Here is a 57,671-nt window from a genome sequence, read left to right as displayed (position 1 = left end):
CCTCGGACACATCCTCGGCCCAGTCGACCAACTGCTCCGCGCCACCAATATGGACGATCAGCGGGTGGGAAGGAGGGCGCCCCTTGACCTGGAAGACGCGCGCGACGGCGGCAGCATCCTCGACATTGGCACCCAGCCCGTAGACAGTTTCGGTCGGAACGGCCACCAGGCCCCCGGCGCGCAGCACACCGGCCGCCGTATTGATGTCCGTGGTTTGTGCCGTCACCCTCGTGATCCCTTTCACTGTCTGCTCTCCATCTTCCGTTGGTCTCGTCGGTGCATAACGACGAGCCAAGGCCGAGGCATCGCGCGGGCCCGCCCGTACCACCGGCGGACAGGCCCACAGCGGGTACGACTATGCCGAGGCAGCAGCCCTGCTCAGGCCGTGGGAGGCCACCACCTGGGCGCTGCCGTCGGCGAGCCGATAAGACAGGCCCACCACGGCGAGGCGGCCGGCGGCCACCTTCTCGGCCAGGCCCCGGGAGCGCTCCAATAGCAGATCCACGGTTTGCCGAATGTGCTCGGCCAGGATCTCCTCGTCCCGGCCGCGTCCGGCGGCGCGGGCCGCCAGCACACTCGGGGTCACCCGCTCGACCACGTCACGGACGAAGCCGGTGGGCACCTGGCCGCCGTCGGCGGCGTCCTTGGCTGCCGCTATGGCCCCGCACGAGTCATGGCCCAGAACCACGACCAGCGGGCAGTCCAGCACGCTCACCCCGTACTCGATGCTGCCCAGCACCTCCGAACCGGCCACATGCCCGGCCGTACGGACCACGAACAAATCCCCCAGCCCCCGGTCGAAGATGATCTCGGCGGCCAGCCGGGAATCGGAGCACCCGAACATTACCGCGAAGGGACTCTGAGCCGGTGCGGTCTCGGTGCGGCGTGCTGCGTCCTGGTTGGGGTGCTCCAACGAGCCGGTGACGAACCGCTGGTTGCCGTCCAGCAGCATCTCGAAAGCGTCATCGGGAGTCGGCGTCAGCATCTCAGTCATGGCCGCAGGGTACGGCCGGCCCAGCAAGGGCACACAGCCGGGTCGACCGTACGCGCCTGTGCCGACAGCACCCAGGCACGCTGGGCGATGCCGCCCTCGGCCACCTTCGCCCGCACCGCGGAGCTGCTCAGCCTGGCACTCGGTCAATCCGCTTGGACACAATGCCGTTGGGCAAGATCCAGGCCTTGGGCCTCCCCGTGCGGGCAGGCGACGCTCCGGCTGCTACGGCATCTACCGGTGCCGGGCAGCAGGTGACCGAGTAGCCACTGTCCGGCGCGGGTGAGTCACCCCTACGCTGCGAACGGACGGGAAGCTGCCTGTCCTCCCGGAGGGGGTCGGCCAGGGCCCAACTCCCGCGGTGCCCAGGGGCCGGGAGGACGCCGCGCCGGAATCCGTGCAGGAGGACGCGCTCCGGCGCCCGGGGATCGCCGCCGACCGGATTTCCGGCGACGATCCCCGGATAGCCGGGAGCCCCGACTGCAGCGTCGGGACGGAGCCTCCCCGGCGCCCGCGCAGCTGTGCGGCCCACAGCTCGTGAGCCCCGAGCCGATCTCGCAGCCTCACCGGGCAGCAGGTCTCGTCACAGTTCGGTCGAGGACTCTCGGTACTCCGCACTGGGTACAGGCAGCCTCAGAGAATGGAGCAGAGGGGGCTGCTGAGCACGATGAATGACCGCCAGGGCCAGCGGTGGACGTTCCTGACCAGCCACGCCCGGGTACTGCTGGCCATCGCCCGCGACCCAAACATACGACTGCGCACCATCGCCGCCCGCTGCGAGATCTCCGAGCGCACCGTGCAGGCCATCGTCGTCGACCTCGAGCAGGCTGGCTATCTACACCGGCAACGCACCGGACGCCGCAACCAGTACACGCTCCACCTTGACCGACCACTGCGACACCCCGCCGAAGCCGGCCTGACCGTCCGCGCCCTGGTGGTACTCGCCAAGCACGAGCCGTCCAGCGCCGACGACAGCCATGCCCACCCCACCCGGGCCGCTCAAGCGTCGAGGACGGCTTCCACGACGGCAACGGTGCCGTAGACGGGCGGGACCCAGTCAGTGCCAGTCATCGTACGTGGCCAGCCTCGCCGCCAGCGCGTCACTGGGCACCGGCGCCGGAATCGCCCAGGCCCAGGACGGGGCCGAGGCGGTCAAGCGCGTCCACAACGCCATGCAGATAGCCGATCCGTCCAACCCAGACGCCTTCTGCACGATTGGCGCGGTGGGCACGGACGACTACGGGCGGAACATCGCCATCTCGGCGGGCCACTGTGGGGGCGGTCCGATCGCCGATCGCAAGATCCACGACAACAGCTACCCCGTCTATGACCGACGGGACTTCGCATTCGGCCCGATCGGGTACGTGCGGTACTTCAAGAGCCCCGAGGGCTCGATGACTGGACACCCGACCAAGGACTACATGGTTATTGAACTGGTCTCGGACATCACGCCCTCGTCGCAGGGGCCGACCCTCAAACAGACCGGACAGCTGGAAGTCCCCGGCGAACAGCCCAGCCCGATCGCCCTGAGCCCCGCACGCGCCGACGAGCGCCTGCTGGGCGCCGGTCTCTTCGACAACAACGAGCTTGTAGTTTCTGGCCAGTTGGGCGTCTGGTACGGCCGCATCACGAACAACTCAAGCGGCTCTACCTTTTTGTCCGGGAAGGTCCTCCCGTTCGTAGGGTGAGGGCACCCAGGGGAGACGGGTGTGGCTTTCAGGCGGCTGCCGTTCGTGGCTTCCAATGCTTTGCCTCCCGTCTCCCCACGACGACTCGGCCGCCGATTGGGAAGTGCGAATGTGTCGCTGTGTAGAGCAATGCCGGCGAGGTCGTCCGTGGTACGCACTGCAAGCACGACCTGATGGAGCATGATGAGCCGGATATGGGCGGGGACCGACTGCGGCAAGAGCCACCACCACACGCTGGTCCTGGACGCCGAGGGCGAGGCGCTGTTGTCGCGGCGGGTGGCCAACGACGAGCCCGAACTCCTCGACCTGATCGCCGACGTGCTGGCGATCGCCGACGGAGGCCACGTCACTTGGGCCATGGACATGAACGGCGGCGAGCCCGCCTTGTTGATCGAGCTGCTGCTGAACCATGGCCAGGAGATGGTCTACATCCCCGGCGTCGCGGTGAACCGGGCCACCGACGCCTACCGAGGAGAGGGCAAGACCGACGCGCGGGACGCGCGCGTGATCGCGGACCAGGCCCGGATGCGCCGCGATCTGCAGCCGATCCGCCCCGGTGACGAAGCCGCGATCGAACTCACGCTGCTGACCGAACACCGTGCCGGTCTCGTGGAAGGCCGCACCCGCACGATCAACCGGCTCAAGTCTCTGCTCAACCGGATGTTCCCGGCCCTGGAACGAGCCCTCGACATGGGCACCGTCGGCGCTCTGGTCCTGCTGAGCGGCTACCAGAGTCCGGCGGCGATCCGCCGCACAGGCAAGCGGCGCCTTGCGACGTGGCTGCGTAACCGCAAGGTTCGCACCCCCGAGGCCGTCGCGGCCAAGGCCGTGGAAGCCGCCGAGCGCCAGCACACCGCTGTCACCGGGGAGAAGGCCATCTCGAAGATGGTGCACACCCTGGCGAAGGAGGTGATGGCCCTCAACGAGAAGATCGCCGAGACCGACAAGCTCATCGAGGGCCGGTTTCGTGAACACGAACTCGCCGAAGTGATCACGTCTGTTCCCGGGATCGGCCCGACGCTGGGCGCCGAGTTCCTCGCCGCCGTCGGCGGCAGCCTGGACGGCTTCCCCACCCCGGACCGGCTCGCGGCCTTCGCCGGAGTGGCACCAGCACCGCGGGACTCCGGACACGTCAGCGGCAACCTCCACCGGCCGACGAGATACCACCGGCGCCTGCAGCGTGTCTTCTACACCTCCGCGCTCGTCAGTATCCGCTGCGACGCCAACTCGCGCCGGTTCTACGACCGCAAGAGGGCAGAAGGCAAACGGCACGTCCAGGCCGTCCTCGCCCTCGCGCGCCGACGGGTCAACGTGATCTGGGCCCTCATCCGTGACCGACGGTGCTACACCGTCACACCCCCAGTCACTCACGCCACTTGACTTCCAGATTGGGAAGCATTTACCAGTCCCACGCCCCTCACGAGGCCGGCGACTCCGGCGGCCCGACCATCTGGCACGTGCCCGGAACCCCCTACCCGGCCGAGGCCAACGGCTTCCAGGCAGAAGGGCCCTGGGCCGGCATCACCAAGGCGCGCATCCTCGGCCTGCCGCCCTACGTCTACACCAGCTCGGCCAATATCCTCGCCGACTTGCGAGCCCGCGACGCCGCCGACACCGCTGACGTCTACGGCGCGGGCTTCGAAGTCACCACCAATCCCTGACCCCGCCAACGCGGCAGGCCGTCGGCCCGCCGCCCTGGCTGGTGAACAGTGCGCTGAAATCTCCGGCTCGGGGCGGTTCGGGCCAACGAGCATCCACATGGCGATGGCCATCAGGGCTGCCGCCCGATACCGACCGTCAGGCAGGTGGTCCGCGGACCGCGCCAGCCCTCCGTCTGCTTACGCCCCGACTCAGAGCCCTCTCACTGAGCCACGAGCTTCGCGGGCCTTCGGGCAGAGCCAGGTTGGCGCGACCACGTCACCCTCGCCTCCGTCGCCGCACCTTCTGCAGCCTGCAACGACTGAATCGCTCCCCAAAAGAGACGGCACCGGCCTGGGCCTCAGTCTGCGGCGAGGTGATCGCGCAGGTGGCAGATGGCGTCGCAAGCTGGATACCCGGCGGTCTCCACGGCTGGCGGAGTGACGTGCCGGAGGCGCTCAAGAGCGGTGTGCACTCCTGAGGACCGGCACGCCTCTCGAACCATGGATTCCAGTGATGCGTCCCCCGAATGTTCGCCGTCGCTGACAGCGGATGGCTTCTCCGGCCTCGTTCATGGCTGTCGTGAACTGCATACGCCTCCGGCGCACTTCGAGTGCCCGACTGGAAAAGTCCCTCCGCCACCGGTTCCGATCCGCGATGAGCATGGCCGCGATGCCGATCGCGGCGCCGATGGAGGTCGACAACGCCCAGTTCCAGTCCATGCGCATCAGCGTCACCACAACCGTCCGTCACTGTCAGGCGGGCACAGATACTGTTCCTGACAGGACCTCAACACTCAACGCCGCGGACAGCTTCGCGAAAGGCGCCCACGCCGCCTGGCCCCGGCCTACCTGACGCACTGATTCTCAGCCTCTGTCTGCAGCGGAAGGGTCCGCTGTGCAGCAGCTGAACGCACCAGGCCCGGCCCACATAGGCTCCTATCGTCTGATCGCTCGCCCGGGCGAGGGCCGCATGGGCCTGGTCTATCTGGGCCGTGACGCCGGCGGACGAGTCGTCGCCGTGAAGGTCGTACGGGGCGAGCACGCGCAGAACCCTCGCCTCACTCCTTCCCCAGACCACGGTCCTGGCCTCGCTCCGATGGCGGAGCCGGCCCGCACAAGACTGGTGGCCGCACCGTTCCGGCGTCGGACGCGCCCACTGGCCCCACCGTCAGGTCCGCCGGGGCGGCTCGTGCCTGTCGTGCTGGACGTTAGGGAGCGAGCCCGACACATCCGGTTCCGCGACGGCGGCGACTGCCGCAACATCGGCCGACTCTTGCCAAGCGTCCTCCCATAGACCTGCCACCGCGCCTGGTGCGGAGCATGATCCGGGGTATGAATGAGCACCGGCATGGCACGCCGTCGAGCGGCCTGCCTCTGCCTACAGATGCCCGGCAGTACGCCCGCTGGTCGCGCGTCGGGCGTCTGCTGGGGTCGCGTACCGGGGATTGGATCGCGGTCGCGCTGGTCTTCTTGCTCAGCCTGCCCAGGGTGCTGCTCCGCCCTGAGGATCCCGGTTGGAATCCGTGGTTGAACTGGCCTCTCGCGGTGGCGGCGCTCGGGACACTCTCGCTGCTCGTGCGGCGCCGGTGGCCGGAGGTCCCGGCGGTCGCCGGGCTGATCGTCCTCGCGCTGACCTCGGACGACGCGCTCCTTCGCTTCGGCGTCTATGCGGTGGGCCGCTACCGGCGGCTGCGCTACGCGGCCTGGTTCGCGGTCGCGGTTGTTTTCGTCCGCCTGTTCATCGTCGTCTTCATCGTCGACAAGCACTCAAATGCGGCTATCTGGGAGCTGATGCTGCTCACCTTCAGGTACTCCTTGATGAGCGTCCTGGGCCCAGCCTCGGCCGGTGCCGTGGTCCGTGCGTTCCGCGTGGGCGAGCTGCTCTCCGCGTTCCGTGCCCGCCTCGACCGCGAGGACGCCCTGGCCAAGGCCGAGGCGGCGGCCGAGCAGCGGGCCGAGCAGGGGCGCCGACGGATCGCCCGGGACGCGCACGATCACGTCGGGCACGAGGTGACCTTGATGGTTCTGCAGGCCAATCTCCTGTCCGCGCACGCACCCGACGAAAGGACCCGGACGGCAGCGGAGGACCTGGTCGAGCGCGGGCAGCGCGCCATCCAAGAACTGCACAGCATCGTGGCGACCCTGAAGGAGCCCGAGGTAAGACCCTCCTCGCCGTCCGACGTGCGGCGCATCGAGCGGCTTGTGGAGGAGGTACGCCGCAGTGGTGCGCCGGTCCGCCTCGACCAGCAGGACTTCGAGGACCGTCTGCTGCCGCCCGCAGTGGCCGAGTTCTGCTTCCGGGTGGCTCAGGAGGGACTGACCAATGCCGTCAAGCACGCGCCCTGCGCCGACGTCCTCGTGACCGTGGCCGCCGACGACACCTCCGCCGCCGTCGCCGTCCGCAATGGCGCGCCCGTCCTCGCCCCCGGCGCCCACGCGCAGGGGGGTGGCAACGGTCTGGAAGGCCTCGCCGAGCTGGCGGACCGGCTCGGCGGCGAGCTCACCTGGCGCACGACACCGGACGGCGGGTTCGAGGTGCGGGCCAGGGTGCCGCGTAAGACACCCGGCTGAGCGATCCCGGGCGACGTACGACACGGCGGGCTACAGGATGCGCGCCTTCCTGCACCCGGCGAGCATGAGAGTGACGCCGAGGTGACAGGGAGTGTGCGATGCCGGTCAATGTGCTGCTGGTGGATGACGAGCCGCTGGTCAGGGCCGGGATCAAGGCGCTGCTCGACACCACGGACGAGATCCAGGTGATCGGCGAGGCAAGCGACGGGGCCGAGGTCGTCGACCTGGTCGCACGGCTGCGGCCCGATGTGGTCGTCATGGACGTCAACATGCCCAAGGTCTCCGGCATCACCGCCGCCCGCCGGCTGCAGGACCTGTCCCCCAGACCCCGCATCCTGATGCTGACCGCGCTCGGCGACGACGAAAAGGTCGCGGCGGCGTTCCGGGCCGGAGCGGACGGCTTCGCCCTGAAGAGCACGCGTACCGGCGAACTGATCCGGTCGGTGCTCGCCGTCGCGGAAGGCGATCCCGTGGTGCCGCCGGAGATCATGCGCCTGATGATCCGGCGAACCGTCGAGCAGGACACCCCCGAGGTGGCCGAGGCCCGCAAGCGCGTCGCCGGCCTGGGCGGGCGGGAGCGGCAGGTACTCGCGCTGCTCGGCAGCGGGGCGAACAATGCACGGATCGCCGAGGCGCTGTTCATGGCCGAGGGCACCGTCAAGGCCTACGTGTCACGGGTGCTCGCCGAGCTGCACGTGGAGAACCGGACGCAGGCCGCGCTGCTGGCCCACCAGATCGGGCTGACGCCAGAGGAAGCGGAGGAGCAGCCTACGGCTTGAAGTGCGGGCCCCGCACGGCTCGGACGGCGGGTCCGCGCGGCCTGGAAGAACGGCCCGAACGGCGGGGATGACTGTCTTGAGCGGCGTTCAAGACTTTCGTTGAGCCACGCAAGACACAAGTGACCATTTTCGGATATTTCGGACGGGCATTCTCTTTCACGGAGCGCATTCGCAGTGCACTCATTCCGCACCGCTCGTGGAGGAGAGACCATGTCCCGCACCACCCCCTGCACCCCCCGCCCCGCCCCCCGTCCCGCGAACCTGCCCCGGCTGGCCGGCCGCATCGCCTTCGTCCTCGGCACCCGCACCGAGGCCGCCCGGCTCGCACCCGTCCTGCATCAGCTCGGCGACGCCGCCGCGGTCGTCCACACCGGCGAGCACCCCGACCCGCTGCTCGCCGCCGACCTGCTCGCCGAGTGGGGCCGCACCACGCCGGACGTCGCGCTCGCGGCGGCCGGCCGCAACGGGGGTGAGCGGCTCGGCCGGATGGTGACCTCGCTCGGTGGCGCCTTCGCCGAGCACCGACCCGCCGCGGTCGTCGTCCTGGGTGGCAGTGTCTCCGCCGCCGCGGGGGCGCTCGCCGCGCACGGCGCCGGAATACCCCTCGTCCACGTGGGCGCAGGGGCGCGCAGCCACGACCGCGGCGAGGCCGCGGAGCACCGCCGCGTCATCGCCGACCGGCTGGCCGACGTACTGTGCGCGGTGACTCCCGAGAACGTGACCCAGCTGATCGACGAGGACTACGATCCGGACCGCATCGTGCTGACCGGTTCCACTGTGGTGGAGTCCGTGACGCGCCGGATGCCGTCGCCCTCGCGGATCGCCGAGCTCATCGACGTCCTCGGCCTGGACCGCGACCGCTATGTCCTGGCTACTCTTGATGACCCTCGCACCACCGACGACGCCGAGCGGCTGAGCATGTCTCTCTGCTCGCTCGGTGACGCACAGGACGGCGGCCACCCGGTGGTGCTCGCCCTACGGCCGGGCACCCGCGCCGCGGTGGTGCGGCACGGGCTCGGGCCGCTGCTGGCCCGGCTGCGGGTCCTCGACGCACCCGACGAGCAGTCCTTCCTCGCCCTGGCACGCCACGCGGCGCTCCTGGTGACCGACTCGGGTGCGGTCCAGGAGGTGGCGACGGTGCTCGGCCGACCGCATCTCGTGGTGCGTACCTCCACCGAACTACCTGAATCCTTTGGGGAGTTCGCGGAACTCACGGCTCCCGACGAGCTTGCTTCGGCGATACGCCGCCACCTTGCCCGGCTGCCCGAGGCGCTGGACCGCCTCGCCGAGGTCGCCTCGCCGTTCGGTGACGGCCTGGCCTGTGAGCGCATCGCCGAGGTCGCGCTGGCGGCCGCCTCGCGCGGGGGCGAGGATTTGCGGCCCCGGCGGGCGCTGCCCTCCCCCGAGGCCCTGGCTGCCCGGCGGCATGGCCTGGTGCCGGATGCCGTGGTCGACGCCCACATCAGCGCGTGAGCGGGCAGCCGGCCCGGCACCCGGTGCGGTCGCATGCGCTCAAGTCCGGGTCCGCGGGATGGCTCGCCATCGGCCTGCTGACGGCCGGAGTGCTGCCCAACCTGCTGTGCGCCGAGGCGACTTCAGCGGGCCCACTAGTGGCGATGGCCTGTGTGACGGCCGGAGTGACCCTGTCCTTCCGCAGCGCTTCAGCACTCCTCGCCCTCGCGCTTGTCGCCGATGTACTGCTCGCCGCGCGGCACGGCTCCCTCGACGAGTTCCGCGGGTTCGACATCGAGGCCGCCGTACCGCTCGGCACCGCGGTCGGGCTCTACCTCAACCGCCTCGTGGGCCAGTACGGCCGCCGGATGCACGCGGTCAGCGCGGTGGCCGAGGAGGCACAGCGGGCCATCCTGCCTGCGCCCCGGAAGCGGCTCGGCCCGCTCGCCGTCGCGGCCCGCTACCAGGCGGCCCAGCGCGAGGCGCGGATCGGCGGCGACCTCTACGCGGTGCAGCACACCCGGTTCGGCACCCGGCTGCTCATCGGCGACGTACGAGGCAAGGGCATGGACGCGGTCGGCGCCGCGTCCGTCGTGCTCGGCGCGTTCCGCGAGGCCGCCGACGAGGCCGTCTCACTCCCCCGTCTCGCAGACCGCCTCGAGCACGCACTGCTGCGGGAGGCCGCACACGACCACGGTGAGGCAGGCGTGGAGGGCTTCACCACAGCACTCCTCGGCGAGGTCACGCCCGACGGCACGACAGTGCGCCTACTCAACCGGGGCCACCCCGCGCCCTACCTCCTGGACGGTGACGATGTACGCCCACTGCTGCCGGCCGAGCCCGATCTGCCGCTCGGCATGGGCCGGTTGAACGACCGACGTTCGGTACCGGACACGTATCCGCTGCCGTACGGGGCCGTCCTGCTACTGATCACGGACGGCGTTACGGAGGCACGCGACAGCGGGGGCGCCTTCTACGACCCCGTCGAGCGCCTCGCCGGTCGCGGCCGGTGGGACGCCCCGGAGACCGCCATCGACGTCCTGATGGACGACGTGCGGCGCTGGTCGACCGGCAGCACGCACGACGACATGGCAGTGCTCGCGGTGCGCCGGGTAGACGCCCCGCCCGTGGTGGAGTGCCCGCTGCGCCGCCTGACCCTGCGCAGATACGGGGCATCGCGACTAGTCCGCCTACAGTGCGGCAAACGCGTGTGACCTACCCGCACGAACAAGCACAATGGCCCCACAAGGCCACGCCACAGTCGACTACAGTCACGTCCCAGCCGCACCTGCAGCGACTGCCGGCTGGAAGCACCTGCTTCCCGCGCCGCCGCGCCAGCGAAGATTTGGGCGAGCTGACACGGATCATTCTGCTGCGACTGGCGGACTCAGCGCTCGCGAAGACCTAACGGATGCAATCGCTGGTGCCCAAGTTCCCCTCGCGGGTGACCACTTCGCGCTGACGATGGCGCGCCGAATACGGATATCGAGGTGCCTCCTGGGCTGACTCGTTGCCGGGGCAGGCTTGCCGGATGTCGATCCGTTGGCGGCTGTCCCGAGGCAGGCTCGACTGCGGGTTCTACGACGCACCGCTGGCCGCACTGTCCGACGAGGACAAAGAGGCCGTCGAGGCGGCGGCCCCGAATCAACCTGGAGGCCACCGACACACGCCGCGCTGCTCGCCGCCGCATCCTGGCTCTCTCCAAGACGACCCACCTACCTCGGGAAGCCCCGCGAATCGCCGCCCACTCGTTCTTCGAGCTCGCGTGTGTTTCCGGACCAACAGCCCGGCGTATCGGCCGAAAGTCCGGTATAAGTCATGAACCATGGCGGGGAATTGGCCTCCACCTAACGGGCCGAATGGCCCGAAAATACCTGCCAAGAAGTTCCCAAAGGAAAGTAAAGGCACTGGTCAGCTGAGTGCCTACACTGCTAGTACACGACAGCGGCAGGCAATCGAAAGCTCTTCCGCTTGGAAGATCTTCAACTCCTTCGCCATCATTGGTCCCGGACTTGTGGCGACGAGCTAGGACGTATTCCTCCTTGATCGAGGATGTGTTCCAGCTCCGATCGGATTCACCTCGGGCCATAAGGCGGCCCTCCTTTCATGCAGACAGCAGACCCTGGACTGCCGCGAAACCCCTGCCCCGTGGCCGGTAACACCAGCCACGGGGTCGTGGACCGGAACACACTGCACCAGCCCGGCCTCGATGGGCCGTGCCCTGCCCACTCACGGAGAAAGAGAAGGACAATCATGGGGACGAGTGGAACTCTTGCGCCGCCTGCGCTGAGCGCTCCGCCCGCCGGCATCGTCTCGCCGCCGTCCGACGTGGAGCTGTACGCCTATCTCGGACCACAACGGCGCTGGGTGCTTACGTGCATGTCCGCCGCGTACGTCTTCGCAGGCACGACGCTCTTCCTGTTTGCGATGCGCACACCACTGCTGTTCGGGTTTCTGGCGGTTCTGGCAATGAACAGCATTGCCTGGTTTCTGGCTCTCATGGACGGGCAGAGCAGGCGTCGCGTGCGCAAGTCACGCCACGTTGCACTCGTGCGCCGGTGGGAGCCGGCTGTCATGCCGAGCATGGACGTCTTCCTGCCCTCCTGCGGCGAACCCCTCGATGTGCTGCGTAATACCTTTCACCACGTCTCACGGCTCGAGTGGTACGGGAGGCTGCGAGTGTGGGTCCTGGACGACGCGGGCTCGCACGATGTCCGGCTGCTCGCCGCAGAGTTCGGGTTCGAATACCGCAGCCGCCCCAATCGCGGATACCTGAAGAAGGCCGGGAACCTCAACTACGCGCTTGGGCAGTGCGATGGGGAATTCATCACGATCTTCGACGCGGACTTCTGTCCTCGGCCGGACTTCTTGTGGCACCTCATGCCGTACTTCGATGACCCGGGAATCGGCATCGTGCAGAGCCCGCACTGCTTCGACACGGGGCCCGAACAGACCTGGATCGAGCGGGCATCGGGTGCGAGCCAGGAAATCTTCTTCCGCTGGCTGATGCCGTCGCGAGATGCCAACGGAGCCACCATCTGCTGCGGCTCATGCGCTGTTTACCGTCGCTCCGCGCTCGACATCATCGATGGCTTCGCCAAGATCGAGCACAGCGAGGACATGTACACGAGCTTCGCCATGCAGGAGAACGGCTTCAGTACCAAGTACGTCCCCGTACAGATCGCCAAGGGCTTGTCCCCGGACACGCTGTCCGCCGCGGTCAATCAGCAGTACCGGTGGTGCTTGGGAAATCTGCAGCTCATGGCGAGCCGGCGCTTCTACCAGTTGAAAATGCCGTGGCGTGCGCGGGTCGGCTACTTCAGCGGCTTCGCCAACTACATCGCCCAGGCCATCAACGTGTTCGTTCTGCCGCTACCGATGGCCATCATGTACTTCTCCGCGCCTGAGGACATACGGGCGTGGCACATTCTGCCTCTGTTGGTGCATGCCTGGGTGTTCCTCGTACTGCTGCCCTCAGTGGCCACGACCCGCTGGCGCTTCGAGGTCTTCAGGGGAACCACGCTGTTCTGCCTCGCTCATGGGGTGGCGCTCGTACACCTGCTGAAGGGGCGGCACAGCGAGTGGGTTCCGACCGGCGCGGCGGGACGGCGTTCCCCGCTCGCCCACACGGTCAGCAAGATCGCGGTCTGCTGGTTCTCGGTGAGCAATCTGTTGCTCGGCGGGGGCGCCGTCTACGCGGTGCTCCACACAGGCCTGGTGCACATGTGGAGTTCGTTGATCTTCGTGGGCGCCTATGCCTGCATCACGGTGCCTCTGATCCGCGAGGCCCAGCTCGCCCTCCGTCCGTCTCCCGTCCGTGCAAGGAAATCAGCGTGAACCACTCGCGTAGCTGGCATAGCGGCCTCGCCATCACCTCAGTACTCATCCTCGTCGGGTTCCTGGCCACCGGCTGGGCCGACCCCATGATCGACTGGCTCACCTCATGAAGCTGCCTTTCCGAACCGAAGTCGAGGGCCTGCGGGCCGTCGCGGTCCTGGCAGTCGTCGGATTCCACGCCGGCGTCCCGTACTTCAGCGGCGGATACGTCGGAGTGGACGTCTTCTTCGTCATCTCCGGATTCCTGATCACAGGCCTGCTGCTCAAGGAGATACGACAGACCGGGCGCGTACGCATCTCTGAGTTCTACGCACGTCGAGCGCGCCGCATCCTGCCCTCGGCGGCGGTGGTCCTTGCCGCGACGCTGGTCGCAGGCTGGTTGATTCTGCCGCCGCTGCGGCACCCCGATCTGGCGTGGGACGCCATCACGTCCGCTCTCAACGTCGCCAACTGGCAGTTCATCGGGCACAACACCGACTATATGGCGGCCGGGCAAGCGCAGAGTCCACTGCTGCACTTCTGGTCGCTGGCGGTGGAGGAGCAGTTCTATCTGCTGCTCGCCCCGCTGCTGTGGCTCCTGGCCCGCTACTTCCGTCGCCTGATCGCCCCCGTGCTGATCCTCGTGACCGCGGGATCGTTCGTGCTCAGCTTGTACTGGACCCAGCTCAACCAGCCTCTCGCCTATATGGCCTCCCCCGCGCGGGCGTGGCAGTTCGGACTTGGCGGCCTGCTCGCCCTGCTCGCGTGGGCGCCGCGTCAGACGCGTAAGAGGCCCCGGAAGTTTCCCGCCCACGCGCTGGGAATTCTGGGCGTGGGAGCGATCGGCGCTTCCATCGTGCAGTTCACCTCCAAGACGCCGTTCCCCGGCTGGGCGGCTGTGCTTCCCACCCTGGGTGCGGTGGCCGTGATCTGGGGCGGCGCCTCCGGGGTCGTCGGCCGGCTCCTTTCCGTCAAGCCGATGCGGGTGATCGGTCAGGTGTCCTTCGCCTGGTACCTGTGGCACTGGCCGGTCCTCACACTGGCCGAGGCCGCCGCCGGAGAGCTGTCCTGGCCCGTCAAGACCGCCCTCGCCGTGTCCAGCCTTCTGCCGGCCTGGCTGACGACCCGATTCGTCGAGCGACCGTTGCGGTACGCGCGCGGCCTCTCCGTCGGTGCTCGTCCCGGTCTCAATTTGGGGCTTACCGCCACGATCCTGCCGGTTGTCGTCGCCCTGACAGTGGGCAGCAGCTCGCTCAACGCGATGGCCACCGATGTGACGAACCTGCAGCTGGTGGGGGCGAAACGCGGCCCCAGCTTGGTCACCGAGCCCGTGCGCGAAGGCGGCCCCGTGCCCGCCCCCTTCCACGCGGCGAAGGACTTTCCTCTGACGCCCGGCTGCCAGGTCGGCCCCGAGGGAACGACAAGCCCTAAGTGCCTATTCGGCAACACAACCTCACCGGACCGCATCGTGCTGTTCGGCGATTCCCACGCGACCGAGTGGTTCCCCGTAGCCGAGGCCATCGCCAAGCGGCACAACTGGTCCGTGGAGGTCCTCACCAAATCGGGCTGCCCAGTACCGAAGATGGACGTGTACAACCCGCAGCTCGGGCGTACGTACACGGAGTGCGACACCTGGCGTGCCAACACGCTGCAACGCATCAGCGCGGAACCCAAACCTAAGATGATCATGGTCGGTTCGCTTAACCAGTACGACCCTCCCGAGGCCATGGCCGCCGGTTGGAAGCAGACACTCAAGACCCTTACCGCCACCGGCGCGCCCGTCGTGTACCTCCGGGACCACCCCATCCCGGGCAAGGACATTCCGGCGTGCGTCTCGGGTGCCGCCGACGATCTCTCGCAGTGCGCGTTCCCGGCCGCGAGCGCCTTGCGACCGGACCCGGTCGCCGACCATCCGCCCAAGGGCGTGACCGTGGTGGACGTCGTCGATGCCCTCTGCCCGCCTGGACAGATGTGCCCGGCGGTCAAGGACGGCATCCTGCTGTACCGCGACAACTCACACCTGACCAACACTGCGGCCACGCTGCTTGCCCCTCGAGTGGAGGAGCAGATACGACGCCTCAGGGTCCTCGACTGACCGTTCTCGGGGAAGTGAAGGCTGCTCACTTCCCCGAGAACACCACTCAGGGGGCTTGCAGGGGCTGTATGCACAGCACCTCCCCGAGTTGTGACCACCCGGACAGTTCCTGCCCAACTCAGCGGTTCCCACGGCAACATTGGATGCGAAAATGACAAGGTTCCGATTCCTGGCAACTGTCACGCCGGTCCTGCTTCTTGTGGGTGCGGTCTCCTGCTCGAGCACCGCAGGGAGCGTGGGACAGGGTTCGTGGCACAGTATTTTCCGGGACGATTTCGACGGCCCGATGGGGAGCGCCGTATCTTCCTCGAACTGGCGCCACGACCTGGGGTATTGCTATCCGGGCTGCCCTGCCGCGAACTGGGGGACGGGAGAGATCGCTCGTCACACGGACTCCACGAAGAACGCGTCCTTGGACGGCTCGGGCCACCTGGCCATCACGCCCTGGCGGGAGCCGGACGGGTCCTGGACATCGGCCCGCATCGAGACCCGGCGATCCGATTTCGCCATTCCGGAGGGCGGCACGCTCCGCATGGAGGCGTCCCTCAAACTTCCTGCTGTCGACATCACGACCGGCAAAGGGTATTGGCCCGCCTTCTGGGCCATGGGAGAGCCAATTCGCCAGAGCGGGTACACGGGCTGGCCGCAGTGGGGCGAAGTCGACGTCATGGAACACATCAACGGCAGACCGGAAATCCACTCCGCGCTGCACGCAGGACACCCAGAGACGAACCAGAACCTCGCCTCAACCCCGTTCGAGTGCTCGGACTGTGATGACAAATTCCACCTCTATGCCGTCGAACTCGACGCGCACGAGGCGCGGTACTACGTCGACGGCAAGGTGCATCATCGCGTCACCGAAGAACAAGTGGGAAAAACTGTCTGGAAAGACGCCACTCAGCACAGCTTCTTCCTGATTCTGAACGTCGCTGTGGGCGGCAGCTGGCCCAGCCAACTGGGCGGCGGACCCGATGGCACCACGGTCGACGGAAAACCCATGCTCGTCGACCATGTAGCCGTGTACACGCGGAAGTAGACGGCTCGCCTCCAATTACCGCAATCGGGGGCAGCGCAGGCGAACGGCACGTACTGAGCTCTTTCAGCGTTGCCGCTCGAGTGTGAGGACGGGCTTGGCGATTGATGTCATTCGATTCGGGCTGCATCGGGCTCTGCGGAAAATGCGCCAGGACTTGAGGCGGGCCACACCCCGCTCGACCGGCGCTCTGGCCTGAGCGAGTGCGCGGTTGACGGCGAGCTGGGTCGGTGAGAGTTCGCCGTTGGGCGGGCGCCGGAGCGCCGTGGTCACCCACGAACCGCCGCCTGTGTAGGCGCGGTCGGCCAGGATGGGAACGCCCTGGCGCTCGCAGATCCGGATGATCCGGTGGGAGCGGGCCGCGGTGAGATCGTGAGCACGGCCAGGTAGGGCCGGTGAGATCCACAGCAGCTGTCCGGCCGGGTCGGTCACGACCTGGACGTTCACCCCGTGGCGGCGGTGTTTGTGGGAGTAGTCGGCCCGGCCGTCACCGACCCGGTCGCACTCGGCCAGGGTTCCGTCGACCAGGACGTGGCCGGGCTCGGCTTCACATAGGACACGCAGCAGTCCAGGTGCACGGTCGGCGAGGAGACTGACCACCGAGGCGATGTAGGCGTGTGCCGTGCCCACCGAAATCCCGAACCCGGCGGCGAGCTGGGCGAGGGTGTCGTGCCGGCGCAGGTACACCAGCCCGACGAGAGCGCGTTGGTGGGGCGGGAGCTTGCAGCGACGGTCACCCTCGCGGGTGACGATGAGCATGGTGACCCACTCGACGAGCGCATGCGGCAGGTCGAGTGCGGCAGGATAGGAAACCAACGAGGCTCCTGTGCCAGCGAGTTGAGACTTCGAACACCTAATCCCTTGATAAGGACATCCCCAGGGAGCAGGTGAGGCTCGGGATGTTCGAGTGCCGGATCGTGACATCTACGCGCAGCCGGGCGGTCACGCCTCAACGTAGACCGGGTGCACGGTCTTGGCGCGTGGTGGTGGCGGTTGCGGCGCCAGACGGACGCTTTTTGAACACTGGGCAGCTCATGCCTCGAGGGAGACAAGCGGCGTCTGGCGTCTCCGTGGCCCCTACCCAATTGGCAGGAGGCGCTGGCGGTCGTCGGCGCTGGGCAGACCTCTAGAGCCGCCCCGGTTCCAATGCCTCGAGCTAGAACGAGGCTGCCCAGCGCCGTCGAGCGTCAACACCCACACCCTTGATCACTCGTTGGTGTTGGTGGTGCGAGCCCACCGCACGGTGACCTCTCGTTACGCCCGAGCCGCCTGAGTTCCTGCGCAGACCGGGGCCCGTGGGGTGCGCTGGTGCCACGAACGGCTTGTGAGGTGTCGGCCCGGCCCTTCGTGGTTGAGGCCTGGGATTAGGTCGCTCGCGTGGCCCGCATGCGCTCGTAACCAGCGCGAACACCAGCACATCGGGAGGGGAAAGCCTTGATCTACTGCGGCATCGACTGGGCGGAACACACGCACGACGTCGCCCTGGTCGACGACACCGGCCAGTTACTGGCCAAACGGCACATCACCGACGACGCGGCCGGCTACAAGATCCTGCTGGACCTGCTCACCGAGCACGGCGACAGCAGGGAGAACCCGATCCCGGTCGCGATCGAGACCTCCCGCGGCCTGCTGGTCGCCGTCCTGCGGACCGGCAATCGCCAGGTGTTCGCGATCAACCCGATGGCCGCGGCGCGCTACCGCGACCGGCACTCGGTCTCACGCAAGAAGTCCGACCCCGGCGACGCCCTCGTCCTGGCGAACATCCTGCGCACCGACATGCACGCCCACCGGCCCCTGCCCGAAGACTCCGATCTCGGCCGTGCGATCGCCGTCCTCGCCCGTGCTCAACAGGACTCGCTGTGGAATCGCCAGCAGCTCGCCAACCAGCTCCGCTCCCTACTGCGCGAGTACTACCCGGCCGCCCTGGAAGCGTTCGCCACCTGGGCCAATGGCCTGTGCCGCCCCGAGGCCCGTGAACTCCTGAGGGCAGCTCCTACTCCCGCTCGGGCCGCGCGACTGACCCGCACTCAGCTCCAGGCCGCCCTCAAGCGAGCCGGCCGCAAGCGCGGCATTGAGGCGGAAGCCGAACGGGTCCGCGACGTCTTCCGCGCTGAGTGGGCCCACCAGCCGCCGCTCGTCGAAGATGCCCTCGGCAAACAGATGCTCGCGCTCCTCGTCCAGCTGGAAGCGGCCTGCACCGCCGCCGATGATCTGGCCAAGGCGGTGGAAGAGCAGTTCCCTCAGCACCCGGACGCCAAGATCCTGCTGAGTTTCCCCGGGCTCGGCATCCAGCTCGCCGCCCGGATCCTGGCAGAGATCGGGGATGACCACACCCGCTTCGCCGACGCCCGCGGCCTGAAGGCGTATGCGGGCTCCTCGCCCATCACCAGGGCCTCCGGCAAGAAGTCGTCCATCACCCGGCGTTGGGTGAAGAACGACCGGCTCAACCACGCCGGCTACCTCTGGTCCTTTGCCTCACTCAGGGCCTCCGCCGGAGCCAACGCCCACTACCGCCGACGACGCGAGATTGGCGATTGGCACGCGGCCGCTCAGCGCAACCTGTTCAACCGCATGATCGGCCAGCTCTACCACTGCCTCCAGCACAGCAAGCTGTTCGACGAGAGCGCCGCGTTCCCCGCCGAACTTGCCGCCGCCGCTTGACGGCATAGCAACGTGAGGTGTCTCCCTCAACGGCACGGGAGCCTCGTGCGTTGCGTGCCCCGTCGCCCTCACCCGATCAGTGGCCACTCTGAATATGCTCACTGCCCGAGGCACGCAGATGTCTCCAGCCTGCCAGCAAGCATCACAGACTCCGCTCCGCCTGGGCAGCCGATCAGTGGGACACTGCGACGAACAATTATCCCAACTTGCCGGGGTCAAAGCCGAAATCATCGCCCTCGGTGTTGGCACGGAAGGTGCGCTTGGAGATCGGTCCGCTGTCGATGCGCCAGTCCGACTCCTTCTTCAGGTTGAACCAGACGAAGCCAAGCACGTCATCGCGCGCGGCAACGCCTTTGAACAGGTCGTTGATATCGGCGGGCTTGCGCTCACCGTGCGCGGACGCCGTTTCGGGGATGATGAAAGGCTTCTTGGTGAAGGTCCGCACCTGGGTCATCGTGGGCCCGAAGAGGGTCTGGAAGGTGCGGGGACCGTTGTCGACGTAGTAGCCGATCACGCCGACCCAGTCCACATACTCGTCTCCGGGCCAGTAGGGCTTCAGCTTGACGTCCGGCATCGGATAGATGATGTTCGGAGACCAGGTCCAGATGACCGTGGTGGCCTTCTCCTGCTCGAAGATGTCGTGGATGTGCTTCCACGCCGCCACGAACTGCTCTGCGGTTGCCGTCTTGGCACCCCACGGGTACCAGTGTCCGTTCATCTCATGCGCAAAGGTGATGCCGACCGGGATGTTCAGCTCGCGCACGGACTGGGCGTACCTCCGGATGTAATCGTCGCTCTTACCTGCCGCGATATCGGCAAGCGACTCTTTGAACGGCTCCCAGGAGATGAACGGCAGCGCACCCTTGTCCCATACGTCCATGGCATGTCCGGCGTCGAAGCCGTCACCCCAAGCGGCGTAGTAGGCGATGAGGTTGGGCTTCTTCCCAGCAGCCTCGGCAAAGTCATCAACGGGCTTCATCGACGCCGGAACCCCCTGGGCTGCCATCCCGAAGTACTTCTTCCCGGGGTGAAGCAGCGGCTTGATGTCATACGGCTCCGCGCCCGCGCGCGAAGCCCCGTCAGCCGCGGACGTCTCCGACGTCCCGGACTCGTGGCTGTCCTTCGAGATGGCGCCACAGCCGGTGGCGGCGAGGAGTAGGGCGCTGGCAGTGAGGGACAGAGCGGTGGTGCGGATGCATTTCACGGGGGCAGGCCTTCGAGGTACAGGGCTGAGAAGAGGGGGGCGCACGGACAACGCATTTCCTGTGGAATCCCAGGAATTCCGAGTCGACAAGCGCACTCTCACAATGCGTGACCGAAAATTCAGCTTAGGACATAGGGCCTCACGCCGCTACGGGAAGGAAGTCCCAGAGCTGAGGACCTTAGCCCTTTACTGCGATCATCCCCCACTTCTGGCGTGTCCGTCGCCGTAGGGCTCGCGCCCCGTAGGCGATCCCGTAGTACGTCTTCGTTGTACGTATCGAGCGCGACGTAGGCCGCCCACTCATCCCCTTGACCCGCCTCATTGGCGGATGCCTCGCCTCCCGGAAGTTGCCCGACTCGCTAATTCAGAGCTGAACAGGACGCGAGCACCGGTTTCAGGTGTCGTTCCGATGGGTGTTTTCTTGCGCCGCTGGAGGATTGGGCTTAAAGCAATCAAGCCTTGGCCATATCGTGCGGGTCTTGCGGTGCGAAGCCCTGGACACCTCCGAGCTGCCACCGCTTCCCTGGCATGCTGTTGTCCCCTTCGGCTTTCACCTCCAGGTAAGCCAGGTAACCCAGGAATGTTCCTCCAAATTCCCTATCTTGGGCTCCTGAATGACGTCAGGCATGTAAGGCAAGTAGGGTAGTGCTGTACTTGCCTTACTGGTATCCAAGGGGTGTTACTGCGCTTGAACTTCCAGCGAGGCATCCGTCGATGAGGTCGCGGCGGTATTGGATCGTGCGCAGGCCGCGCCTGACGGTCTGGACGAGGTGCTCTGGAGTGGTGAAGGCGACGTTGCTGAGCCAGCCGCGGCGCAGTAGCGACCAGATGCCTTCGACTGGGTTGAGATCGGGTGCGTAGGAGGGCAGTTGGTGGACGGTCAGCCAGTCCCGGTCGGTGATCCAGGTGCGGAGCCTGGCGTCCAGGTGGACGTTCAGGTTGTCCCAGATGAGCACGATCGGCCCGCCGAGTTGCTGGTGGGCGACCTGCAACAGGTCGCGGTAGTCGGTCCAGGCGAAGCTCTTGCGGCCATCGCGCCGGCCGTCGTCGCGGCGGGGCCGGCGCGCTGTAGCTGACGTGAACACCGCTGTCGGCCACGACCTGCCGCACCGGAGGCGTGCACATGCGGGCGGTGTGCCGGTAGTCGCGGGCCGTGCGCGGGCTCAGGCTGATCTCGTCGCAGTACTGGTCCAAGGTGCCCTCGGGGCCGCCCGGGGCCGTGACGCCCAACAGCTTGTCGCCGATGCCGAGGCGGTTCTGGCAGCCCTCGTTCATCAGCCGCCGGCCTTCGCGCACGTCCTGGTCTGTGTAGCTCATACGGATGTCCCATCGCAGCCAGTTCGACAGGCGCACAGTAATCAGCCGAAAACATAAAATTCCGCACGTAACTGGCGGTGAATACAGTCGAGTTGACGCCGCCAGTGTCCTGGTCTGCGGTGCAGGTGCGTCACCGTGTTCCGCGGGGTTCACTCGGGAGAGTGGCCGGTTGCCGCTGTGTCGCTGTGCCCGCTTCCCCGATGGCCCGGGATGCGACGGGGTTCGGCAGAGCGAGGCTGCGGCCGTCCTCGCAACTGGTATTCATCCAGACCCCGGTTGCCGACGCCGCGCAGACGGATACGCCCTAGGGCCCCGCCGCCCCTACGACGCAGGCACAGGCACAGGCACAGGCGGGCAGGGGAGACGCTCAGTCATCGCCGGCCTTGACCTCTTTGCGGCGTGGATCTATGGGCATTCGGAGTTTGTCGGTAATCAGGACGTTTGCCCTGACCGTTCGAGGACTTTCGGCACGTTGCACCCAGGACCGGAAGACGTACATGCTTTGCGGATACTTTACTGACGCCATAAGTCGACATGGGCGTCCGATGCGGCCCTATCAAAGAACACGAGGCTCAGGAAGTGCATGCAATTCAAAAGCAAGCGAAGAGCAGATAGGAATGGCGCAGGAGCGGAAGGTAGAAAAGGGACGGGGTGGTGACACCCATTCGCCTGCGCAGCGGTTCCAGTGGGGGCTGCCTCGCTCTAATGTCTGACGATTGGAATGCCGTACCCGCCGCACTCGGCGACTGCACTCACCAAAGCTGCACCGCAGCATAGTTGTGCCACTCAGGTCCGGTTCCAAAATATCCGACCGGCGCGCTTTGGCTGAGGGCTACCACCGCATCCACCGCCAGCCACGGACCACCTCCACCACCTGTGCCGAGCATGACTCAGGCGCTACCGAAGGGAAAATCATGACCGCCATAACTCCATACTCGAAACGGGCGACGTTGGCAATACTCGCCAGCCTCCTCGCCGCAGGCTCGGCCATGACCGGAGCCTCGGCCGAAGCGGCGCCGAGTGCCAAGTCAACCCCAACCGCGTCAACGCAGCCCCCAATCGGCAAGCCCGTTAGCCTGATGGCCAGCCACAGCGGAAAGGTCGTCGACCTGGCGCCGAACCCATCGGGGGATACTCGAAGGGTGATTCAGTACACATCAAATGGCGGGAACAACCAGGCCTGGCTTATGGAGAGCGCCGGGAGCGGCGTGCAGTTCAAATCGAAAGACAACGGCAAGTGCATTACCATATCAGCAAAGGCTGGCAGCGGTGATCCAGTCGACGAGCTGACCGACGGGAGGTGCGGATCGGATCACTCTCAATTCAAGCTGGAGCCGACTGGTGGTGACACTTACATGATCGAAAGCCTCAAATGGCCGGGAATCGTACTCGATGTAAGCGGCAGCAGTATGGCCGACGGCGCCAAAATTGAACCCTACGCCAAGAAGGGCGGAGCCAACCAGAAGTTCAAGATACAGTCTTCTGAAGGTCGGCCCAAGATGTGGGACTACTCGCCTGGTGCGCGACTGGGGATCGAGGGGGCTCCCATCGCTGGGGCGACGTTTGAGTCGATCATCTACAATGAGTCGGCCGAAACCTACACGCGGACGGGTTTCAATGAGAAGGAACACGTCAATCTCGACGCCCCGGACGAGATAGAGCCGGGACAGGTTGGCATCCTGCAGATTCGCTCCGACAACCTTTGGACCGGCCCGGAAGGTTCGGTGAGCTACCGGAGTAGGAGTGGCAATGAGGTGAAGGTCAATTGGGATCTCCCGCACGTCGGCGCCAACAAGTACACCGTCAAGACTACCGGCATTAACGTCTCCGCTCGAGACCAGAACGACAACAGGTTCAGCGTATCCCCGGGGCAGAGTCATTACGCAGAGGGGAGTTCCTTCGGTCCCGACACCCGCGTCTTCACTGCTTTCACGATCGGCGGGTTGGCACTCGAAGGTGGACCAAAGCCCTCACGCGGCGGCAAGTGCGAGGCCTATGCCAGCGCCGTCAATCCCGGATTCGATTGGAGCATCATCGCAGCCAACCTGAGCGACAAACAGCGCGCCTGGCTGGAAGCGCTGACCAACACCACAGACAAGATCGATTGGGCTCCAAACGCACCGTGGTGGGCGACGGGTGATGGGCAAGCCGGCGCAATGATCGGTGCAGCGATCGGCGGGATCATCGCCGGCTGTGACCCGTGGACGTCCTCCGGTCGATAGAGGCACCATCGCATTGAGTTGGGACGGCCTGCGGGTTCCGGCGATCGCCGTCCATCTGGGCTGTCACCACAAGACGGTCCGCAAGTGGCTGCACCGCTTCACGGACACCGCATCAAGAACGAGCTCGACTACAGCCGCGGCCCGGAGAAGACGTGGGTCTACGGCGGGCTGCGGGTCCGCGACGGCATCGAGGTCACCACGACCGCCGCCTCCCGCAACAGCGTCAACTACCAGCAGTTCCTGCAGTTTGCCCCTCAATGTCACGCGGGCCCGTCCTTGGACGGGCCCGCACTTGCGTCAGCCGGTGTCGACGCTGCTGATCAGGGACCGTCTGGCTGCTTGCGTGGGCGGTGCGGCTGGCGCCGTTGCCATCGGCGGGCCAGCCGTTCCCGCCGGGTCAAGCGCGGCCCGTAGGTCAGCCCCGGCTCGGCGAGGCTGCTGGTGTGAACGCGCTGGCGGCGAAGCGGGTTAGCAGTCATTCGTGGTGTCCAAGGTCGAGCTGGTGCCGGAGGGGGTGACGGTCTGCTGCTTGCCGTCCTTGACGAAGGTGGCCCGGACATTGGTCTTGATCCGGTACTGGCCGGGATCACAGAAGTATCGCAGGGACACGGTGAAGCGGCCGGGCGTTTGGCGGCTCTCCTTGGGATCGCCTACCGGGTGCCAACTGCCCTTCGCCTTCCGGTACTCGAGCTGGACGCGTATGTAGTGCGAGGTGGGTCTGGTGGTGCAGTTGACGGTCACGCTCGCGCTGACCACCTTGCGGGCCACGGACATGCCGTTGGCGGTCGAGCAGCCTCCGGCATAGCTGCCGGTGGAGTCGCAGCCAGTCAGAGGGACGAGCACCAGCACGGCGGCCGGGGCGAGCATCATCTTGCGCACGTGGTCCTCCTGGATGTGGGTACTGTGCTCGGTCATGGACGGCGCCCCGTACATCGACCCCGACGTCGACCCGAGCCGGCCGGTGTGCGGGATCTGCCCGTCCAAGCGGCTGCCGCGGGACAGGTTCGTGGTCTACGACCGGCCGAACCGCGAGTGCCCGTTCAACCCGGACGACGGCTTCCGCTACACCGCCGCCGGACTCCCGGACATCGCCGAGGGGACTCCGGCCTGCGTTCACCCGCACAAGATCGGGCTGGAGCCGGACCGGATCGCACCGGAGTACACGCCGGAGCCCCCAGACGACGAGGCGGCTACGCCGCGGGGGCGAAGTCGATGGCGACTGTTTGCCCGCGGTCGGTGACACCGATCGACGCGTACTTGCCGTCGAGGATCTTCCGGCGCCGTTCGGCCTCGTCGGCGTCGATCCAGTACCGCTCGTTCACCGCGCCGAACGCGGCCCGATACGCCTGGTGCGTGTAGTCGCCGATCTGCCACGGCGTGTCGTTGACGTGCTCGTTCACCGTTGAGTGCACGAACCGGATCCCGGTACGTTCCTGGACTCGGGACAGGGCGGTGAACTGGGCACACAGCGCGTGAGAGGTGACGTCGACCGGTACGGGTACGGGGATTTCGGCGGCGAGCTCGTCGCCGGTCATCTCGTAGACGGCCGACTTGAGTGCCATTACCTTCAGCGCGTCGTCCAGAAGTTGCTTGGCGTCCCTCTCGACGCTGCAGTTGCTGACGATCGGGCCGCCGTAGAAGTCGTCCCAGTCGTTGGCGTACTTCGCGCAGCCGTCCAGGACGGCCTGCATTTCGCCGTCGGCCTGCCAGGTGCCCAGGATCTGACGGGCCCTCTCGGCGATCTTTTCAGGTGCCGGCCTCACGAGGGTTACGTTCATGGGGTGTTGCTCCTCTCGCATCGAGTGGTGCAGGTCAGGGGGGTGCCAGGGCGGGGGAACCGGTGACGCCCCGGCACCCGGGGCTTCGCCCGCCGACAGGCGAAGCCCGGCCCCTGCCGGAAGGCAGGGGAGCTTTTAGGGGTGTTCGGCCAGGTAGAGCAGGCCGCCCACAAGGGCGATGCAGAACAGCACGTAGGCGATGACGGCCAGTCGCTGCCGCATCAGGTCTGCCGTTGTCCGGCGGCGTAACGGGCCAGGTAGGAGGCGGACTTGGCCAGCAGGCGAAGACCAACGGCCGGGTCCTGGTCCAGGTCTGCTGCCACCGCGCGGGCATGGCGGACGGTGTCGAGGACGATGTCCTGCTGCCTTGAGTCGGCCAGGCTGCGGCCGTAGTTCTCGGCTGGGTCGGCGAGCAGGCCGATGTACTCGCGCAGGCGCCGCCGCAGCTCGTCCGTGGTGGGGCCGGTCGGCCGCGCGCGGGACAGTACCAGGGCCAGATCCACGTCGCGGGGCAGATCGGCCATGCTCACACGGGCGGCATTCACGACTGCTCCCTCATCGGTGGGGGTGCAGCCGCCCGCCGGGAGGAGGACGATCAATCCCGGCGGGACCGCTGCCTGTGCGCACACCGCGCAGGGGGTGGGAGGAGGCCGGGCCGACCCTCACGGCCCCGGCCGGACCGTCGCGGTGTGGACTTCAGTCAACTGCCGGGTACAGCAACGCAATAGGACCCAAGATGTAACCCCGCGTAGTCCTCTGTAACCCTTGGGAGGGGGCTCACTGATGATGGACCCGGGCGAGCAACACCTCACGGACGCCATCCGTCAGGCATGCACCGAACGGCGCTGAGGGCCCTCCAAGCTCGCCCGTGAACTCGGGCTCGCCGCCGGCCGCGGGCCGAACGGCATGACGCGGCAGTACGCGCGCAAGCTGCTGATCGGCGAGCGCAGTCCCGGCGAGACGTGGATGCCCGCCGTGCTGCGGGTCTTAGGTACTGTCTGGAGTCCAGATCATGACTGCGGTGCGATGCTGCGGAGCCAGAGCATCGCACCGCACAGATGCAGTCCGGCCTCGTAGCTTTGCGGGGTCTTGTCGAAGCGGAACGCGATACCGCGCCAGTTCCGCAGCCGATTGATACACCGCTCCACAGTATTGCGTTCCTTGTACAGCTCCGTGTCGTAGCCGACGGGCCGGCCGCCCTTCGAACCGCGCTTCTCGCGGTTGGCCGCCTGGTCCACTTTCTCCGGGATCACCGCGCGGATCCCGCGTCGCCGCAGGTAGCGGCGGTTGGCTCGTGAGGAGTACGCCTTATCGCCAGCCACCGCGTCCGGTCGGGTCCGGGGACGCCCGGCCGGTCCACGGACCTTTACCCGCTCAAGGACCGGAACGAATTGCGGGCTGTCGCCGGCCTGTCCGGGTGTGAGGACGAACGCCAGCGGGCGGCAGCGCCGGTCGGCCGCCAGATGGATCTTGCTGGTCAGCCCGCCCCGGGAACGCCCCAGCTCGGCGGCCTTCAGACGGGCCCGGTGCCGTCGACGGCGCTCCCGCCGCTCGGCCCGCGCTGGATCGTCGGGGCCGCCGTCCCGGGGGTTATGCCCCTTTGCTGGAGCCCCTTTTCCTCCTCGACGGCTTTCTCCAGGGCTTCGAGTTGGACCGGGTCCAGGGCCATCCCTGCGGCGTGGTGGTGGGCCCGGGCGGTCGCCGAGTCCACACTGACCAGGCCCAGGTCTGCCTGGCCACGGGCGGCAGCCTCGGCGATCACGGCCTCCATCAGGTGCTGGAGGACACCCCGCGTCGCCCAGATCCGGAAGCGGTCGTAGGCGCTCTGCCAGGGCCCGAACTCGCCCGGCAGGTCCCGCCAGGGGCTGCCGGTACGGAACCGCCACATCACCGCGTTGAAGTGTTTCCGCAGGCCGGGTATGGGTCCGACCGCGGCGACCGGGAGGTGGGGCTCGATCAGGGTCCACTGCTCGTCGGTGAGATCGCCTCGCGCCATGGCTGACGGCTTATCAAGGCAAAACCCCATCGCGCAGGCGATTTACCGAACTCGCGATCTGGACTGTCAATGGCCTCTCGATCGTCCCCGCTGGCGGCCTCAGGGCATCCCCGCTGGTGGAAGCGTGATCGCCCCACTCGCGGCCAGATAAATTCCCCGCCATCGGTTGGTGTGGATTAGCTGAAGGGCTTCACCCCCTTTCCGGTCGTGGCTTCGGTGAACCGAAACGAATCACCCTGAGTGACCGTGACGTGAGCATGGTGAAGTAGCCGGTCGACGGTCGCGGTGGCCAGGGTCTTGGGCATGATCTCGTCGAATCCGGACGGATGGAGGTTGCTCGAAACCGCGATCGAGCGTCGTTCATATGCGGCATCGACCAGGCGGTAGAAGCCCTCGGCGGCGTCCTCGGAGACGGGCAGCAGGCCGATGTCGTCGACGATGATCAGGTCTGAGCGGACGATTTTCGCGAGGGCCCGGGCGATGGAGTCGTCCGCGCGGTGCCGGCGGACCAGCATTCCCAGGTCCTCGATGGTGAACCAGGCGACGGTCAGGCCGGCTTCGACCGCGGTCTGCCCGAGGGCCTCGGTGAAGTGCGACTTTCCCGTCCCCGACGGTCCACAGATACAAAAATTCTCCCGTCGGCCGACCCATTCCAGACTCTTGAGGGCATCCTGAGTGGCCCGCGGTATGGACGACTTGGTCTCGTGCCAGTCGCCGAAGGTCTTGCCGGTGGGGAACCCGGCCCGCTTGCGGCGAGTGTGCAGGTTGGCGCGGTCGCGGCCGGCTGCTTCCTCGGCCAGCAGGACGCGGACGACCTCGGCGGGATCCCAGCGTTGGGCCTTCGCGGTGGGGATGATGTCGGTCAACGAGCGGCGGATGTGTGGCAGTTTGAGCCGCTTGGTGAGCTCGATGGCCTCGGCGAGCGGGTCGCCGTTCGTGCCTAGAACGGTGCGGATCGGGGTGGCCATCAGAGCTGGTCGCTTTCGTCGTACTCGGAAAGATCAGGAGTGCTCGGGTCGGTGGCGCCGAGGGCGGACCAGGCCGAGGTGCCGGGCTGCAGCGAGTGGGTCTCGCTGCGGCGGACCGGCTCGGTCAGCCCGTGGACGGCCTGGTAGTCGAGGATCGACAAAAGGTCCTTGTCCGCGAAGCGGGAAGTGACCGCGGCGGTGCCGAGTGCCCGGTCAACTTCCGCTATCGAGTAGAGCTTCGAGAGCGCGACGGCCTCGGCCATCTTCGCCTTGATCCGGCGAACCCCGGCCGCCCCGGCCTCGACCAGCCAGCTCGCAGCACCTGGCCCGAGCTGGAGGAACGCAGCCTCCTCGGCGGAGGTCGCCCTCGGAGTGCGGTCCCTTTCCTTGTCCTCGCGCGGCGGGTAGTGGGCATCCTCCAGGACCGGCGAGCCGGGCTCGCCGCGCGGGTGGCGGGCGACCTCGTGGGCCGAGCCGGTCTCGTCGACGGCGGTGACGATCAGCTCGTCGCCGTGGAAACGGGCCCAGACCCGGGTGTCGATCAGCTCGTGCGGGACCGAGTAGCGGACCGCGTCGACCGAGATCGTCGACTCCCAGGTCACCCGGCGGGTGGTGCCGAACGCGGCGGTGAACGGCCGCCTCGGCAGCGGATGCAGACGCTGTTGTTCCTCCGCGAGCCGCTCGACCGGTTTGCGTCGAGTCGCTTTGTGGGTGCGGGAGTTGACCTCTTCGCAGAACTGCCGGCAGGCGGCTTCCAGCTCTCCGAACGTCTTGTATTGCTCGCGCAGATTGACGTCCCGGGGCACCAGATCGGCCTTCGCGATCTTCACCGTGGACTCGGAGCCACCCTTGGTTTCCGGGTCCGCCGGCAGGCACGTACGAATCGTCGTGCCGTAGTGCCTCGCGACCTCGACGATCTCCGGGTTGCGGACCGCGATCCCGGCGACGTGGTCGATCGTGACCGTCTTCTCGTTGTCCGTGAGGACGTAGGCCGGGACCCCGCCGATCCTGCGGAAGGTGGCGTCCAGACATGCTGTGATCGTCGGCAGTGTCTTGTCCCAGATCGGGATGACGACGCGGAAACGGGACCAGGCCACCCATGCGCAGAACAGTGTGGTCTTGCGGCCCTTGATCACCGGCCCGTCGCCGAAGTCGTACTGAATCCAGAGCCCCGGCTCGGTCACCCACGGCCGATAGACCCTGCGAAGACCGGCCCTGAACTGGGCTTTTGCCTCGGCGACCGTGCGGCGGGTGGTGCGTTCCCCGCCGGTGAAGCCCATCGCGGCGATCCTCTTGTGGACCACGTCCGCGCGGATCCGGCCCTGCGAGCGGACCACCAGTTCCTCGATCTTCGGCAGAAAGTCGTCGATCGCCCTCGCCCGGTGACGGCGCTGGTCAGGATGCTGACCGGCCGCCCGCATCTTCACATAACGGGCCACCGTGTGGTGGTCGCACCCGGCCAGCTCGGCCGCGGCACGGTAACTCCCCGTGAGGTCGTACGCCTCAAGGATTTCCATGATCTCCCTGCTGTTCTTCACCCGCTCCAGCGTCGCCGAGCGGGACTACTCGGGGCGAGCGGGGAGAAACCGTGGCCGTACGCGGGGATTCCCGAGGCCACAAAATGCGCCGTATTTGGCCGCCACCGGGGAGCTTACGGAGGCCGCCGTCAACTGGACTCCAGACACTACCTAGGGCTTGATCCCCAGCTCGTCAATACCAGCGCGCCTCCCGCGCCGACCGTCGATACCGTGGCATCAGTCTTGGCTCTTGGGAGGAGTGACGTGGACCGTCGGAACTTTCTTACCGCATCCGGCGGCACCGCCCTGTCCTTCCTCGGCGTCCCCGACGCCGACGCCGTCACCCGCCGCGTCGCCACCGTCTCCCCCACGGCCGTGAGGGTCGGCCAGGGCGAAGTCGACGCCATCAAGACCATGGTCAAGACCCTCGGCGACAGCGCCGCCGAGTACGGCGGCGGACACGTCAAACACCTCGCCGTGCGCTACCTCACCGACAACGCCGGCCCCTGGCTGCAGGGCCGCTACACCGAGACCGCCGGACGAGCCCTGTACGCGGCAACCTCACAACTCGCCCACGTCATCGGATGGATGGCCCAGGACGAAGGCGACGACAAACGCCACCAGGCCCTCGCCCGCCACTACTACGCGCACGCCTACCGGCTCGCCGACGAGGCTGGCGAGCCGGAGCTGGCCGCCACTGCCCTGCGCGGTCTGACCGTGCACGCCATCAACCTCGGCGCCCGCTACCGGGCCGAAGCCATCGCCCTGGCCGAGAAGTCCATGGGTTACGCCAAGCACCTCACCGACCCTCGCGCCGTCGCCTACTACCAGTCAACTCTCGCGGATGCCGCAGCCCTGGACGGTGATCACAGACTCGCCACCAAGGCCCTGTCCGCCTCCCAGACCCAGATCGAGCGGACCGCCACCGCACCGCCCGGCGACTCCTGGGCCAGCCACTTCTCCATCGGACGCTGGGCATACGCATCCGGGATGACCCTGGCCAAGATGGGCGACCTCCCCAGCGCCCGCGAACACCTCCACGAAGCCCTCGACCGGTACGGCCTCGACCGGCGCCGCACCCGCGCCAGCGTCCTCGGTCACCTTGGCGAGATTCACCTCCGCCAAGGCGACCTCGACGGAGCACTGGCCGTGTGGGAACAGTTCCTCGACTGCACGGATGGAGTCCAGCCCGTACGCGTCCGCGACGCCGCCGAAGACCTACGCGTCCGACTGGCCCGCTACCCCGACGACACCCAAGCCCGCGAACTGTCGGGGCGAGCCGGACGCCTACTCGCCAGTACTGGCTAGCAATCAGTGTGCGTCGCGTCACATGCGCCCCGCGCCGGGCATCGGCATGAACTCGGTGTCCATCATCTTGGGCATCTAGATGGCCGTCTTGGACATCACGATGGCCGTCTTGGCGATCTCTCCGAGCGCCGCAGGTCAGCGAACTACCCGCCCGGAACACCCTGATTCGTTCCGAGGCACGGGTATAGCGTACGCGTCCCACGTATGCATGACTCGTGTCTCTGACCTGCGGCAACTGGAAGATTTTCCACCACGGACTCTGCTGCCTAAGCGAGTTGGGGTGTGGTTTGCTTCTCCATGGCGAGAGTCCATCGGGTCTCTCGGTCTCAACTCCGGGCAGAGGTGCAGTTTTCCGACCCTTGCATGTGGGGCCGGAAGTTTCGGCACCCGGCCCGAAGGGGCTCCGGGCACGGCGAGTCCCAAGTTGAGATATGGGGGTGCCCTGTGGGGCGCTTCTTCCGACGTAGGAAGTACCCGTGGTGGGCCTGGGCCTTCATCATCGTTCCGGCGATGGTGACAGCGCTCGCGAAGGCCTTCTACTGGGGGTGGCGTCTGTGGGATTACGCGCAGGCCACCGGCCCTTGGTAGTAGCCAAGGGCCGACGACCTAACACATGAGAAACGGCACTGGAACCCCCGCTGGCCAGCAAGCGGTTCCGGCGTCCAGGGCCCTCGTACCTGCCAGGTACGAGGGTTCCGTCGTTCTCATCTCTAGCACTCGATGCACTAGAGACGGTGTGCCCACACCATTGCATGGCCTAGGCCATGGGCGCTACCGCCGCATAGCTCGTACCGCGTCCTCAAGCTGGTCGTGCCGCCCGGCAGTCAATCCCGCTCGCCACAGGGGCCCAGCACGGTGGACATCCGCGTAGACCATGCCCAGGAACTGCCCCTCGTCGTACGCACCCCAGGCCGGACCTTCAATGTCAGCAGGTCGGACGAACTGCACCGTCCGCCCGTCTATGTCCCGCGTGAACAGGTCTTCCCATTCAGCCGGGTCCCTGAGACCCACCGCTGCCCTTCCCGTCATTGCCGATCGAGTGCCCCCACGGTAGTCGCCGCACGATTGGGCCACTGCCCGAAGTACCGCATGGACGCGCACGGTTCACCCCGAACACCCGCTGTGCAAAACCCTGGATTCCCACGCTCTCCGCCGAAGGCACCCGCGTGACCCTCCTGCCGGGTATGGGTGTTGCGGAACCTGTTGGGAAATCAATCGTGCAAAACCCTGCTACGGGAGAGACTTCCGCACTAGGGTCGTGGCCATGGATCTCGGATATGCGCGCGTCAGCACCTCCAAGCAAGACCTCACCCGCCAGATCGACGCGCTCAACGCGGAGGGCATCGGCGACGGGCAGATCTGGGTGGACAAGAAGACCGGCGCCACCGTCCAGCGCGACGGCCTGGCCGGCGTACTTGCTTACGCCCGCCCCGGTGACACCGTGGTCGCCCACACCCTCGACCGGCTCGGCCGCAACATCCGCGAGTGCCTCAACCTCATCCACGACCTGCGCGAACGCGACATCAGTGTACGGACACTGGCCGACCCGATCCGCATCGACACCCGCGACACCAGCGGCACCGGCGAGATCGCCGTGCTCATGCTCGCGCTCTTCGCGCAGATGGAGCGCGTGTTCACCCGGGAACGTGCCGCACATGCCCGCTCCGTCGCCGCCAAGACCGGACGTCGGCCGGGGCGGCCCCGCAAGATGACCGACGACCAGGTCCGCCGCGCCAAGGCCGCACTGGACTCCGGGGACTCCCTTGCCGCCGTCGCGGCCGACTACGGAGTGGATCGCTCCACCCTCTACCGCCGGGTCGAAGACCTGCGCGGCCCAGAGGAGTTGCGCTGCCGCGCTTGCGGGGCCGTCATCCTCGCTCCTGAAGTCCCCTGCCCCAACTGCGGCGATGACGACCCCGCACCCGTCGCGCGCTCCGCGTACGACGAGGCCCATGCCGAGGACCCGCCGGAACCTGATGACCACGGCGGCCTCGCACGCATTGGTCGCCCAACCATCGCCCCGGGCTCACTCGCCGACCATCAAAGGTGATCCGTTGAGCATTTGACAGCGGGCCCGCCTAACCTTAGTAGCTGCCCTTCTTCCTCGCCGTGTTGAGGGGCCGTTGACCTGCGGCACGGCATATGCCACTCCTGGGCGCCTCCTAGATCGCATCAGGTTCCTACTGCCATGCTGAGGTGCATGGCCGACGAGGATGAGTTCGATCTTGCCGTGGTGGGGGCCGGCCCGGCCGGTGCAGTTGCCGCCTTTTTGGCAGCTAAGCAGGGTCGGCGAGTCGCGCTAATCGATAAGAGAACCTTTCCACGCGACAAGGTATGTGGGGACGGGATTTCTCCAGCCACTGTGACAATGTTGCGCGACCTTGGGCTCGCAAGCGCGCTGGATGGAGAGATTCCAGTGAGCACCATTGATATTCGTGGTCCAGACGGGGCGCGATTGAATGGCCCGCTACCAAGCGCCAATGGCCTCCCAGTCGAAGGCTTCGTAGTTCGTCGAATCACGTTCGACCACCGCCTCTACCGGGCGGCGGTCACCGCTGGCGCAATTGACCTAACAGGGCATAGCTTCGTAGCGACCTCCATTAGTGAAAATTTCCGCGTCGTCACTCTTAAGGATAAAAGGGGAGCGGGAAAGCGGCTCCACGTGAAGGTCCTTATCGGTGCCGATGGCGCATACTCAAAAGTTCGTGAAGCTCTAGGGGAACGCCCCGCGCGGAAGGCCGAGCTGGGGATTGCGATGCGCGGGTACGCTGTCTCGCATGACTTTGATATGGATGGGAAATTTGGTTCGCAACTAGGGCTTGAGTTCAGCCATCACACGCTGCCCGGGTACGGGTGGATATTCCCAACCGGTCAAGGATCGGTGAATGTCGGAATCGGTGTGTCGGTGCTAGATCTACGAAGCAGGAAGCTCAATCTTCGAAGCATGCTGGACGACTACTATAAGCTGTTGAAAGAACGAGGTGTTCAGCTTGGCGAACTAAGGGATGTCAGGTCCCATTGCTTACCGCAAATCACCAGCATGCCAAAGCTATCCCACCCGAGAGCGGTACTCATTGGCGATGCGGCCTCAATGATCAATCCGGTGAGCGGTGAGGGGATCGAGTACGGAATAGCCGCTGCGAAACTTCTCCTAGATCGCCTACCGCTAGATCTGACTGCATCCGATATTCAATCGCACCTGAACGACTTCGAGAGAGACTTCAGAAGGAAGTACCGCGCACATTTCCTGTCCTCGCTGGTGGCCTATGTGCTGCTGCGAAACCCTTCTTGGTCTTCAATCGTATTGACTGCAGCTCGGCGAGATCCCAAAGTATTCCGTGACAGCTTGGAGCTCCTCTTCGACTCGGGTCGAATCAAGGCGTCAACGACACTGCGCATCTTGAAGTCTGGTTGGCGTCGATGACGACACCCCCTGCACCGAGCCCCGCACCCGCACCTCTAGTAACTAAATTCAGTCCATTCGTGACGATCCCAAAACATTTGAGCACCGCGCTATTTTCTGGCGGCCGCACAGCGGAACGGATATGCAATTTTCTCATCTTTTCCCTCACGCCAACCGGGTTGTTTTGGTTTTGGTTCCTTACGGATGTGCGACATGAAATACCAGAAAAGCTATCCGACCTCCACATCGCGATGCCTCTCGCCGCACTGTGGATCACACTGGCCCCTCTACTGATGCAACAGTCGGAGTACATGGAGCGAGATATCATCGAAGCCTTTAATCGCGAAGGGCCGATAAATGGCTGGGCCATGGCCGACATTCAGAGAAAGCTCCACTCCGCGGATCGCCTCTACTATAAGTTAGTTACACCATTAGCGATCTCTGCACCTGTAGCGCTAGCGCTTTCTCTGCCGTCGCTGCGTTCCGTGATTTCGGTCGACTCCACATGGAAATATGTCGCCGGAGTAGTCGTAATCTTTCAAGTTGGATTCACTTCAGCTACCGGCCTGTGGGGGGTCATAAAGGCCATGATGGCGGTGCCTCTAGCCGTCAGGACGGTACGTCTCAGGTGGTCCGCTTTCCGCTCTTCAATATCACCGCTGGCCGATCTTACTTATTCTTCGCTGCAGAAATTCGGCGTAATGTTCAGCCTCGGCGCCCTGTTCGTGCCGGCGCTATATGTGGTCCGAATAGAGCTTAACCCTGTAGCTCAGGTCGTAGTGTTCACCTTTTCGGCGTTCTTGCTATTTGGGGGACTGTGTTTCTTTGCCGTTCCGGCGATCTTCTTTTCCAGGATGATGGAAAGGCATAAACTTGAAGTGCTTGATCGACTCGCCCCACCCATCGAGAGCATTCTTGAGAAACTGCAGCGAATAAATACATTATCAACCGATGAGGCAATTCACCTCAACTATAGCTTGAAGGCACTTCTTCAGGCGCGCTCGGAAATGGCGTCACAGAGTTCACTGCCGCCCTCTTTTAGGCTGCTCGCGCGCAGTGCGACAACGTTGATCCTTCCGATCGCGATCGCACTAATTCAACTGTTCGGCTCTAAAGATTGACCGGACCTCCAGCCGGAGCTCAGCCTCGATCCACCGCGTGAATTCTGATCACGGGCATCCGGCGGGGTTTGGGGTGTTTCTTCCAGGGCGTGGCAGTGGTGATCGCCGGGTGGGCCGTCCCGTGGTCAGTTGCAGCGGGGGAGCTGACCCTCGTCGTACGCGCCCCAGGCCGGATCTTCGATGTCAGCAGGCCGGACGAACTGTACCGTCCGCCGTCCATGTCCCGTGCGAACAGGTCTTCCGATTCAGTCGGGTCCGTGAGAGCCCGGCTGCCCCTCCCCGTTCTCGCCACGACGATCGAGCACCTCCACGGTAGACGCCGCGCGGGTTTCACTCATACATGCCTAACTTGCCTTACAGGCACCCAACCTGCTGACCTGTGAAGACAGTTGACAGCACTAGATAACGTCCGTCCTAAGTGAGTTGGGGATACAACGAAGCGCCTCACGGCGCGCAGGAGCCGAAGACGGTGCGCCAGGGGATGCCGAAGTCGACGGGCACGCTTCTCCACTTCACGCCGTTGTCATTCACGTAGCGGATGGCGTCGACGATATTTCGGCGCGGATGCTGGATCACCTCGTAGGCGTCCGGCGTCGATGCCAAGATCCGGTGCACCTAAGGAGACGCCTTCCTGGCGCTGGCCCTTCGGCCACCGCGCGGCCACCCACCGATACGTCCGCACCGTGCGGAACGACAGGCCTATCGCCTCGGCGAACAGGCGCAAGGAGCCCTCGACGCCCAGGTCGTCGTCCTCCCCCGAGCATCATGTTCCCGCCATGCGCACGCAACGGAGCGATCTCCAACGCGATATCACCCAGACGAAATTGGCACCCCGTCGTCACCCTGACCAGCTGAACCGACTGGTCCACCAGATCATCAGACCCTCACACGGCACCCTGCCGATCCCCTGGGCCACGACGAACACTCCCCAGACAGACCCGAAGGGCCGACACCTCACCGGCCACAGAAGCTCCGGCCCGCAATACCCGACAGGCTCCGCCCGTCCACCCCAAGGTCACTACAAACGACCGTAAGTACCCCGGGCCACACCCCTAGGGGTGTGGCCCGGGGTACTTCTTCGTCGCCGCCGTCGACGGCCACCTGCTGCCGTTCCCCTACCCACGGGGCGCGCGTAGGACAGCCCGGTCCGGTCGCCGTAGCAACCGTGCTGCCCAGTGGATGTGACCGTGATGTCAAAGTCCTCTCGGGCAGGGAGTCCGGCCGAGTGGAGCTGGGACATCTCACCGGCCGCGAGGGCATCGAGGCGATCTGCCGCGACCGGGCCGGCGCCTACGCCTCGGTTCCTCCGCCGCGGCATCGCCCGCTACGCGCCCTATCTCAACTGTTGCCCGGCGTTGAAAATGCTCATGCTGGCGGCGTTCACGATGCCGACGATCTCTAATGGCGACGCCCCGCCAGGGGGTGTCCTGGCGGGGGCAGTCGTCGGCACGGTGTCGTTTTCGTCGGCGAGGTGCCGGTGGTGCTTGCGCTCCTCCTGGATCCCTACTTGGTCTTGGTGAGGGTGGCGCGCATGGAGGGGATGAAGCCGCCTTCGCCGTCGGGCATGTCCGAGTCGCAGGTGATGGTGCCGTCGGCGTTGAGGGTGCGGGTCATCCGGGCCGGGCCGGTCATCACCAGGGAGTCGCCGGCGAAGTCGCCCACGTAGGTGCTGTCGGCGTCGTCCCAGGCGCCGAAGCTGTTGAAGTAGTGGCTGCGGTACTGGCCCTTTTCGGCGTCGTAGTCGAAGAACTCGTAGCCCGAGTCGACGATCTTCTGGCCGCCGACCTCGAAGCCGCCCTCCCAGCGGTGGACCAGGAAGAAGCCGCCTTCCATCCACTCGAAGGTCTCGGTGGAGGTCATGTCTGCGCCCGGCCCCATCGGGGTGTCCTCGGTGCGGCCGTCCATCCGCCAGGTGCCGACGAGGAAGTCGAGCTTCTTCAGCTCAGGGGCCGGGGTCGGCATCTGGGGTTCGGTGTTCTCGGGCATGTCCGGTCTCCTGTGGTGAATACACCGGTAAAGGCGCTTTTGGGTCTTCTTTCCAGTGTGGGGCAGTAGGTCCCGGACGCATCGGTCGATCGGCCATACCTTCCAGGATTAAAGGACTGCGCATGGCTGCCCGAAGTGATTCAGTCGCCGACCACCTCGCTGGCAGAAGCGGCTGGTGTGTCCGACTCTGGGATGCCGACGGCAGGCTTCTCGCGAGCAGGTCCCGGGGCTACTGGAGCGCCATCAGCGTCGGACGGTGCGACTGGCGGGCCAGATATCGGAGGTGGCGCGGGAGTTATGCGGCTGCGCGGCCGCTCGTCTTGCCCGTGTCCTGGCCGCATCGGTGTCCCGCAGTACAGCGCTGCCTCCTCACCGATCCTCAGCGTCTGCGGCCGAAGGAGACCATCCTGCTAGAGAAGGTCACCGCAGCCTGCCCGGAGACGACCGAACTCGCCACGCTCGTAGGCTGATTCGCCGCCCTACTCAAACCCGCCGAGGGCAACGATCGGCAGCTCACCAAGTGGATTGCCGCTACGAGGGCTGCCGCCCCTGCTCCCCGGCGCGGCCCGGGCCCGCGGTCTGTGAGGATCTTCACTCGAGTTCGGCTCGGAACTGGGGTAGGAGCATGAAGCGCGGGGGGGTGGTACTCGGGGGCGACTTTGCCGTCGCGCCGCGCGTGCGGCAGGCGCTTCGGGCGGGCACGGAACAGGTGGGGCAGTCGAACTGTTCGACGGCGGTGGCCGGTTCGGCGAGCTGGCTCATGTTGCAGAATCAGTCCCACTCCGAGACGGCTTGATCAACCGCAGAACGATCCATATCTGTGAACGATGTTGCGTCACCTTCGGCTATTCATCGCGGGGCGAGGGATTGCAGATGCCGGCCAAGAGACGGGTGAGGATGGCGGTGCCGGCCAGGGTGAGGACTGACTCTGGGTGGAACTGGACCCCGGCGACCGTGGGTCCGCGCAGTGCGTGGACGTCCCCGGTGGCAGGGTCGCGACTCAGTTCGACTCCGTGGTGTCGCGCCAGGTTCTCGGCGCGGGTGTCGTCGGCGCGGGCGGTGAAGGCGTTGTAGAAGCCGACGCGTTCAGGGGCACCGAAGAGGTCGATGGTCAGTTGGGCGCCCTGGTACGGCAGGGGCTTGCGGATGAGGGGCAGGCCGAGGGCGTCGGCGAGGATCTCGTGGCCCAGGCAGATGCCGAGCACCGGGCGGTGTGCGGTGAGGAGTTGTCCGGCGAGTCGGCGCAGCCGGGTCATGGAAGGTGAGGTACTGAGTGGGTTGCCGGGGCCGGGTCCCAGGATGACCGGCCCGCTGTGATCGGCCGCTTTCTGGGGCAGGCTGGGATCGGTGTGGCCGATGGTGGCTACGGTGTGGCCCAGTGCGCGTAGTTGGTGGGTGAGCATCGTGGTGAAGGCGTCTTCGGCGTCCACCACCAGGATCGACAGCTGGTGCGGGCCGGCCGGGTGTGAGTGGGCTGTGGTGTCCAGCCAGAACGGAGCCAGGGCGGTGCGCCGGACGGCCAGAGTCCGCTGGACGTCGCGGTCGTCGGCGAAGTGCCGTGCGGGGGCGGGGGCGGGGGTTTGGGGGGCGGGTTGCCGTGAGCACAGTGCGGTGAGCAGTCCGGCGGCTTTGGCGTGGGTTTCGGCGACCTCGCCTTCGGGGGTGGAGTGGCGAACCAGGGTGGCGCCGACGCGGATGACGAGTCGGCCGGTGGGATCGATGTCGGCGGTGCGGATGAGGATGGGGGCATCCAGGGTGCGCCGGCCGATCTGGTCGCGGCCGATGAGGGCGAGTGCGCCGGCGTAGTAGCCGCGTCCGGTTGGCTCGTAGCGCTGGATGACCCGGCAGGCGTTCTCCAGCGGTGAGCCGGTGACGGTGGCGGCGAACATGGTGTCCTTGAGAATGTCGCGGACGTCGCGCCGGGTGCGGCCGCGGATCGTGTACTCGGTATGCGCCAGGTGCGCCATTTCCTTGAGGGACGGCCCGGTGACACGGATCTGATCGTGCGCGATGTTGCACATCATCTTCAGTTCCTCGTCCAGGACCATGGAGAGTTCCTCCCGCTCCTTGTGGTCGGTGAGAAACCGCTGAAGTGCCTGGCGGGTAGGCCCGGTGGGAGGGTAGCGGTGGGTGCCGCTGATCGGGTTCATGGTCACGGTGTTCCCGGCGACCTGGACGTGCGTTTCGGGGCTGGCGCCGATCAGGGTGCGCTCGCCGGTGTGGACGAGAAATGTCCAGTAGGCGCCTCGTTCGGCGATCAGGAGACGGCGGAAGAGGGCCAGGGCCGTGCGCAGGGTGTAGCCGGGCAGGCGGGTGGTGATGTCACGGCGGATCACGAAGTTGGCGCCTTCGCCGCGGCCGATCTCATCGGCCAGGACGCGTTTGACCACAGCGGCGTAGGCCTCGTCGTCCGGGAAGACGGCGAGTTCTTCCATGGGCACGTCCACGTCCACGTCCGGCAGTACCGGCAGGAGCTCATCGAGGGGCAGCGCCTGCTGGTGGGTGATGGTGAGGACCTGCAGGGGGGTGTGGTCGTCATGGCAGGCGAAGCCGCGTTCGCTGATTTGCCGGTACGGCACCAGAACGAGCACGTCGTGCTGCTCGCTCTGCGCCGCCGCGGCCGGTGCCTGGTCGGGCAGTGCAATGTCGCCAAGGGCGGCGATCTCTTGCACGGTCCCGGTGAGCAGTTCGACCGTGGGGCTGGGTGCGCCGTCGGATCCGCTGCGGCGCAGGAGCGCGAAAGGGGGCGCCGAGAGCGCGAGCAGCTGCTCGATCCGGGAGGCTGGGGTGGGCTGTGGCGGGGTCATCGCAACTCGCCTTTCGCCGGTCGCTGGAGCGGGACGGGCCGGTTGGGCTGTGCGGAACGGGAGACTTGCTCCGGTTGCGGCGGGCGATGCCTCAGACAGAGATCGGCGACGTGGAAGGCCAGGTCGAGAGCTTGCCGGTGGTTGAGGCGAGGGTCGCAGCCGGACTCGTAGCGGCTGTGCAGGTCGGCTGGGGTGATGGGGTGGCTGCCGCCGAGGCATTCGGTGACATCGGTACCGGTGAGTTCGACGTGGATGCCGCCGGGGTGAGTGCCGAGTTCGCGGTGGACCTCGAAGAAGCCGGTCACTTCGTCCAGGATGTCGTCGACATCCCGGGTCTTGACCTTGTCCGCGGTCACCTGGGTGTTGCCGTGCATCGGGTCGCACACCCAGACGACGGGGCTGCCGGAGGCGGTGACCTTCTCTACCAGGCCGGGGAGTTTGTCGCGTACGTGGGATGCCCCGAAGCGGGTGATGAAGGTGAGCCGTCCCGGCTGCTGGTCGGGGTTGAGTTTGTCGATCAGTGCCAGCGCGTCGTCGGGGGTCGCGGTCGGACCGAGCTTGACCGCGACAGGGTTGCGGATCGAGGCGAAGTACGCAACGTGCGCGTGTCCCAGGCCGCGGGTGCGGTCACCTAGCCACAGCATGTGGCTGCCCACGTTGTAGAGAGGGCCTGCCGTGCGCCCGGCGCGGGTCAGAGGGGCTTCGTAGTCCAGGAGCAGGCCCTCGTGGCTGACGAAGAACTCAGCCGCGTACGCACGCTGCGGTGTGGCCCCGCAGGCATCCATGAACCTGAAGGCCTGCTCGACCTGCCCGGTCAGTGCCGCATAGCGGGGATGCGACGGGGAGCAGGCCGCGAAGTCCTGGTTGCGCAGGTGGACTCGGCGCAGGTCGGCCAGCCCATTGCCCAGGAAGGATCGCGCCAGGTTCAGTGTCGCCGCCGACGCCTGATAGGTGTGCAGGAGCCGTTGCGGATCTGCGGTACGCCCGGCTCGTGTGAACTCCCGGGCGTTGACCGCGTCTCCGCGGTAGGCGGGCAGGGTGATCCCGTCGCGGGTCTCGGTGGGCTGGGAGCGCGGTTTGGCGTACTGGCCGGCGAGGCGTCCGACCTTCACCACCGGCAGCGCGGCGCCATAGCTAAGGACGGTGGCCATCTGCAGCAAGGTGGTGATCTTGCTGTGGATGGTGGCGGCATCGAGCTGAGCGAAGGTCTCCGCGCAGTCGCCGCCTTGGAGCAGGAACGCCTCGCCCCGGCAGGCGGCGGCCAGCCGCTGGGTGAGCAGATCGCATTCCTGGGCCAGTACCAGCGGCGGACTGGCGGCCAGTTGATCCCGCACGTGCTGCAGGGAGACCGGATCGGGCCAGCACGGCTGCTGCTGTGCGGGGCGGCTGACCCACGTCAGTTCTGGGGGATGCTCGATGTGCATGGCGGTGCCTTCAGGTTGTAGGGACCAGCGGGGTGGCGAGCACGCGGGTAGTGGTGACCCACCGCTCCAGGAGTGCGGCGGCGGCTCCTGAGTCGATGGCGGCTGCGGCTGACGGCAGGTGTGCCGCAAGCCGCTCGGTGATCGGCTTCGCGGCGGTATCCGCGGGGTCGGTGACGGCGAGGGTGGCCGCGGCCGACAGCAGTACGGCATCGCGGATGGGCCCGTCTGCCCCGGACAGCAAGCTGCGGGCAACGCCTGCGTTGTGGGCCGGACCACCGCCCCGCAGATCTTCAAGGGCCGCGCGGGGGATGCCGAGATCGAGCGGTTCGAGTTGCTCGCGTCGGACCTGCCCCCCGGTGACGGTCCACACCGTTGAGGTGCTGGTGACGGTGAGTTCGTCCAGGCCGTCGTCCCCGTGGAAGACCACGGCCGCGGTGCCGCGCCGGGCGAGGACCCCGGCGAGGAGAGGGCCGGTGGCCGGGTCGGCCACCCCCACTGCCTGTGCCTGGGGCCGGGCCGGATTGGTCAGCGGGCCCAGCAGGTTGAACACGGTAGGAACGCCAAGGGCCCGGCGGGTCGCGGCAGCGTGTTTCATCGCCGGATGGAACAGCGGAGCGAAACAGAAGGCGATGCCGGCCTCCCGTACACTCCGTGCGGTCTGCTCGGCGGACAGGTCCAGCGTGACGCCGAGTGCTTCCAGCAGATCGGCGGACCCGCAGGCCGATGAGGCCGCCCGGTTGCCGTGCTTGACGACGCGCGCCCCCGCACCGGCCGCCACAATCGCGGCCATGGTCGAGATGTTGACCGTGTTCGCGTGGTCACCACCGGTACCGACGATGTCCACCGTCGGGCCCTCGACGGCGACGGGCACGGCATGGCGTTCCATGGCCGCCACCAGCCCCTCGACCTCGCTGAACGTTGCCCCCTTGGCACGCAGCGCCACCAGGAAGCCGGCCACACGGGCCGGATCGGCCTGCCCGCGCAACACCTGTTCCATCACCCAGGTGGCGCCGTCGACAGACAGGTCACGGCCTGCCAGCAGCTCGGTGAGCAGCCCGGGCCAGGTGGGCTCGGCAATTGCGGTCATGAGTAGCCTCCTCGGCTGGAGTTGGCGATAGGGGATGGGGCGGACCGCACAGCAGCGGCAAGGTCGGCGGCGAAGTCGCGCACCGCACGGATGCCAGTGCGCTCATCGGGCGCGTCCAGCAGCCTGCGCACGAACGCCGAGCCGACGATCACCCCGTCCGCGAACTCGGCTACTTGGGCGGCCTGTTCAGCGCCCGAGATGCCGATGCCGACACACACCGGGAGGTCGGTGACTTGACGCAGCCGGGCCACCAACCGCCGGGTCTGGGCGGGCACCAGCCCGCTGCTGCCGGAGACCCCGGCGACACCGGTGGCGTAGACGAACCCCCGGCAGGCAGAGGAGATCAGCGACAGACGCTCCTGGCTGGAGGAGTGCGCGGCCAAAAAGACCCGGCCAAGCCCGTTGCGGTCACTGGCCGCCCTCCAGCCCTCCATGTCGCCTGGCGGCAGGTCCGGGGCGATCAGCCCACAGCCCCCGGCACTGGCGAGATCGTCAGCGAAGCGCTCAACGCCATAGCGCGCGATGGGGTTCCAGTAGGACATGCACACGGCCGGCGTCCCGGTCGCGGCGACGGCACCGACGGCCTCAAATCCATGTGCCACGCACGTTCCTGCCCGCAACGCGGCCTCGACCGCACAGCGGATGGCAGGGCCGTCCAGCACCGGGTCGGAGTGCGGCAGACCAACCTCGACCACATCGACGCCGCCCTCGACCATGGCCTCCATGGCCGCAACCGATCCCCGGACGCTGGGGTAACCGACCGGCAGATATCCGATCAACACCGCACGCCGTTCCGCGCGTGCTGCCGCGAACACATCCGCGAGCTGAGGAACTGGTCGCACTCGCTTCTCGAGGCCCGTCACCATGACAGGCGCCCCGCACCGGCACTGCCGCTCTGCGGACGGCAGCCCTCCGGTGCAGCAGGCAGCGAATCCGCCTCGCACCTGCCAGCCGACACCAGCTGCGCCACCGCGTCTCGCGGATCGGGGGCGGTCGCCACATGTGTGCCTACCAGCACGGCGTCAGCTCCCGCCGCCGCCAGGGCCCGGACGTCGGCGGCGCCTTGGACTCCGGACTCCGCTACGCGCACCACATCGTCCGGGATGCCGGGGGCTAGCTCGGCGAAACGGCCAGAGTGCACCCGGAGGGTGTGCAGGTCCCGGGCGTTCACCCCGATCACCCGGGCACCCGCATCGAGAGCCCGCTCCACTTCGCCGGCGTCATGGACTTCGACCAGCGCGGTCAGCCCCATCGCATGGGCTCGCGCCACCAGCGTGGAAAGCGTCGGCTGGTCCAAAGCAGCGACGATCAGCAGGACCAGATCCGCGCCGTGCGCCCGGGCCTCCCACAACTGGTACTCATCGATGATGAAGTCCTTGCGCAGCACCGGGATATCCACTGCGGAGCGCACCGCGTCGAGGTCAGAGAGATCGCCGCAGAAGTACCTCTGCTGCGTCAGCACGCTGACGGCAGCGGCTCCTCCGCACTGGTACGCGGCCGCCAGTGTGGCCGCATCCGCGGATGGAGACAGGGCACCCTGCGAAGGACTGGCCCGCTTCACCTCGGCGATCACCCGCACCCCGTCCGCACAGCGCAGCGCGTCCAGCGCGTCACGACGAGGAGGGTCCGACAACGCCTGGCGGACCAACACTTCCAGCGGAACTTGCCGCTTCCGGGCGCGCAGTTCACCGCGGACCGAATCCAGAATCGTCGCGAGCACGTCCACCGCGTCCACCTCCTCCAGAGGGGAATCACTCCAGGCGGCCTGGTCTGTGACGCCGGGGCGGTCACGGGTTGAAGCACTCATCGGGCATTTCCCTCTCGCTGGGGGCCAGGGCAGGCACGGTCGATCGAACCCGGCAGACTGCGTTCGTTGTTGACGGCGCGCAAATGCCGGGTACAACCAGTGCACCGCCCCAGCCCCTGGCTACACAGGGGGTAAAGGCAGTAAATGCGGTGCAACCGGTGCAACATTGCGCGCTTGTGAAATGCGGATGGGGGCGGTCCCACTGCCCGGATCCATGGAGGACAGGACGTGCCAAAAGCGCCCAACACCCGCCTGCAGGCCCTACTTCATGAGGCAGAGTGGAACGGTGCCCAACTCGCCGCGGCCCTACGACAGATGGCCACCGAGCACGGGCGGCAGCTAGCCTGTGACCGGTCGATGGTCTCGCGCTGGCTGGCCGGCACCACCCCCCGGCCACCCGTCCCGGCGCTACTGCTGGAGGCGCTCTCCCGGCGCCTGCGGCGGCCCGTCGGCGCGGTTGAGGCGGGCCTGTCCCGCGCCCCGGCCGAGGTGTTCGACCTGTCCTGGGAGGCTGACCCGTTGCGCCGACTGTCCCGACTGACGAGCGCCGACCTCGACCCCGGTCGGCGCCACCTTCTGTGCGCGGGGTTGTACAGCCTGGCCGCCCTGGCCATGCCCGCCTCCTGGCCGCCGCGCGAGAACCCACCCACCGGGCCGCCCCCCGGCTTACCCCGCGCCACGGGCCGGGCGGGTCGGGCTGAGGTCGAGCAGATGCAGAGCATGGCCCGCGTCTTCGCCGAGGCTGCCGAGGCCCACGGGCCGGGCCACGTACGCACCGCGCTGGCCGCCTACCTCCACCATGACGTGATGGGGCACCTGCAGGACCCCGCCACCGAGACCGTGCACCGCGGCCTGCTGTCCGGGGCCGCTCAGCTGACCGTGCTGCTCGGCAGCATGTGCGCGGGCAGTGGCGCGGACGCTCTCGCCCAGCGCTATCACCACACCGCCGCCCAACTCGCCGCCGAGGCCGGCGATACGGCCACCTTCGCCATCGCGCTGCGCACCATGTCCGCGCACGCCCACGACTTGGGCCACCACACCCCCGCCGTCCTCAACCTCGCGCAGCGTGCCGCAGACGCCACCCTCCACGCCGCGCCGATCGTCGCCGCTTACGCCCAGGCCCACCTGGCCGTCATGCAGGCCCACCACGACAAGCACGCCGCTCTCGCCGCTCTGGCGACCTCCGAGCACCTCTACGAGCAAGCCAACAACACGACCCCCGGCCCGTTCGCCCACTACCCGGCCGGCGCCCTGTACTACCAGCGCGCCCAGACCCTGGCCACCCTCGGCGACCGGGCCGGCGCCACCGGCGCACTGACCACGTCCCTGCGCCTACGCACCCCCACCGAACGTCAAGCCTCCGTTCTCACCCGGGCCCGGCTCGCCGAGATCCTCCTCGCTCAAGGCCACCTCGACGCCGCCCTCACCCACTGGCAGACCTTCCTCGACGACTACCCCACCCTCCGCTCCACCCGCGTCACCCGCCGCCTTGAAACCATGCGCCGCCTCCTGAACCCCCACAGCCGCCACCACGCCACCACCCAACTCCTCACCCGCGCCGCCAACTTGCACTGAGACACCAGGCGGCACGGTGTCACCGTCAGCGGCGTCGGAGAGTTCGGCAGCATCCTGCTCGGCAGTCACTGCGGGCAACGGCACCACGGAAGCGAGAATGCGATCGAAAGGATCTTGCATGATCGAAAAGATTCCCTACTCCTGAGGTCTGACTCAGAGGACTCGCCGACCCAGAGTGCATATTCATGCAAATTAACCCAAATCCATGCGGCGAGGTCGAGGCTTCGGATGACCAACGGCGGGGGCATTCGGTACGGACAGCCGCTGAGCCCACTGCCGCGTCATGAGCGTCCTCTGCACCTACAACTCCTCCACCGGAGCAAGAGCTGTTCCAGGCAGACGAAGAGCCGATTGCTCTCCGGGGTAAATTCAGTGTGTTCGACAGCAAGCTCTGCAGCTGTCTCACGCATGCCGATCGCCATCCATGACTGTGGGGCCCAGGCTGCTGGGCCCCACAGTCGTTCACGTGACGTCGCCTCAGTGGGGGCGGCGCCGGAAGCGGACCACGAGGGGTACGCCGGCGAGGAACAGGATCAGGGCGATGCCGCCGACCACGTACTCACCGGTGTTGGATCCGGTCTCGGCCAGGTGGGGCGGGTCGGTGGGGTGCTCGGGGCCGACCGGAGGGATCACCGGCGGGGTGGTGGCCGGACGGGTGACCGGTGGGCTGACGGGCGGAGTGGATGGAGAGGGCGGGTCCGTCGGGGCCGGGGGGTCCGTCGGCTGTGGCGGGTCTGTGGGCTCCGGCGGGTCCGTGGGGGTCGGCGGGTCGGTGGGGGTCGGGGGGTCTGTGGGTTCCGGCGGGTCCGTCGGGGTGGGCGGGTCCGTCGGCTTGGGCTTCGGCTTGAGGCCGGCGTCGACGGTGCGCTCGTGGGTTACTGCTGTCAGCGTGCCGTCGTCGTCCTGCACGGCCTTCAGCGTGACCGGTCGGGTGACGCCGTCGGTGTCGGCGTTGGAGTCCTTGGCCGCGTCGCCCGATTCCTGGGTGGTGAACTCGTGCTTGTCCGGGGCGGGGTTGTGGAACGTGACCGTGTAGTCGCCGGGGCGCAGGCCCTCGAACAGGTACTTGCCGTTCTCGTCCGTGGTCGTGGTCAGCGTGGTCCCGTCGCTGGACTTGGCCTCGACCTTGGCTCCCGCGACGGGCTTCTCGTCCGCGTCCTGGATTCCGTCGCCGTTGGCGTCGTACCAGAAGTAGTCGCCGAGCGAGCCTGCCACCACCTTGACCGTGGCGTCGCCGGACTGGACCGGCAGGGCGAGGCCGTTGCTGCGGGCTCCGAACTTGTTGGTGTAGACGTTGCCGTTCTTGGCTCCCTTGGTGGCCAGCTGAAGGGCGTACTTCTCGCTGGCGCCCGCTGCGAGCGGTCCCGGCCACAGGATCCGGAACCCGGTGGCCTTGGCCAGAGTCGTCGGGCAGCCGCTCGAGCCCAGCTGGGCTTCGGTGCACCAACGGGTGGCGCCACCGGCTGCGTTGGAGCCGTCCTTCGGGTCCAGGTTGATCTTCGACGGGTCCGCGCTGGTGTATGTCAGTGTCGCACCGGAGGCCACCTGGGGAGCTGCGGCCAGTCCGGCCGTGCCGTCGAACTTGGTGGCCGGGGTGCGATCGTCACCGTTGTACGGCAGTACGTCGATGACGTCGATGCCGGTCATGGGGCGTGCGCTGCGGTTGGCCAGGGTCATCTCGTAGGCGAGCTTGTCGCCGGCGATCTCGACGGGGACCGGCGCGGTCTTCTCCACCGCGAGGGCGGAGCCGTGCGCGATCTGCAGGGTGGAGGTCGCCTTGCGCTGCTGCTCGGGGCTGGCGTCGGTCGGTGTGGCGGCGATCGCCTGGTTGACCACGGAGGTTTCCGGGGCCAGCGAGCTGGCCCTGACCTTGAAGGTGATCGGCGCGATGTCCTCGTTGACCTTGCGGTCCTTGAGGACCCAGACGATGGTGGTGGTGCCGTCCGCGTTGGGCGTCACGGACTTCGGGGCGATCGACGGGTCGCCCGCGTACTGGATGTGTTCCGGCAGGATGTCGGTGACCGTCACGTCCTCGGTGGCCGCGCCGGTGGCCTTGGAGGTCAGGCTCGGGTAGAGCGCGTAGGTCGCGCTGCCGCCCGCGGTGATCTGGTAGCTGGGCTTGTCCGGGGTGGTGGAGGGCGTGGTGCCCGGCTCGACCAGCTTCTTCTTGACCCTCACCAGCGCGCCGGTGATGGTCACTCGGTCCGCGGCCAGGCCGGTGGCCTCGTCCGCGTCGCCGCCGTCGTGCGACCACTTGGTGGTCTTGAGGTGTCCGAAGTTGCGGACCCGGGTGCCGTCTGGCTGGCCGCTCTTGATCTGCAGGTTGGTGTAGTAGAAGCCTTGCTTGAGTCCGCCGAGCGTGCCGACGAAGCGGACCTTGCCGACTGCGGCGGCGCCGCCGGGGACCTTTGTCGGGTCGTCGAACCAGGGGCCGTCCGCGTCGTCGCAGGTCGCCTTCTGGATCTGGTCGGGGCCGCTCCAGTTCGCGGCCGCGTACTGGATCTTCACCCCGTAGCCGGTGTTGGTGGCGAAGGAGTACTTCCCGTTGTACGAGACGATCGTCTGCACCTTGTTGTCGAAGGTGTCGCACGCCGTCAGGGAGGCGATGTCGGTCGAGGTCTTGTTGTTGGCGTCGACCCGGCTGCGGATCCGCTCGCTTGCGGTGACGAAGCCGTCGCCGGAGTGCGGGGCGGCCGCGGTGCCCGGGGTGCCGCCGTCGATGCCCTCGTATCGCTTCGCGAGGCCGGCATCACCGGCGACGATGAGGTTGGTGACGTACTCGTTGTTCGCCAACGGCTCTTCGTCCGGGCCGTAGTTGGACTGGCCCGAGACGCTCGTGGGGTCGAAGTTCGTGTAGGCGTTGGTGACCTTGACGCTGCCGCCGGGTGCGTTCTTGCCGGCCGCGTCGATGTCCTTCTGCGGGATCCAGATCCGAATGTTCCCGGCGACCACGTAACCGGAGTTCGCGGGCAGCGCCGTGCCGTTGGAGGCCTTGGTGGGCAGGTGCATGGCGCTGGTGTCCGCACCCGCGATGGTCACACCGATGTTCTGGCCCGCGCCCGGCTGGCTGCAGGAGAACGTGCCGCTGTCGCTGACCGCGTTCGCCGTGCCGCCCTTGCCCAACGGCATGTAGCCAGCGCCCGTCTGCGGAGCGCACGCGGGCTCCGGACCCCAGTCATAGAGCAGCGCGCCCGGTGAGGCGCCGCCGGCCAGGAGCTTGGAGATGTCGTCGGTGAAGCTGATGGGCGACGTCACGGCCTCGGCGCCCAGCTTCGCCGGGTGCGAGGGGTCGTCCTGCGGCTTGACCTGGACGGTGACCGGGAACTGGTAGACGACGCCCTTCGACCCGTCCTTGCCGGTGGCCACGGACTGGGTGAAACCGCCGTCCTTCTTGCTCAGGTCCAGCTTGGGCGCGGCCGAGACCGTCACCGGCTTGGCCGCCGCGGTCTTCGAGGGGGCATTGTCCGCGCTGACCGTGGCCGAGACCGGGATCGTGTCGCCGTTCTTCGCCTTGCCGGTGACCCGCAGCATGACCGGAACGCTCTGCGTCTTGTTGGTCAGACTGCCGAGATTACAGATGAGCTTGGCGCCGTCGATCTTCGACCCGGCACCGGTGCACTCATTCGGCAGCTGCAGCCACTCGGTGTTCGGCGGGGCATTCACGGTGAACGTCTCGTTGGTGGCGGTGCCGCCGATGACGTTGACATCGACCTTGTACTGGACGGTGTCGTTCGTTCGCACCACGCCGTTCGTGGCGCTCGAGTCGAGCCCCGGTCCGTCGGAGCCGGTGAAGTTGCCGCCTCCGTCCTTCACCACGGATACCGCGACGTCGATGACGGGTGCTGCTGCCGACGTCGCCCCCATGGTGGGCAGCCCGCTGACGGCCACCACCCCCGCTGTCATGGCCGCCCGCGCGATGGGGCGGCCTCTTGGACGCTGCATGCTCAACCTCTCGTACGGACTCTCCGCTTGCCTGGAGAGATGTACATGCAAGAGCGCTCAAGACAGCACAAAGCCACCCTCCATCAAAATAATGATGATCGGTTACCACTCGTCCGGCTCAGTGGAATTGCGCATACGAACCCCGCACTGTGTCGCCAGGACCAGCCTCACTTGCCATCAGAATCGCTCGACGCCTCCCGACGGGAATACGCGCGCGACCTCCGAGGAGTCATTCCACCAGCGGATCCCCCAGAAGCCGATCGATACACTGGCCCGCCCCCGCCTGGTAGGACTGCTCGTAGCGCGCATCCCCCAGGGTGGCGAAGAGCCGGTCCACGGTCTGCTGGTGTTCTTTCCAGTAGTAGCGGGTGGCGCGCAGGGACATGCCGTGCTCCTTACGGAGTGCACTGGCCGCGCCCTCCAGCTCGGCTGCCAACTGCTCCTGTCCCGGCCGGGCCGCCATGATGCCGGACAGGACATGGGCCACGACGGCCATGCCGTACGGGTCGCCGTACTCCTGACGTACCTTCAGCGCCGCTCTCGCGTGCTTCTCGGCCGAATCGACCTCCCCGCTCATCAGGTCGACGATCGCCAGCACATAGTCGCCCCAGGTCGCGTTCCAACCGTCCGACCGGCGACGGCAGCTCTTCTGAATGGCAAGGGCGGCGCGGCGGGCCACCTCCGGCTTCGTGCGGGACCGGGCGGCCGCGCTGGTCAACCTGATCATGTCGGCTCCCGGACCGAAGGGCGCCTCCTCCGGCATGAGTTCGAGTGCATCTCGAAGGTGTTCCGTGGCTACGTCGGTGTCGTAGGCCAGGGTGGCGAGCGCACCGTGCACATAACAGGCGTATGCCCGGTCGGCGTCGTCGGCAGGACCTTCCATGGCTTGGTCCATCTCCGGCAGCAGGGTGTGGGCAGCCGTCAGATCGTCCTGGAGCAGCGCCAGCCATGCGCACACCCACAGCGCGCGTGCCCGCGCCGGGGTGGGTTCCCTCTCCACGGCGAGGGCCGCTTCGAGGAAGTGGCGTCCCTCTCGCATACGGCCGCCGGCCACCCACAGAAACCACAGGTCGGTGAGGAGCGTCAGCACGCCCTCGCCGCCTTCCGGATCGAGCAGGGACTCCTCCACCACGGACTCCAACTCATCCCAGTGGTCGGTCATCCGGCGCACCCACTCGACCTGCTGGCCGCTCCGCCACCCTGCTTGCGCGGCGCCGGCCATCCGCAACGCCCATGACCTACGGGCCAGTCGGGATGCCGTTGCCTCCTCGCTGCGCGCCAGATGCGTGGCTCCGTACTCCCTGAGTACCGCGAGCAGACGGTAGGAGCCATTGCCGTGATCCTGAAGCACGGAGCGGCGCACGAGCCCATCCAGCGCGTCGCGCAGGAGGTCCGAGGGAAGCAGCCTTTCATCGCCGCAGACCTCTGCCACCATCGCGAGGGTAAAGGGGCCGACAAACACGGAGAGGCGGCTCCACAGCAACCTTTCCTCAGCCGTGCAGAGGCGGAAGCTCCAGGCCAGCGCGTCGTTAAGACTCTGATGGTGGGCGGGTGCGGCAGTGGCCCTGCGCAAGGCTCCCCAGCCGTCCAGGCGGTCGAGGAGCTGACTGACCGTGAACGAACCCGCGCGGGAAGCAGCCAGTTGAAGCGCCAACGGCAGCCCCGAAAGGCGGCGGCACAGCTCGGCGACATCCGCTGCGGAACGGTCGTCGAGCCGGAAGGCCGGATCGGCCATGGCCGCGTAGTACGCGAAGACCTGCACGGACGGCGCTTCACTGAGCGATGACCCCTGGGCGCCCACGTCCGGCAGGTCCATCGGCTCCAGCGGATACTTTCGTTCCTGCCAGAGGTCGAGAGCCTGGCGGCTCGTGGCCAGAACCCGCAGCTTCGGAGCCGCCGGCAGGAGCGCCTGCAACCAGGCACCACACTCTGCGATCAGATGCTCGCACCCGTCCAGGAGCAGCAGCAACTCCCGCTCGGCAAGGCTCGCACAGACCTGCACGGAGGACGCCTCACCAGGATCGAGGCCCGCCACGTGGACGAAAGCTGCTGCGAGTTGATCCGCTCCAGACATGGCATCCACCGACACCACCCGTACCCCGTCAGCGAATTCACCAGCGAGCCGGGTGGCGACCTCGGTGGCGAACCTGCTCTTCCCCACCCCCGCGGGACCCACCACCGTCACCAACGGACCCCCTCGCGCCATGGGCAGCAGGTCCGTCAACTCAGCATCCCTGCCCAGCAGTTCTACGAGCATTGCGGGCGGAATACGCGGCTGACTGCCAGACATGCGACTCTGCCATCCCCTTGAGTTCCATTACCGTACGAGTTGCTGAGCGTACCGTCCGTAGTCGAACTCCCGTGAACTCTTTAACAGCAATGCCCTCTACTTTGCGTGGAGTTGGCAGTTGAACGGATACCAGGGGCGGTGTCCGGTAACTGGTCGACCAGGGGCGCTCGGGAATCTGACCGAGGCGTTCCCGCCGTAGCTGCTGGACGTGGTGCTGACCAAGACGTAGGTCCGTGAGGCGCGGGTGCTGCTGCTGAGGCTGATGCGCCCGACGTGCCGTCCGTACCTCTCGGCACCAACGGCTGCCTCGCGGGGGAGGCCGGACTACCTGAGTCCCATGACGCGATAAGCCAGATCATCACCGGGACGGGGCCGCAGAAGCAGGCCGTCCCGCACGCGCCGGAGCTGGTCAGCTTCTCGGGCATGGAGAGGCGCAAGGCACTTCCTGCGCACCTCCAGGCCGCACGGGAAATCGCAGCGGACACCGGCGCGCGCTGCTCATCGATCACGAAGCAGGACACGTAGTACTTGCGAATTCGCCGTAGCGTCGCGTAGCCGACGAACGCGGGCAAAACCGCCCAGGGGAGCTGCCCCCAGTTCACCTGCAGAGGCGCCAGGGCAGTGAAGGCCATCTGCAGTGCCACGGCGGCTTTCCCCTTTGGCATGTTGCGCAGAGGGAGGACCAGAATCGACGGGCGGCGCAAAGAGGACCAGCGCAGAGCCGGGACGCGCAGGCCAGGTACCCGATGATCAACCCTCGCTCATAATATTTCGGGTACCTCGCGTATGCGGCCACCATCCCCGCTCCCAGCCCACACGGTCAGGTCTGCCCGCAGCACCCCTTCAGCGCCCCCTGGCCCTATCGGTACACCTTTCCGGGCTCGGCGGTGCCCGGAGCGAGCAGCGGCGGCACGGTGACGAAGGTGTAGCCGCGCTGCTTGAGCTCATCGATGATGCCGGGCACCGCGGCCACGGTGCCCTTGTATATGTCGTGGAGCAGGATGATGCCGTCGCGGTCCGCCTGTCCCAGGGTGCGCTCCTTGATCAGGCCGGAGTCGTTGGTGGAGTAGTCCTTGGCGGTGGTGCTCCACAGGATCTGCGCGAGACCGAGTTCCTTGCAGATCTTGGCTACGTCTTCGTCGGTACGTCCCTGCGGCGGGCGCATGAGAGTGGGCTCCTTCCCCGTCAGCTTCACCAGCTCCCGCTGGGTCCGCTCCAGCTCCTCCCGCACCTGCCCGGCGTCCACCTCGGTCAGGCGCGGGTGGGTCCAGGTGTGGTTGGCGACCTCGTGGCCCTCGTCCGCGATGCGGCGGACCAGATCGGGGTGACGGTCGATGTGCTTCTTGCCGAGCAGGAAGAAGGTCGCGGGCACGTCCTTCTCCTTGAGTACGTCGAGGAGCTTCGCGGTGTACGGGCCAGGGCCGCCGTCGAAGGTCAGGGCGATGCACTCGGCCTTGGCGCAGTTCACTGCGTCCGGTGCGGCCATGCCCTGCTGGACGGGCTTGGCCCGGGCGTCCTTGGGCGAGACCGTCTCCATCGAGCAACCGGTGAGCACGAGGGCCAGGGACGCTGCGGCTGACAGCGCCGCGGTGAGCGTCTTGCGGCGCGAGGCGCGGTGCTTCGTCATCAGCCCTGCATCTCCTGGTGGGCGGCCGGGGCGGCGGAGCGCAGCGAGCAGTGGATCGCAAAGACACCGGCGGCGAAGAGAACCAGGCGCCAGGCGTAGGTGTCGTACGACCACAGGGCGTCGATGGACGGGTAGAAGGTGCTGTACGCGCCGGTGTATCCAGTCACAGCCAGCGTGATGCCGACGATCAGCAGCCAGATGTTGCACTTCATGGGGGTCCGACCTCCTGGGTTGCGGGGGTGCATTTGCTGTCGTCGACGCTATTCGCGCAGGCCAGGAGGTTGATCGTGCGAAGGGACGGGGCGGTACGACCAAGGTATCGGCAGCACTCATCCCAAAGTCTCGGATAGCAGGAGCAGTGCTTCCGTCGTCCCGTGAAGGTCTGCCGGTCGTTTACATTCGGTGGATATGCGTCATTTTCTCTCGCGGGAGCGAGGTACCGATCTGGCCGTCGTGGTGGTCACGGGCGCGCTCGTCTGCGCCGCATCCACGGGCTGGAGCCAGAGCTTTTCGGCGTACCCGAGCCTCGCGAGCCGCCTCCCGCACCTTGCATCGCTGCTCCCGGCCTTCCCGGCGGTGGCGTTGGCGGGCGTTCTGCTGCTGTGGTGGCGCCGTCGCTGCCCGGTCCTGATCGCTATGGTTCTACTGCCGACGGCGATGGCCGTCTCCGCGCTGGCGCCGGCCGCGCTGGCGGCGCTGTATGCCGTCGCCGCGTACCGGCCATGGCGTACGACGGCGTGGGCGGCGGCCCTCGCGCTGCTCCCAGTGCCCTTGGCGCTGGCGGAGCGGGGCCTGATCGGCGTCGGCGTCCAGGTGCCGGACGCCATCGCCGCCCTGCTCGGCATCACCCTGATCACCGCGGTGGTCGGATGGGGCCTGCTGGCCGCCGCCCGCGGTGAGCGCAGCGCCCAGGCGGAGCGCGAGGCCGTGCTCCGCGCCGAGCAGGCGCAACAGCATGCCCGGGAGGACATCGCCCGCGAGATGCACGATGTTCTCGCCCACCGGCTGTCGCTCCTGAGTATTCATGCCGGCGCCCTGGAGGTGGCTCCGAATGCTCCCGCCGCCGATGTCCAGCGAGCGGCGGGGGTGATCAGGGACAGTGCGCACCAGGCCCTGGAGGATCTGCGCGAGATCATCGGCGTACTGCGTGCCTCATCGCTGACCACGTCGGGCGCCGACAGGCCGCAGCCCACGCTCATCGACCTGCCGCAACTGGTCGCCGAAGCACAGCAGGCGGGAATGCGGGCTCAGTTGGAGCTGGCGGCTCCTGCCGCGACCGACGTCCCCCCGGCCACCGGCCGTACCGCGTACCGCATCGTGCAGGAAGCACTGACCAACGCACGCAAGCACGCCCCGAACGCCCCCGTGACGATCACTGTCCACGGTCGCCCCCCGCACGGCCTGACGATCGAGGTCGCCAATCCAGTGCCACCGAACGGTGCGAACGTGCCGATCCCCGGCGGCGGACAGGGCCTGAGAGGCCTCATGGAGCGGGCTTCCCTGGCCGGCGGCAGGCTCACCTACCGCCATGGCACGGAGTTCCGGCTGAGCGCGTGGCTGCCATGGGACGCGACGACTCAGCTGTCCTCACCCGCCCACCGGCCTCCCGCCGTGAAGGAGCCCGCATGAACCCGGCCCCCGTCCGGATCCTGTTGGTGGACGACGACCCGCTGGTCCGCGCTGGACTACGCATGATCATCGGCAGTGCCCCCGACCTGGAGGTCGTGGCAGAAGCCGGTGACGGCAGCGAGGTGCTCCCACTGATCGCCCAGCACCGCCCCGATGTACTGCTCATGGACATCCGGATGCCGACCATGGACGGCATCGCCGCCACCCAGGCACTGACCCGGCGCCCGAACGCGCCGCAGATCGTGATGCTCACGACCTTCAACACCGACCAGCATGTACTGCGCGCCCTGCAGGCGGGCGCGGCGGGCTTTCTCCTCAAGGACACTCCGCCCGCGACCCTGATCGATTCCGTACGCAAGGCCGCGGCCGGTGAACCGGTCCTATCACCTGCCGTGACCCTGCAACTGATCGGCCAGGTGAAGACGGGATCCGGCCACAACCACCCTGCCGAGGCCGCCGGTTCACGCCTGGCAGCACTCGGCGAGCGGGAACTTGAAGTCGCCCGCGCCATCGGTCAGGGCAAGACGAACGCGGAAATCGCGGCTGCCCTGTACCTGAGCATCCCCACAGTGAAGACCCACGTCTCGAACATCCTCACCAAACTGGACCTCACCAACAGGGTCCAGATCGCACTGATGGTCCACCACATCGAGCGTCGATGAACCAGTCCCGAGCAGAGAACCAAAGCATCTTGCGGTGACACCTGACTGGCACTCCGCGGATCATCGCAAGCCGCCGTGCCCGACGCGGCCTGGACGACCCGCTTGGGCAACCGTTGGGCTTCGCTATGTCACCGGTCAGCGCTGCCAGTTCGGGGCGGGGGTTGCCCCGCCCCGACACTCGGCCGTCAGGCTATGCGTCAGGTGCGGACTCCGTCTTCTCGGACTTCAGGGCGACCTTCCAGTACTGGGAGAGCGAGGGGGACGTGCCCCACATCGAGGTCGGCACCACGTAGACGTCGTTGAACTGACGGTTGCCCTGCAGGGCGAGTGCGTAGCCCGGGTAGGCCCTCGGTATGAGCGCGTAGCTGTCGGCGTCCTGGGCGATGGCGTCACTGCCGTGCACCCGCAGCAGCTGCCACTGCTGCTTCGCGCTCTTGTCGGACTGCTGGAGGCGGGGGTAGTCGGAGGCGCTGCTGCCCGCCGTGAGGCAGTGGCCGTTCTCGTAGCTCTTGATCAGGAAGTACCCGCTTTCGGGAGCGGCCTCGATGTGCCAGAGGTGCCCCAGCAGACCCTTGTCCTTCTGGACCGGATCGAGGTTCCAGATCTGCACGGCCTGTCCGATGTTGTCGTTGTAGTTGTCGGTCTCCAGGTAGGTGCCGGTGACCTCGTGGATGAACATGTACGGGCCGGTCGACGTGCTGTTCATGAAGATGCTGGGCACGGGCGGTCTCCTTACGCTCACACGAACGCTGGGGCAACATCGGGCCGGACGCTACCTTCCACACAGCCCGCCCGAAACAGACCAAATCAGCCACTGCGGCCTCGATTGTCCGGCATAGCCGCTTACCAGCCGAAGCCAGAACGACCGGATCCTCCTACAACTGGCTGACCGATGACGTCAGAACTCACATGAAGTGCTACCGAGTCTTAGCCACGAGAGGCGACAAGCTCGCGGTCCGCTACGAATCGACCGTGCTCGCTGCGGCCATCAACGAGCGGCTACGGCATGCTCACCCACCACAGCCGACAACCACCATGTCATCCTCCGCGCGACAGTTGGGCCAGAGCCTTGAGCATCCTCTGCCAAGCGTCACCAGATGCACTCGCGCCTTAGCTTGCGGGGCGGCCTTCGCCCAGGAAGCCGTGCTCGGCCTGGGGGTAGTCGGTCAGCTCATGCCGCACACCTGCCCGCTGAAGGCACTGAGCCAGGCGCCGCCACTCGTCCGCGGAGATCAAGAAGTCCTGCCCACCGACAAGTCCGACCAGCAGCGTGTG

Annotated in this window: 44 protein-coding genes and 4 pseudogenes (2 of these 48 cut by a window edge); 24 read left to right on the top strand and 24 right to left on the bottom strand. The window is 67.1% G+C overall.

Annotation, left to right across the window (positions count from 1 at the left end; translation table 11 throughout):
* Both OG430_RS42640 and OG430_RS42635 read right to left on the bottom strand, forming a co-directional pair.
* A protein-coding gene (locus OG430_RS42640; protein WP_327358035.1) for an L-threonylcarbamoyladenylate synthase crosses the window boundary here: on the bottom strand, positions 1 to 226 show its 5' end (the start). It extends 752 nt beyond the left edge of the window; 226 of the gene's 978 nt are visible here — the first part of the coding sequence; the start codon lies at positions 224 to 226; its stop codon lies beyond the left edge, outside the window.
* Positions 227 to 355: 129 nt separating this feature from the next.
* Positions 356 to 994, bottom strand: coding sequence for a carbonic anhydrase (locus tag OG430_RS42635; protein ID WP_327358034.1), 639 nt, complete (start codon positions 992 to 994; stop codon positions 356 to 358).
* A gap of 637 nt (positions 995 to 1,631) precedes the next feature.
* Here OG430_RS42635 and OG430_RS42630 point away from each other — a divergent pair.
* The 11 genes from OG430_RS42630 to OG430_RS42580 all read left to right on the top strand — a co-directional run bounded on the left by OG430_RS42630 (position 1,632) and on the right by OG430_RS42580 (position 16,068).
* Positions 1,632 to 2,033, top strand: coding sequence for a helix-turn-helix transcriptional regulator (locus tag OG430_RS42630; RefSeq protein ID WP_327358033.1), 402 nt, complete (start codon positions 1,632 to 1,634; stop codon positions 2,031 to 2,033).
* Positions 2,034 to 2,067: 34 nt separating this feature from the next.
* Positions 2,068 to 2,679, top strand: a complete 612-nt coding sequence (locus OG430_RS42625; protein ID WP_327358032.1) for a hypothetical protein — start codon at positions 2,068 to 2,070, stop codon at positions 2,677 to 2,679.
* Between the two features lie 183 nt (positions 2,680 to 2,862).
* Positions 2,863 to 4,059, top strand: coding sequence for an IS110 family transposase (locus OG430_RS42620; RefSeq protein ID WP_442816656.1), 1,197 nt, complete (start codon positions 2,863 to 2,865; stop codon positions 4,057 to 4,059).
* A gap of 77 nt (positions 4,060 to 4,136) precedes the next feature.
* Positions 4,137 to 4,340 carry a hypothetical protein gene (locus tag OG430_RS42615; RefSeq protein WP_327358030.1) on the top strand — a complete coding sequence of 68 codons (204 nt, stop codon included), beginning with the start codon at positions 4,137 to 4,139 and terminating at the stop codon, positions 4,338 to 4,340.
* 1,506 nt (positions 4,341 to 5,846) lie between these two features.
* Complete coding sequence (locus OG430_RS42610) at positions 5,847 to 6,890, top strand: sensor histidine kinase (protein WP_327358029.1); 1,044 nt, start codon at positions 5,847 to 5,849, stop codon at positions 6,888 to 6,890.
* A 98-nt stretch (positions 6,891 to 6,988) separates the two neighbouring features.
* On the top strand, positions 6,989 to 7,669 hold the full coding sequence (locus OG430_RS42605; protein ID WP_327358028.1) for a response regulator transcription factor: 681 nt from the start codon (positions 6,989 to 6,991) through the stop codon (positions 7,667 to 7,669).
* Positions 7,670 to 7,879: 210 nt separating this feature from the next.
* On the top strand, positions 7,880 to 9,142 hold the full coding sequence (locus OG430_RS42600; protein ID WP_327358027.1) for a UDP-N-acetylglucosamine 2-epimerase: 1,263 nt from the start codon (positions 7,880 to 7,882) through the stop codon (positions 9,140 to 9,142).
* Positions 9,139 to 10,335 (top strand): PP2C family protein-serine/threonine phosphatase, encoded by a 1,197-nt coding sequence (locus tag OG430_RS42595; RefSeq protein WP_327358025.1) that lies wholly within the window; start codon positions 9,139 to 9,141, stop codon positions 10,333 to 10,335. Before OG430_RS42600 ends, OG430_RS42595 begins: the two co-directional genes overlap by 4 nt.
* Positions 10,336 to 11,374: 1,039 nt before the next feature.
* On the top strand, positions 11,375 to 12,958 hold the full coding sequence (locus tag OG430_RS42590; RefSeq protein ID WP_327358024.1) for a glycosyltransferase family 2 protein: 1,584 nt from the start codon (positions 11,375 to 11,377) through the stop codon (positions 12,956 to 12,958).
* A gap of 106 nt (positions 12,959 to 13,064) precedes the next feature.
* Complete coding sequence (locus tag OG430_RS42585) at positions 13,065 to 15,032, top strand: acyltransferase family protein (protein WP_327358023.1); 1,968 nt, start codon at positions 13,065 to 13,067, stop codon at positions 15,030 to 15,032.
* Between the two features lie 235 nt (positions 15,033 to 15,267).
* The gene (locus OG430_RS42580) at positions 15,268 to 16,068 is read left to right on the top strand and encodes a family 16 glycosylhydrolase (RefSeq protein ID WP_327358022.1); all 801 of its coding nucleotides are present in this window, start codon (positions 15,268 to 15,270) and stop codon (positions 16,066 to 16,068) included.
* 63 nt (positions 16,069 to 16,131) lie between these two features.
* Here OG430_RS42580 and OG430_RS42575 read toward each other — a convergent pair whose 3' ends face one another.
* Positions 16,132 to 16,881 (bottom strand): transposase family protein, encoded by a 750-nt coding sequence (locus OG430_RS42575; protein ID WP_327358021.1) that lies wholly within the window; start codon positions 16,879 to 16,881, stop codon positions 16,132 to 16,134.
* A gap of 618 nt (positions 16,882 to 17,499) precedes the next feature.
* On the opposite strand from OG430_RS42575, the gene OG430_RS42570 reads away from it, so the two are divergent.
* Positions 17,500 to 18,726: an IS110 family transposase gene (locus OG430_RS42570; RefSeq protein ID WP_327358020.1), complete on the top strand. Its 1,227-nt coding sequence runs from the start codon at positions 17,500 to 17,502 to the stop codon at positions 18,724 to 18,726.
* Between the two features lie 196 nt (positions 18,727 to 18,922).
* Here the strand turns inward: OG430_RS42570 and OG430_RS42565 are convergent, their stop codons facing one another.
* Together OG430_RS42565 and OG430_RS42560 are read right to left on the bottom strand one after the other, a co-directional pair.
* The gene (locus OG430_RS42565; RefSeq protein ID WP_327358019.1) at positions 18,923 to 19,930 is read right to left on the bottom strand and encodes a glycoside hydrolase family 26 protein; all 1,008 of its coding nucleotides are present in this window, start codon (positions 19,928 to 19,930) and stop codon (positions 18,923 to 18,925) included.
* 659 nt (positions 19,931 to 20,589) lie between these two features.
* Positions 20,590 to 20,991, bottom strand: a pseudogene (locus OG430_RS42560) (transposase); the annotation flags it as partial.
* A gap of 1,170 nt (positions 20,992 to 22,161) precedes the next feature.
* On the opposite strand from OG430_RS42560, the gene OG430_RS42555 reads away from it, so the two are divergent.
* The 3 genes and pseudogenes from OG430_RS42555 to OG430_RS42545 all read left to right on the top strand — a co-directional run bounded on the left by OG430_RS42555 (position 22,162) and on the right by OG430_RS42545 (position 23,883).
* Complete coding sequence (locus OG430_RS42555; protein ID WP_327358017.1) at positions 22,162 to 23,469, top strand: RICIN domain-containing protein; 1,308 nt, start codon at positions 22,162 to 22,164, stop codon at positions 23,467 to 23,469.
* Positions 23,441 to 23,527 (top strand): annotated as a pseudogene (locus tag OG430_RS42550) (hypothetical protein); the annotation flags it as partial. The gene OG430_RS42555 and the pseudogene OG430_RS42550, both read left to right, overlap by 29 nt.
* Before the next feature lie 26 nt (positions 23,528 to 23,553).
* Positions 23,554 to 23,883, top strand: coding sequence for a hypothetical protein (locus tag OG430_RS42545; protein WP_327359504.1), 330 nt, complete (start codon positions 23,554 to 23,556; stop codon positions 23,881 to 23,883).
* A gap of 54 nt (positions 23,884 to 23,937) precedes the next feature.
* Here the strand turns inward: OG430_RS42545 and OG430_RS42540 are convergent, their stop codons facing one another.
* Complete coding sequence (locus OG430_RS42540) at positions 23,938 to 24,384, bottom strand: hypothetical protein (protein WP_327358016.1); 447 nt, start codon at positions 24,382 to 24,384, stop codon at positions 23,938 to 23,940.
* On the opposite strand from OG430_RS42540, the gene OG430_RS42535 reads away from it, so the two are divergent.
* Positions 24,383 to 24,709, top strand: a complete 327-nt coding sequence (locus OG430_RS42535; RefSeq protein WP_327358015.1) for a hypothetical protein — start codon at positions 24,383 to 24,385, stop codon at positions 24,707 to 24,709. The two genes, OG430_RS42540 and OG430_RS42535, sit on opposite strands and share 2 nt — an antisense overlap.
* On the opposite strand, the gene OG430_RS42530 is transcribed toward OG430_RS42535, so the two are convergent.
* The 5 genes and pseudogenes from OG430_RS42530 to istA form a co-directional block, all read right to left on the bottom strand.
* Positions 24,660 to 25,247, bottom strand: coding sequence for a hypothetical protein (locus tag OG430_RS42530; RefSeq protein WP_327358014.1), 588 nt, complete (start codon positions 25,245 to 25,247; stop codon positions 24,660 to 24,662). The two genes, OG430_RS42535 and OG430_RS42530, sit on opposite strands and share 50 nt — an antisense overlap.
* Positions 25,248 to 25,468: 221 nt before the next feature.
* A complete protein-coding gene (locus tag OG430_RS42525) occupies positions 25,469 to 25,792 on the bottom strand; it encodes a DUF6415 family natural product biosynthesis protein (RefSeq protein WP_327358013.1) in 324 nt (107 codons plus the stop codon).
* 465 nt (positions 25,793 to 26,257) lie between these two features.
* A pseudogene (locus tag OG430_RS42520) lies at positions 26,258 to 27,243 on the bottom strand (IS5 family transposase).
* Positions 27,244 to 27,419: 176 nt separating this feature from the next.
* Positions 27,420 to 28,211 (bottom strand): IS21-like element helper ATPase IstB, encoded by a 792-nt coding sequence (gene istB, locus OG430_RS42515; RefSeq protein WP_327357760.1) that lies wholly within the window; start codon positions 28,209 to 28,211, stop codon positions 27,420 to 27,422.
* A complete protein-coding gene (gene istA, locus OG430_RS42510; RefSeq protein WP_327357761.1) occupies positions 28,211 to 29,749 on the bottom strand; it encodes an IS21 family transposase in 1,539 nt (512 codons plus the stop codon). Before istA ends, istB begins: the two co-directional genes overlap by 1 nt.
* Positions 29,750 to 29,992: 243 nt before the next feature.
* On the opposite strand from istA, the gene OG430_RS42505 reads away from it, so the two are divergent.
* The 4 genes from OG430_RS42505 to OG430_RS42490 all read left to right on the top strand — a co-directional run bounded on the left by OG430_RS42505 (position 29,993) and on the right by OG430_RS42490 (position 35,560).
* Positions 29,993 to 31,036 carry a tetratricopeptide repeat protein gene (locus OG430_RS42505; protein WP_327358012.1) on the top strand — a complete coding sequence of 348 codons (1,044 nt, stop codon included), beginning with the start codon at positions 29,993 to 29,995 and terminating at the stop codon, positions 31,034 to 31,036.
* Between the two features lie 1,264 nt (positions 31,037 to 32,300).
* A complete protein-coding gene (locus OG430_RS42500; RefSeq protein WP_327358011.1) occupies positions 32,301 to 33,086 on the top strand; it encodes a recombinase family protein in 786 nt (261 codons plus the stop codon).
* Between the two features lie 150 nt (positions 33,087 to 33,236).
* Positions 33,237 to 34,460, top strand: coding sequence for a geranylgeranyl reductase family protein (locus OG430_RS42495; protein WP_327358010.1), 1,224 nt, complete (start codon positions 33,237 to 33,239; stop codon positions 34,458 to 34,460).
* 59 nt (positions 34,461 to 34,519) lie between these two features.
* Positions 34,520 to 35,560: a hypothetical protein gene (locus OG430_RS42490; protein WP_327358009.1), complete on the top strand. Its 1,041-nt coding sequence runs from the start codon at positions 34,520 to 34,522 to the stop codon at positions 35,558 to 35,560.
* Positions 35,561 to 36,010: 450 nt separating this feature from the next.
* On the opposite strand, the pseudogene OG430_RS42485 reads toward OG430_RS42490, so the two are convergent.
* From OG430_RS42485 to trpC, 7 genes and pseudogenes are all read right to left on the bottom strand, one after another.
* Positions 36,011 to 36,130, bottom strand: a pseudogene (locus OG430_RS42485) (transposase); the annotation flags it as partial.
* A gap of 933 nt (positions 36,131 to 37,063) precedes the next feature.
* Positions 37,064 to 37,546 (bottom strand): DUF1579 family protein, encoded by a 483-nt coding sequence (locus OG430_RS42480; RefSeq protein WP_327358008.1) that lies wholly within the window; start codon positions 37,544 to 37,546, stop codon positions 37,064 to 37,066.
* An 845-nt stretch (positions 37,547 to 38,391) separates the two neighbouring features.
* Positions 38,392 to 40,353 (bottom strand): anthranilate synthase family protein, encoded by a 1,962-nt coding sequence (locus tag OG430_RS42470; protein ID WP_327358007.1) that lies wholly within the window; start codon positions 40,351 to 40,353, stop codon positions 38,392 to 38,394.
* Positions 40,350 to 41,777 (bottom strand): class II 3-deoxy-7-phosphoheptulonate synthase, encoded by a 1,428-nt coding sequence (locus OG430_RS42465; RefSeq protein ID WP_327358006.1) that lies wholly within the window; start codon positions 41,775 to 41,777, stop codon positions 40,350 to 40,352. The genes OG430_RS42470 and OG430_RS42465 overlap by 4 nt, the downstream gene beginning before the upstream one ends.
* A 10-nt stretch (positions 41,778 to 41,787) precedes the next feature.
* A complete protein-coding gene (gene trpD / locus OG430_RS42460; protein WP_327358005.1) occupies positions 41,788 to 42,864 on the bottom strand; it encodes an anthranilate phosphoribosyltransferase in 1,077 nt (358 codons plus the stop codon).
* On the bottom strand, positions 42,861 to 43,730 hold the full coding sequence (gene trpA / locus OG430_RS42455) for a tryptophan synthase subunit alpha (RefSeq protein WP_327358004.1): 870 nt from the start codon (positions 43,728 to 43,730) through the stop codon (positions 42,861 to 42,863). Before trpA ends, trpD begins: the two co-directional genes overlap by 4 nt.
* Positions 43,724 to 44,590 carry an indole-3-glycerol phosphate synthase TrpC gene (trpC, locus tag OG430_RS42450; protein WP_327359454.1) on the bottom strand — a complete coding sequence of 289 codons (867 nt, stop codon included), beginning with the start codon at positions 44,588 to 44,590 and terminating at the stop codon, positions 43,724 to 43,726. Before trpC ends, trpA begins: the two co-directional genes overlap by 7 nt.
* Before the next feature lie 309 nt (positions 44,591 to 44,899).
* Between trpC and OG430_RS42445 the strand changes: the two genes are divergently transcribed.
* Positions 44,900 to 46,246 carry a hypothetical protein gene (locus tag OG430_RS42445; RefSeq protein ID WP_327358003.1) on the top strand — a complete coding sequence of 449 codons (1,347 nt, stop codon included), beginning with the start codon at positions 44,900 to 44,902 and terminating at the stop codon, positions 46,244 to 46,246.
* Positions 46,247 to 46,723: 477 nt separating this feature from the next.
* Here the strand turns inward: OG430_RS42445 and OG430_RS42440 are convergent, their stop codons facing one another.
* Both OG430_RS42440 and OG430_RS42435 read right to left on the bottom strand, forming a co-directional pair.
* Positions 46,724 to 50,188, bottom strand: coding sequence for an SdrD B-like domain-containing protein (locus OG430_RS42440; RefSeq protein WP_327358002.1), 3,465 nt, complete (start codon positions 50,186 to 50,188; stop codon positions 46,724 to 46,726).
* Positions 50,189 to 50,417: 229 nt separating this feature from the next.
* On the bottom strand, positions 50,418 to 52,445 hold the full coding sequence (locus OG430_RS42435; RefSeq protein WP_327358001.1) for an ATP-binding protein: 2,028 nt from the start codon (positions 52,443 to 52,445) through the stop codon (positions 50,418 to 50,420).
* A gap of 306 nt (positions 52,446 to 52,751) precedes the next feature.
* On the opposite strand from OG430_RS42435, the gene OG430_RS42430 reads away from it, so the two are divergent.
* On the top strand, positions 52,752 to 53,003 hold the full coding sequence (locus OG430_RS42430; protein WP_327358000.1) for a hypothetical protein: 252 nt from the start codon (positions 52,752 to 52,754) through the stop codon (positions 53,001 to 53,003).
* A gap of 334 nt (positions 53,004 to 53,337) precedes the next feature.
* Here OG430_RS42430 and OG430_RS42425 read toward each other — a convergent pair whose 3' ends face one another.
* Both OG430_RS42425 and OG430_RS42420 read right to left on the bottom strand, forming a co-directional pair.
* Complete coding sequence (locus OG430_RS42425; RefSeq protein ID WP_327357999.1) at positions 53,338 to 54,105, bottom strand: polysaccharide deacetylase family protein; 768 nt, start codon at positions 54,103 to 54,105, stop codon at positions 53,338 to 53,340.
* Positions 54,105 to 54,317, bottom strand: a complete 213-nt coding sequence (locus OG430_RS42420; RefSeq protein ID WP_327357998.1) for a hypothetical protein — start codon at positions 54,315 to 54,317, stop codon at positions 54,105 to 54,107. Before OG430_RS42420 ends, OG430_RS42425 begins: the two co-directional genes overlap by 1 nt.
* Positions 54,318 to 54,513: 196 nt before the next feature.
* On the opposite strand from OG430_RS42420, the gene OG430_RS42415 reads away from it, so the two are divergent.
* Both OG430_RS42415 and OG430_RS42410 read left to right on the top strand, forming a co-directional pair.
* The gene (locus OG430_RS42415; protein ID WP_327357997.1) at positions 54,514 to 55,734 is read left to right on the top strand and encodes a sensor histidine kinase; all 1,221 of its coding nucleotides are present in this window, start codon (positions 54,514 to 54,516) and stop codon (positions 55,732 to 55,734) included.
* Positions 55,731 to 56,396: a response regulator transcription factor gene (locus OG430_RS42410; protein ID WP_327357996.1), complete on the top strand. Its 666-nt coding sequence runs from the start codon at positions 55,731 to 55,733 to the stop codon at positions 56,394 to 56,396. The genes OG430_RS42415 and OG430_RS42410 overlap by 4 nt, the downstream gene beginning before the upstream one ends.
* A gap of 190 nt (positions 56,397 to 56,586) precedes the next feature.
* Here OG430_RS42410 and OG430_RS42405 read toward each other — a convergent pair whose 3' ends face one another.
* Together OG430_RS42405 and OG430_RS49625 are read right to left on the bottom strand one after the other, a co-directional pair.
* Positions 56,587 to 57,117, bottom strand: coding sequence for an RICIN domain-containing protein (locus tag OG430_RS42405; RefSeq protein ID WP_327357995.1), 531 nt, complete (start codon positions 57,115 to 57,117; stop codon positions 56,587 to 56,589).
* 389 nt (positions 57,118 to 57,506) lie between these two features.
* Positions 57,507 to 57,671: the 3' portion of a dienelactone hydrolase family protein gene (locus tag OG430_RS49625; RefSeq protein WP_442816655.1), read on the bottom strand. Its footprint extends 99 nt past the window's final position; only the last 165 of its 264 coding nucleotides appear in the window; its start codon lies off the right edge, out of view — the gene reads right to left on this strand; it ends in the stop codon at positions 57,507 to 57,509.

The sequence above is a fragment of the Streptomyces sp. NBC_01304 genome (genome assembly GCF_035975855.1).
GTDB lineage: Bacteria > Actinomycetota > Actinomycetes > Streptomycetales > Streptomycetaceae > Streptomyces.
The sequence above is the reverse complement of the archived record's forward strand: the minus strand, read 5'-3'. Positions and strand labels throughout refer to the sequence as shown.

Bases quoted from the DNA above. Each gene is read 5' to 3' on its own strand.
- OG430_RS42635 (WP_327358034.1), bottom strand. From the start codon at position 994: ATGACTGAGATGCTGACGCCGACTCCCGATGACGCTTTCGAGATGCTG.
- OG430_RS42630 (WP_327358033.1), top strand. From the start codon at position 1,632: ATGGAGCAGAGGGGGCTGCTGAGCACGATGAATGACCGCCAGGGCCAG.
- OG430_RS42620 (WP_442816656.1), top strand. From the start codon at position 2,863: ATGAGCCGGATATGGGCGGGGACCGACTGCGGCAAGAGCCACCACCAC.
- OG430_RS42605 (WP_327358028.1), top strand. From the start codon at position 6,989: ATGCCGGTCAATGTGCTGCTGGTGGATGACGAGCCGCTGGTCAGGGCC.
- OG430_RS42600 (WP_327358027.1), top strand. From the start codon at position 7,880: ATGTCCCGCACCACCCCCTGCACCCCCCGCCCCGCCCCCCGTCCCGCG.
- OG430_RS42590 (WP_327358024.1), top strand. From the start codon at position 11,375: ATGGGGACGAGTGGAACTCTTGCGCCGCCTGCGCTGAGCGCTCCGCCC.
- OG430_RS42585 (WP_327358023.1), top strand. From the start codon at position 13,065: ATGAAGCTGCCTTTCCGAACCGAAGTCGAGGGCCTGCGGGCCGTCGCG.
- OG430_RS42555 (WP_327358017.1), top strand. From the start codon at position 22,162: ATGACCGCCATAACTCCATACTCGAAACGGGCGACGTTGGCAATACTC.
- OG430_RS42535 (WP_327358015.1), top strand. From the start codon at position 24,383: ATGGACGGCGCCCCGTACATCGACCCCGACGTCGACCCGAGCCGGCCG.
- OG430_RS42540 (WP_327358016.1), bottom strand. From the start codon at position 24,384: ATGACCGAGCACAGTACCCACATCCAGGAGGACCACGTGCGCAAGATG.
- OG430_RS42530 (WP_327358014.1), bottom strand. From the start codon at position 25,247: ATGAACGTAACCCTCGTGAGGCCGGCACCTGAAAAGATCGCCGAGAGG.
- istB (WP_327357760.1), bottom strand. From the start codon at position 28,211: ATGGCCACCCCGATCCGCACCGTTCTAGGCACGAACGGCGACCCGCTC.
- OG430_RS42500 (WP_327358011.1), top strand. From the start codon at position 32,301: ATGGATCTCGGATATGCGCGCGTCAGCACCTCCAAGCAAGACCTCACC.
- OG430_RS42495 (WP_327358010.1), top strand. From the start codon at position 33,237: ATGGCCGACGAGGATGAGTTCGATCTTGCCGTGGTGGGGGCCGGCCCG.
- OG430_RS42480 (WP_327358008.1), bottom strand. From the start codon at position 37,546: ATGCCCGAGAACACCGAACCCCAGATGCCGACCCCGGCCCCTGAGCTG.
- OG430_RS42470 (WP_327358007.1), bottom strand. From the start codon at position 40,353: ATGACCCCGCCACAGCCCACCCCAGCCTCCCGGATCGAGCAGCTGCTC.
- OG430_RS42465 (WP_327358006.1), bottom strand. From the start codon at position 41,777: ATGCACATCGAGCATCCCCCAGAACTGACGTGGGTCAGCCGCCCCGCA.
- trpD (WP_327358005.1), bottom strand. From the start codon at position 42,864: ATGACCGCAATTGCCGAGCCCACCTGGCCCGGGCTGCTCACCGAGCTG.
- trpA (WP_327358004.1), bottom strand. From the start codon at position 43,730: ATGGTGACGGGCCTCGAGAAGCGAGTGCGACCAGTTCCTCAGCTCGCG.
- OG430_RS42440 (WP_327358002.1), bottom strand. From the start codon at position 50,188: ATGCAGCGTCCAAGAGGCCGCCCCATCGCGCGGGCGGCCATGACAGCG.
- OG430_RS42435 (WP_327358001.1), bottom strand. From the start codon at position 52,445: ATGCTCGTAGAACTGCTGGGCAGGGATGCTGAGTTGACGGACCTGCTG.
- OG430_RS42425 (WP_327357999.1), bottom strand. From the start codon at position 54,105: ATGACGAAGCACCGCGCCTCGCGCCGCAAGACGCTCACCGCGGCGCTG.
- OG430_RS42420 (WP_327357998.1), bottom strand. From the start codon at position 54,317: ATGAAGTGCAACATCTGGCTGCTGATCGTCGGCATCACGCTGGCTGTG.
- OG430_RS42415 (WP_327357997.1), top strand. From the start codon at position 54,514: ATGCGTCATTTTCTCTCGCGGGAGCGAGGTACCGATCTGGCCGTCGTG.
- OG430_RS42410 (WP_327357996.1), top strand. From the start codon at position 55,731: ATGAACCCGGCCCCCGTCCGGATCCTGTTGGTGGACGACGACCCGCTG.